Source organism: Alicyclobacillus acidiphilus NBRC 100859 (genome assembly GCF_001544355.1).
GTDB lineage: Bacteria > Bacillota > Bacilli > Alicyclobacillales > Alicyclobacillaceae > Alicyclobacillus > Alicyclobacillus acidiphilus.
In genome coordinates this window covers 1-57,032 of sequence record NZ_BCQI01000007.1, presented here as the reverse complement: position 1 = coordinate 57,032, position 57,032 = coordinate 1, and the positions used below count along the sequence as shown (strand labels likewise).

61 protein-coding genes and 1 riboswitch (1 of these 62 running past the window's edge) are annotated in these 57,032 nt (G+C 55.8%); of the genes, 41 read left to right on the top strand and 20 right to left on the bottom strand.

The features are described from left to right. Positions 1-298 carry the 3' portion of a hotdog fold thioesterase gene (locus AAC01S_RS04370; RefSeq protein ID WP_067619357.1) on the top strand. 98 nt of this gene lie to the left of the window's left edge, so 298 of the gene's 396 nt are visible here — the last part of the coding sequence; its start codon lies off the left edge, out of view; the stop codon is at positions 296-298. A 358-nt stretch (positions 299-656) separates the two neighbouring features. Then, entirely contained in the window at positions 657-1,469 is an 813-nt protein-coding gene (locus tag AAC01S_RS04365; protein WP_245630075.1) for an SDR family NAD(P)-dependent oxidoreductase, read from the top strand. Positions 1,470-1,503: 34 nt separating this feature from the next. Here AAC01S_RS04365 and AAC01S_RS04360 read toward each other — a convergent pair whose 3' ends face one another. Further along, on the bottom strand, positions 1,504-2,259 hold the full coding sequence (locus AAC01S_RS04360; RefSeq protein ID WP_067619354.1) for a type 1 glutamine amidotransferase: 756 nt from the start codon (positions 2,257-2,259) through the stop codon (positions 1,504-1,506). Next, complete coding sequence (locus AAC01S_RS04355; protein WP_067619351.1) at positions 2,219-3,589, bottom strand: Mur ligase family protein; 1,371 nt, start codon at positions 3,587-3,589, stop codon at positions 2,219-2,221. Before AAC01S_RS04355 ends, AAC01S_RS04360 begins: the two co-directional genes overlap by 41 nt. A gap of 170 nt (positions 3,590-3,759) precedes the next feature. On the opposite strand from AAC01S_RS04355, the gene msrC reads away from it, so the two are divergent. Genes msrC through thpR form a run of 3 tightly spaced genes read left to right on the top strand, consistent with a single transcriptional unit; the run spans position 3,760 to position 5,230 of the window. Further along, positions 3,760-4,257 (top strand): free L-methionine (R)-S-oxide reductase MsrC, encoded by a 498-nt coding sequence (msrC, locus tag AAC01S_RS04350; protein WP_067619347.1) that lies wholly within the window; start codon positions 3,760-3,762, stop codon positions 4,255-4,257. 17 nt (positions 4,258-4,274) lie between these two features. Then, positions 4,275-4,634, top strand: a complete 360-nt coding sequence (locus tag AAC01S_RS04345) for an arsenate reductase family protein (protein ID WP_067619344.1) — start codon at positions 4,275-4,277, stop codon at positions 4,632-4,634. Continuing rightward, complete coding sequence (thpR, locus tag AAC01S_RS04340) at positions 4,634-5,230, top strand: RNA 2',3'-cyclic phosphodiesterase (RefSeq protein ID WP_067619341.1); 597 nt, start codon at positions 4,634-4,636, stop codon at positions 5,228-5,230. The genes AAC01S_RS04345 and thpR overlap by 1 nt, the downstream gene beginning before the upstream one ends. Here the strand turns inward: thpR and AAC01S_RS04335 are convergent. The 3 genes from AAC01S_RS04335 to AAC01S_RS04325 form a co-directional block, all read right to left on the bottom strand. Beyond that, positions 5,151-6,146 carry an MBL fold metallo-hydrolase gene (locus AAC01S_RS04335; RefSeq protein ID WP_067619337.1) on the bottom strand — a complete coding sequence of 332 codons (996 nt, stop codon included), beginning with the start codon at positions 6,144-6,146 and terminating at the stop codon, positions 5,151-5,153. The genes thpR and AAC01S_RS04335 overlap by 80 nt on opposite strands. Positions 6,147-6,164: 18 nt before the next feature. Then, positions 6,165-7,607: a putative lipid II flippase FtsW gene (ftsW, locus tag AAC01S_RS04330; protein WP_245630074.1), complete on the bottom strand. Its 1,443-nt coding sequence runs from the start codon at positions 7,605-7,607 to the stop codon at positions 6,165-6,167. Between the two features lie 157 nt (positions 7,608-7,764). Further along, entirely contained in the window at positions 7,765-8,067 is a 303-nt protein-coding gene (locus tag AAC01S_RS04325; RefSeq protein ID WP_067619326.1) for a hypothetical protein, read from the bottom strand. Positions 8,068-8,251: 184 nt separating this feature from the next. Between AAC01S_RS04325 and AAC01S_RS04320 the strand changes: the two genes are divergently transcribed. From AAC01S_RS04320 to AAC01S_RS04310, 3 genes are read left to right on the top strand one after another with little or no spacing between them, the layout of a single operon-like run. Beyond that, entirely contained in the window at positions 8,252-9,079 is an 828-nt protein-coding gene (locus tag AAC01S_RS04320; RefSeq protein ID WP_245630073.1) for a glycerophosphodiester phosphodiesterase family protein, read from the top strand. Positions 9,080-9,132: 53 nt separating this feature from the next. After that, positions 9,133-10,311, top strand: a complete 1,179-nt coding sequence (locus AAC01S_RS04315; protein ID WP_067619322.1) for an FtsW/RodA/SpoVE family cell cycle protein — start codon at positions 9,133-9,135, stop codon at positions 10,309-10,311. A 13-nt stretch (positions 10,312-10,324) separates the two neighbouring features. Next, positions 10,325-11,503 (top strand): pyridoxal phosphate-dependent aminotransferase, encoded by a 1,179-nt coding sequence (locus AAC01S_RS04310; protein ID WP_067619320.1) that lies wholly within the window; start codon positions 10,325-10,327, stop codon positions 11,501-11,503. An 84-nt stretch (positions 11,504-11,587) separates the two neighbouring features. Here AAC01S_RS04310 and AAC01S_RS04305 read toward each other — a convergent pair whose 3' ends face one another. Then, the gene (locus AAC01S_RS04305; RefSeq protein ID WP_245630072.1) at positions 11,588-11,827 is read right to left on the bottom strand and encodes a Pycsar system effector family protein; all 240 of its coding nucleotides are present in this window, start codon (positions 11,825-11,827) and stop codon (positions 11,588-11,590) included. A gap of 12 nt (positions 11,828-11,839) precedes the next feature. Next, complete coding sequence (locus AAC01S_RS04300; RefSeq protein ID WP_067619317.1) at positions 11,840-13,444, bottom strand: sodium:solute symporter family protein; 1,605 nt, start codon at positions 13,442-13,444, stop codon at positions 11,840-11,842. 238 nt (positions 13,445-13,682) lie between these two features. On the opposite strand from AAC01S_RS04300, the gene AAC01S_RS04295 reads away from it, so the two are divergent. The 4 genes from AAC01S_RS04295 to galE are packed head-to-tail and all read left to right on the top strand — an operon-like array spanning position 13,683 to position 17,724. Continuing rightward, the gene (locus tag AAC01S_RS04295) at positions 13,683-14,501 is read left to right on the top strand and encodes a DeoR/GlpR family DNA-binding transcription regulator (RefSeq protein ID WP_067619315.1); all 819 of its coding nucleotides are present in this window, start codon (positions 13,683-13,685) and stop codon (positions 14,499-14,501) included. Then, positions 14,482-15,537 carry a galactose-1-phosphate uridylyltransferase gene (gene galT / locus AAC01S_RS04290; protein ID WP_067619313.1) on the top strand — a complete coding sequence of 352 codons (1,056 nt, stop codon included), beginning with the start codon at positions 14,482-14,484 and terminating at the stop codon, positions 15,535-15,537. The genes AAC01S_RS04295 and galT overlap by 20 nt, the downstream gene beginning before the upstream one ends. Then, complete coding sequence (locus AAC01S_RS04285) at positions 15,530-16,741, top strand: galactokinase (RefSeq protein WP_441394801.1); 1,212 nt, start codon at positions 15,530-15,532, stop codon at positions 16,739-16,741. The genes galT and AAC01S_RS04285 overlap by 8 nt, the downstream gene beginning before the upstream one ends. Next, positions 16,729-17,724 (top strand): UDP-glucose 4-epimerase GalE, encoded by a 996-nt coding sequence (galE, locus tag AAC01S_RS04280; protein WP_067619311.1) that lies wholly within the window; start codon positions 16,729-16,731, stop codon positions 17,722-17,724. The genes AAC01S_RS04285 and galE overlap by 13 nt, the downstream gene beginning before the upstream one ends. A 58-nt stretch (positions 17,725-17,782) precedes the next feature. On the opposite strand, the gene AAC01S_RS04275 is transcribed toward galE, so the two are convergent. Further along, on the bottom strand, positions 17,783-18,529 hold the full coding sequence (locus AAC01S_RS04275; RefSeq protein WP_067619308.1) for a peptidase associated/transthyretin-like domain-containing protein: 747 nt from the start codon (positions 18,527-18,529) through the stop codon (positions 17,783-17,785). An 84-nt stretch (positions 18,530-18,613) separates the two neighbouring features. Continuing rightward, positions 18,614-19,249 (bottom strand): SpoIID/LytB domain-containing protein, encoded by a 636-nt coding sequence (locus AAC01S_RS04270; protein ID WP_067619305.1) that lies wholly within the window; start codon positions 19,247-19,249, stop codon positions 18,614-18,616. 142 nt (positions 19,250-19,391) lie between these two features. Between AAC01S_RS04270 and AAC01S_RS04265 the strand changes: the two genes are divergently transcribed. The 5 genes from AAC01S_RS04265 (at position 19,392) to AAC01S_RS04245 (ending at position 23,679) form a co-directional block, all read left to right on the top strand. Continuing rightward, positions 19,392-19,865: a YwhD family protein gene (locus AAC01S_RS04265; RefSeq protein ID WP_067619304.1), complete on the top strand. Its 474-nt coding sequence runs from the start codon at positions 19,392-19,394 to the stop codon at positions 19,863-19,865. Positions 19,866-19,910: 45 nt separating this feature from the next. Next, positions 19,911-21,371 carry an aminotransferase class I/II-fold pyridoxal phosphate-dependent enzyme gene (locus tag AAC01S_RS04260; RefSeq protein ID WP_067619301.1) on the top strand — a complete coding sequence of 487 codons (1,461 nt, stop codon included), beginning with the start codon at positions 19,911-19,913 and terminating at the stop codon, positions 21,369-21,371. An 18-nt stretch (positions 21,372-21,389) separates the two neighbouring features. Beyond that, entirely contained in the window at positions 21,390-21,860 is a 471-nt protein-coding gene (gene bcp / locus AAC01S_RS04255) for a thioredoxin-dependent thiol peroxidase (protein WP_067619298.1), read from the top strand. Between the two features lie 127 nt (positions 21,861-21,987). Then, positions 21,988-22,341 carry a HesB/IscA family protein gene (locus AAC01S_RS04250; RefSeq protein WP_067619296.1) on the top strand — a complete coding sequence of 118 codons (354 nt, stop codon included), beginning with the start codon at positions 21,988-21,990 and terminating at the stop codon, positions 22,339-22,341. Positions 22,342-22,431: 90 nt separating this feature from the next. Then, positions 22,432-23,679 (top strand): HD domain-containing protein, encoded by a 1,248-nt coding sequence (locus tag AAC01S_RS04245; protein WP_067619294.1) that lies wholly within the window; start codon positions 22,432-22,434, stop codon positions 23,677-23,679. Here the strand turns inward: AAC01S_RS04245 and AAC01S_RS04240 are convergent. Together AAC01S_RS04240 and AAC01S_RS04235 are read right to left on the bottom strand one after the other, a co-directional pair. Continuing rightward, positions 23,664-24,260 carry a DedA family protein gene (locus tag AAC01S_RS04240; RefSeq protein ID WP_067619291.1) on the bottom strand — a complete coding sequence of 199 codons (597 nt, stop codon included), beginning with the start codon at positions 24,258-24,260 and terminating at the stop codon, positions 23,664-23,666. The two genes, AAC01S_RS04245 and AAC01S_RS04240, sit on opposite strands and share 16 nt — an antisense overlap. A gap of 265 nt (positions 24,261-24,525) precedes the next feature. Beyond that, on the bottom strand, positions 24,526-24,849 hold the full coding sequence (locus AAC01S_RS04235) for a YunC family protein (protein WP_067619288.1): 324 nt from the start codon (positions 24,847-24,849) through the stop codon (positions 24,526-24,528). A gap of 181 nt (positions 24,850-25,030) precedes the next feature. Between AAC01S_RS04235 and AAC01S_RS04230 the strand changes: the two genes are divergently transcribed. The 4 genes from AAC01S_RS04230 (at position 25,031) to AAC01S_RS04215 (ending at position 27,634) form a co-directional block, all read left to right on the top strand. After that, positions 25,031-26,113: a M42 family metallopeptidase gene (locus AAC01S_RS04230; protein WP_067619286.1), complete on the top strand. Its 1,083-nt coding sequence runs from the start codon at positions 25,031-25,033 to the stop codon at positions 26,111-26,113. 61 nt (positions 26,114-26,174) lie between these two features. Next, positions 26,175-26,657, top strand: a complete 483-nt coding sequence (locus AAC01S_RS04225) for a divergent PAP2 family protein (RefSeq protein ID WP_067619281.1) — start codon at positions 26,175-26,177, stop codon at positions 26,655-26,657. Between the two features lie 4 nt (positions 26,658-26,661). After that, positions 26,662-27,198, top strand: coding sequence for an NUDIX domain-containing protein (locus AAC01S_RS04220; protein ID WP_083511503.1), 537 nt, complete (start codon positions 26,662-26,664; stop codon positions 27,196-27,198). Next, positions 27,182-27,634 (top strand): DUF86 domain-containing protein, encoded by a 453-nt coding sequence (locus AAC01S_RS04215; protein ID WP_067619279.1) that lies wholly within the window; start codon positions 27,182-27,184, stop codon positions 27,632-27,634. The genes AAC01S_RS04220 and AAC01S_RS04215 overlap by 17 nt, the downstream gene beginning before the upstream one ends. Here AAC01S_RS04215 and AAC01S_RS04210 read toward each other — a convergent pair. After that, positions 27,620-28,063, bottom strand: a complete 444-nt coding sequence (locus tag AAC01S_RS04210; RefSeq protein ID WP_245630071.1) for a 3D domain-containing protein — start codon at positions 28,061-28,063, stop codon at positions 27,620-27,622. The genes AAC01S_RS04215 and AAC01S_RS04210 overlap by 15 nt on opposite strands. Before the next feature lie 286 nt (positions 28,064-28,349). Between AAC01S_RS04210 and AAC01S_RS04205 the strand changes: the two genes are divergently transcribed. The 5 genes from AAC01S_RS04205 to AAC01S_RS04185 all read left to right on the top strand — a co-directional run bounded on the left by AAC01S_RS04205 (position 28,350) and on the right by AAC01S_RS04185 (position 34,086). After that, on the top strand, positions 28,350-29,309 hold the full coding sequence (locus AAC01S_RS04205; RefSeq protein WP_067619276.1) for an ABC transporter ATP-binding protein: 960 nt from the start codon (positions 28,350-28,352) through the stop codon (positions 29,307-29,309). Between the two features lie 18 nt (positions 29,310-29,327). Then, entirely contained in the window at positions 29,328-30,293 is a 966-nt protein-coding gene (locus AAC01S_RS04200; RefSeq protein WP_067619274.1) for an ABC transporter ATP-binding protein, read from the top strand. A gap of 30 nt (positions 30,294-30,323) precedes the next feature. Beyond that, the gene (locus AAC01S_RS04195) at positions 30,324-31,229 is read left to right on the top strand and encodes an ABC transporter permease (RefSeq protein ID WP_067619272.1); all 906 of its coding nucleotides are present in this window, start codon (positions 30,324-30,326) and stop codon (positions 31,227-31,229) included. Positions 31,230-31,252: 23 nt separating this feature from the next. Further along, positions 31,253-32,173, top strand: a complete 921-nt coding sequence (locus AAC01S_RS04190; protein WP_067619269.1) for an ABC transporter permease — start codon at positions 31,253-31,255, stop codon at positions 32,171-32,173. 218 nt (positions 32,174-32,391) lie between these two features. Beyond that, positions 32,392-34,086 carry an ABC transporter substrate-binding protein gene (locus AAC01S_RS04185; protein ID WP_067619267.1) on the top strand — a complete coding sequence of 565 codons (1,695 nt, stop codon included), beginning with the start codon at positions 32,392-32,394 and terminating at the stop codon, positions 34,084-34,086. A 72-nt stretch (positions 34,087-34,158) separates the two neighbouring features. Here AAC01S_RS04185 and AAC01S_RS04180 read toward each other — a convergent pair whose 3' ends face one another. The 4 genes from AAC01S_RS04180 to AAC01S_RS04165 form a co-directional block, all read right to left on the bottom strand. Further along, on the bottom strand, positions 34,159-34,680 hold the full coding sequence (locus AAC01S_RS04180; RefSeq protein WP_245630070.1) for a C40 family peptidase: 522 nt from the start codon (positions 34,678-34,680) through the stop codon (positions 34,159-34,161). Then, a riboswitch (cyclic di-AMP (ydaO/yuaA leader) is annotated at positions 34,681-34,812 on the bottom strand. Between the two features lie 137 nt (positions 34,813-34,949). Continuing rightward, positions 34,950-36,155, bottom strand: a complete 1,206-nt coding sequence (locus tag AAC01S_RS04175) for an MFS transporter (protein ID WP_067619264.1) — start codon at positions 36,153-36,155, stop codon at positions 34,950-34,952. A 104-nt stretch (positions 36,156-36,259) separates the two neighbouring features. Continuing rightward, positions 36,260-37,249, bottom strand: a complete 990-nt coding sequence (locus AAC01S_RS04170) for a hypothetical protein (RefSeq protein WP_157071038.1) — start codon at positions 37,247-37,249, stop codon at positions 36,260-36,262. Between the two features lies 1 nt (position 37,250). Further along, the gene (locus AAC01S_RS04165) at positions 37,251-38,276 is read right to left on the bottom strand and encodes a phosphodiester glycosidase family protein (protein WP_067619258.1); all 1,026 of its coding nucleotides are present in this window, start codon (positions 38,274-38,276) and stop codon (positions 37,251-37,253) included. A gap of 271 nt (positions 38,277-38,547) precedes the next feature. On the opposite strand from AAC01S_RS04165, the gene AAC01S_RS04160 reads away from it, so the two are divergent. After that, positions 38,548-39,393: a L,D-transpeptidase family protein gene (locus AAC01S_RS04160; RefSeq protein WP_169794003.1), complete on the top strand. Its 846-nt coding sequence runs from the start codon at positions 38,548-38,550 to the stop codon at positions 39,391-39,393. Positions 39,394-39,437: 44 nt separating this feature from the next. Here AAC01S_RS04160 and AAC01S_RS04155 read toward each other — a convergent pair whose 3' ends face one another. Continuing rightward, positions 39,438-40,001: a C40 family peptidase gene (locus tag AAC01S_RS04155; RefSeq protein ID WP_067619255.1), complete on the bottom strand. Its 564-nt coding sequence runs from the start codon at positions 39,999-40,001 to the stop codon at positions 39,438-39,440. A 418-nt stretch (positions 40,002-40,419) separates the two neighbouring features. On the opposite strand from AAC01S_RS04155, the gene hmpA reads away from it, so the two are divergent. Beyond that, on the top strand, positions 40,420-41,643 hold the full coding sequence (gene hmpA, locus AAC01S_RS04150; protein WP_067619253.1) for an NO-inducible flavohemoprotein: 1,224 nt from the start codon (positions 40,420-40,422) through the stop codon (positions 41,641-41,643). Positions 41,644-41,779: 136 nt separating this feature from the next. Here hmpA and AAC01S_RS04145 read toward each other — a convergent pair whose 3' ends face one another. Then, positions 41,780-42,013: a hypothetical protein gene (locus tag AAC01S_RS04145; protein WP_067619251.1), complete on the bottom strand. Its 234-nt coding sequence runs from the start codon at positions 42,011-42,013 to the stop codon at positions 41,780-41,782. Between the two features lie 175 nt (positions 42,014-42,188). Between AAC01S_RS04145 and AAC01S_RS04140 the strand changes: the two genes are divergently transcribed. The 11 genes from AAC01S_RS04140 (at position 42,189) to AAC01S_RS04090 (ending at position 53,855) form a co-directional block, all read left to right on the top strand. Then, on the top strand, positions 42,189-42,938 hold the full coding sequence (locus tag AAC01S_RS04140; protein WP_067619249.1) for a phosphocholine cytidylyltransferase family protein: 750 nt from the start codon (positions 42,189-42,191) through the stop codon (positions 42,936-42,938). Further along, entirely contained in the window at positions 42,925-43,677 is a 753-nt protein-coding gene (locus AAC01S_RS04135; RefSeq protein WP_067619246.1) for a CDP-alcohol phosphatidyltransferase family protein, read from the top strand. Before AAC01S_RS04140 ends, AAC01S_RS04135 begins: the two co-directional genes overlap by 14 nt. 274 nt (positions 43,678-43,951) lie before the next feature. After that, complete coding sequence (locus AAC01S_RS04130) at positions 43,952-45,604, top strand: ABC transporter substrate-binding protein (protein ID WP_067619243.1); 1,653 nt, start codon at positions 43,952-43,954, stop codon at positions 45,602-45,604. Positions 45,605-45,670: 66 nt separating this feature from the next. Continuing rightward, positions 45,671-46,657, top strand: coding sequence for an ABC transporter permease (locus AAC01S_RS04125; protein WP_067619240.1), 987 nt, complete (start codon positions 45,671-45,673; stop codon positions 46,655-46,657). Then, a complete protein-coding gene (locus AAC01S_RS04120; RefSeq protein WP_067619237.1) occupies positions 46,654-47,634 on the top strand; it encodes an ABC transporter permease in 981 nt (326 codons plus the stop codon). Before AAC01S_RS04125 ends, AAC01S_RS04120 begins: the two co-directional genes overlap by 4 nt. Then, the gene (locus AAC01S_RS04115) at positions 47,631-48,629 is read left to right on the top strand and encodes an ABC transporter ATP-binding protein (RefSeq protein WP_067619230.1); all 999 of its coding nucleotides are present in this window, start codon (positions 47,631-47,633) and stop codon (positions 48,627-48,629) included. The genes AAC01S_RS04120 and AAC01S_RS04115 overlap by 4 nt, the downstream gene beginning before the upstream one ends. Continuing rightward, on the top strand, positions 48,619-49,602 hold the full coding sequence (locus AAC01S_RS04110) for an ABC transporter ATP-binding protein (protein WP_067619227.1): 984 nt from the start codon (positions 48,619-48,621) through the stop codon (positions 49,600-49,602). The genes AAC01S_RS04115 and AAC01S_RS04110 overlap by 11 nt, the downstream gene beginning before the upstream one ends. Before the next feature lie 138 nt (positions 49,603-49,740). After that, positions 49,741-50,895: an exo-beta-N-acetylmuramidase NamZ family protein gene (locus tag AAC01S_RS04105; RefSeq protein ID WP_067619225.1), complete on the top strand. Its 1,155-nt coding sequence runs from the start codon at positions 49,741-49,743 to the stop codon at positions 50,893-50,895. A 31-nt stretch (positions 50,896-50,926) separates the two neighbouring features. Then, complete coding sequence (locus AAC01S_RS04100) at positions 50,927-51,871, top strand: GNAT family N-acetyltransferase (RefSeq protein WP_067619218.1); 945 nt, start codon at positions 50,927-50,929, stop codon at positions 51,869-51,871. A 50-nt stretch (positions 51,872-51,921) separates the two neighbouring features. Next, on the top strand, positions 51,922-52,632 hold the full coding sequence (locus AAC01S_RS04095; RefSeq protein ID WP_067619214.1) for a PIG-L deacetylase family protein: 711 nt from the start codon (positions 51,922-51,924) through the stop codon (positions 52,630-52,632). Positions 52,633-52,715: 83 nt separating this feature from the next. Continuing rightward, complete coding sequence (locus tag AAC01S_RS04090) at positions 52,716-53,855, top strand: anhydro-N-acetylmuramic acid kinase (RefSeq protein WP_067619212.1); 1,140 nt, start codon at positions 52,716-52,718, stop codon at positions 53,853-53,855. A gap of 58 nt (positions 53,856-53,913) precedes the next feature. Here AAC01S_RS04090 and AAC01S_RS04085 read toward each other — a convergent pair whose 3' ends face one another. Both AAC01S_RS04085 and AAC01S_RS04080 read right to left on the bottom strand, forming a co-directional pair. After that, positions 53,914-54,642, bottom strand: a complete 729-nt coding sequence (locus AAC01S_RS04085; protein WP_067619210.1) for a TVP38/TMEM64 family protein — start codon at positions 54,640-54,642, stop codon at positions 53,914-53,916. A gap of 36 nt (positions 54,643-54,678) precedes the next feature. Next, positions 54,679-54,987 carry a hypothetical protein gene (locus AAC01S_RS04080; RefSeq protein ID WP_067619208.1) on the bottom strand — a complete coding sequence of 103 codons (309 nt, stop codon included), beginning with the start codon at positions 54,985-54,987 and terminating at the stop codon, positions 54,679-54,681. A gap of 252 nt (positions 54,988-55,239) precedes the next feature. Here AAC01S_RS04080 and AAC01S_RS04075 point away from each other — a divergent pair, with 252 nt between their 5' ends. Together AAC01S_RS04075 and AAC01S_RS19180 are read left to right on the top strand one after the other, a co-directional pair. After that, positions 55,240-55,470 carry a hypothetical protein gene (locus AAC01S_RS04075; protein ID WP_067619205.1) on the top strand — a complete coding sequence of 77 codons (231 nt, stop codon included), beginning with the start codon at positions 55,240-55,242 and terminating at the stop codon, positions 55,468-55,470. A 182-nt stretch (positions 55,471-55,652) separates the two neighbouring features. After that, entirely contained in the window at positions 55,653-56,324 is a 672-nt protein-coding gene (locus AAC01S_RS19180) for a C40 family peptidase (RefSeq protein ID WP_157071036.1), read from the top strand. The last annotated feature ends 708 nt before the right edge of the window (positions 56,325-57,032 follow it).

Sequence of the window (57,032 nt, the reverse complement as noted above, 5' to 3'; positions counted from 1 at the left end):
GGATCACCGAACGCACCAGCCGATGGGGCTGTTGCACGGCGGCGCGAGTGTCGCCCTTGCCGAATCGGCGGCAAGCCTGGCGTCCATGCTGAACCTGGATGCCGAACATCAGGCGGCGGTGGGTATCGAAATCAACGCGAACCACGTCCGTTCCGTCCGCGAAGGGACCGTCACCGCGATTGCGACACCGCTTCATCGCGGCGCCACAACGATGGTCTGGGACGTGAGAATCACGGACGATCGCGACAGGCTGGTGTGTGTATCACGCTGCACGGTGGCGGTTGTGAAGAAGCGCTGACCGCGGTCGGCGAGAGGTGCGCTCCGGACTGGTGGGTAGGCCAGGCTGGAGGCAGGCTGGAGGCAGGCGCGGACAAATAAGCGTCCCTCAGCCGCTTATTTCGTTGAAATGGTCGGATCGGAAGGCAAATAAGCGTCTCCAGGACGCTTATTTGCCTTCGACACGCCCGAGACGTGGGGATGGGAGCCGCTTAAGCGTCTGCGGGCGGCTTATTCGTTGCAAATCTTCCGATTCGACACACTTAAGCGGCCATCGGCCGCTTATTCGCCGCCCGTCGTCCAGCTTGCCGTCGGCCGCCCAGCGTCGTCCAATTTGTTTACCCATGCGAATACTGCAATGAAGGAACGGTGGATTGCTGATGAGTACGGATGAAGGCGTGATCGATACGCGCTGGTTGTCGGGAGCAAGCATGTTTTCCCTGCAAGGCAAGCGCGTGGTGGTGACTGGGGCGAGTCGTGGCATTGGTGCGGCTTTGGCTGTCGGTGCGGCGGCGAGTGGTGCCGATGTGGTCCTCTTGGGGCGCGATCGCGACGCCTTAGGGCAGGTGGCCGCATCGCTGGGGCGCCATCTCCCTGAGCGGCGGGTCGACGTGCACACGTGCGACTTGCGCGACACGGAGGCGATTGGCGATCTCGCCCAAGCCGTCCTGCGCGACGGTCCGGTGGATGTCTTGGTCAACAACGCGGGAATGAACATCCGATCGCGGGCGCTCAATGTCACGCCGGAGGAGTGGCAGACGGTGATGGATACGGATTTGCGTGGCGCCTTTTTTGTCGCGCAAGCCTTTGGACGGCACATGGTCGAGCGCGGCAAGGGCAGCATCATCAACGTCTCGTCCGTCGGCGGCCATGTCGCGCTTCGAACGGGCGTCGCGTACGCGTCGGCGAAGGCGGGCGTGATTCAGATGACGAAGGTCCTTGCCTTGGAGTGGGGCAAGCACAACGTACGCGTCAACGGTATTGGACCGTGGTACTTCCGAACCCCGCTCACGGCAGGGCTGTTGCAGCAGCCGGACTATCTCGCCGAGGTGCTGGCGCGCACGCCGCTTGGCAGGGTCGGCGAACTGGACGAGTTGATTGGACCGATGGTGTTTTTGGCCTCCGACGCCGCGTCCTACGTGACGGGGCAAACGCTGTTCGTCGACGGCGGCATGACGATATATGGTTTCTGACGAGCGGGTCAGACGAGCAAGCGGCTTCACATGGTCAAAGGGACGGAACGCTCGTTTCGACTTCAGGCATGCGCAATTTGAGAAACGCCTGCCGGGCCTGGTTCTCCAACTCGTCGTCGAGCGGTTCCAGCGGTTCCTTCACGCCGGCGTACTGGAGCGCGGTCGTGAGCACGACGTCGGCTAAGCGCGGGTTTTTCGGCAACAGCGGCCCGTGAATATATGTCCCCCAGACGTTGTGATAGCGGACGCCCTCAAAGCCGCTCGCTCCGTCGTTGCCATGCCCGTGAAGGACCTTGCCGAGCGGTTCGTGTTCGTGAACGGTTCGTCCGCCGTGATTCTCGAATCCCATCACGATCCCGGCGTCCGGCGTCTCGATGGCTACGTTGCCAATCAGCCGAGGCAGTCCGACGCCTGCGGACGTGTACATGTTGAGAATATCGAGTCCCGGCAGTTTTTCACCATTTGGCAACTGATAGTAAGCACCGAGCAGTTGATATCCCCCACAGATGGCCAGTACGGGCAGGCCATCTTCAATGGCTGCTTTGAGTTCCGCCTTGTATCCTTTCAGGTACTCCGCAACGATTCCCTGCTCGCGATCCGATCCGCCGCCGAGGAGAATCAGATCATAGGCTGACAGGCGTGGCACATCACGGTGCGTCACTTCGTGAACCTCCACAGAAAAACCGCGCCAGCGAAGCCGCTGTGTGAGCGTGAGGATATTGCCTCTATCCGCATAGAGATTCAGCAAATCAGGAAACAGATGTGCGATATGCAACGTTCGTCGATTCATGTGAACCTACCTTTGTCGTCAGAGTCTGAACCGTCGGATGAAGCAGCGTGTAGGTCGTGAGAATGTAGATGGGCAGCGACTGTGACGAGGCGATGGAGAGCGCGGCGTCCAAGGCTTCATCCATGTCCGCAATCACCGATATCACATGTGAAGACAAACCTCCGTATTTCAGCCGCAACGCCATGTCGTGAGCTCGCAGGCCGCTTGTGATGACGCGCACGATGCTCGGATCGTCCGTGAGCATCTCGAAGTCGGCATCCCACAGCCAGGACACGTCTTTGCCGTCGGCGGCGAGATCGTTGATGCCAATCACGACGACCTTTTGGGCGGGATCGCTGGTCACGGCTTGCACAACACTGTCACAGCCGGTGGGATTTTTGATGAGATTTAGCTTCACAGGCACGTCGAGTTGGAACGATTGCATGCGGCCGTCGGGCGAGACGTAATTCGCGAGCCCTGCGTGAATGTGTTCTGACCACAAGCCCACGACGCGAGCGCCAGCCGTCGCGGCGAGCACGTTGTAGGCGTTGTACAATCCCTCGACCGGCATGTCCAGCGTGAGATCAGGCAGGCCTTCCTCCGAGAAGCGCAGCGTGGGACCCAGGTACGTGCCGATGAACTCGGGGTGAGGCCGCGCGAAGTCACAGTGTGGACAAGCGTACAATCCGAGCTGGCCATACCAAAAGCCGTCGTACCGAAGCTCGTGCCCGCATTGGAGGCAGAACTGCCCGTCACGAATTTGCCTGCGGGTGTCCTGGCGGGCCGTCTCTCGCGCCATGCCGTAGTAGAATGTCTTGCGGCTCGACCGCAGACCGAGGCGGCGAGAGATGGGATCGTCCCCGTTGAGGACGAGGCATGCCTCTGTCTTCCGTATCGCTTCGAACAATTTTTCGACCGTGGTATCCAGTTCGCCGTATCTGTCCAATTGATCGCGAAAAATATTCGTGACCACAATCACGACGATCGGCAGGGCCTCCGCGATCGTCGGAAATGTCGCCTCATCAACTTCCAGCACCGCCGTCTTGGCGCGGAGTTTGCCGGTCCACGAGGCGGCTTGGATGAACGCTGTGGCGATCCCCTGCGCCAAATTGGCTCCTTTGTGGTTTGTGATAATCGCCTCCTGGTGTCCGATCATCGACGCCAGCAGCGAGGTCGTCGTCGTTTTTCCGTTTGTGCCGGTGACGACGATCACGCGCTCGATTCGCCGTCCAAACCAGGCCAGCAGTTTTGGGGAGATGCGCAAGGCAACCTTGCCCGGAAAACTGGTGGCGTCTTTGCCTCGCATGCGAAGGAGCAGGGTAACCAGTTTGCCTGCCCAGATAGCGAACATATGGATCGTCCTCTCCGAAGTCAGTTACAGTGTTGGCAAGCCTCGAGACTTTGCGTTACTGTGGATTATACTACATGTAGCGCATGGAATGGCCGGGGCGAGCTGGCTGTCGGCCAACGGTGCGACAGTGCGCCCAGCAGCCTGTCGGCCGGTGAACTGGGGGATGGGATATGTACAGCGAGACGAAACTGGAAGCAACGGATCTCGAGCGTTGGTATCAGGAACTGGCCAAACAGCTGGATCATCTGCTCGCAGGGGAAGCGAACGCCGTCGCCAATCTGAGCAACATGTCGGCGCTTCTGGGGCTCCATTTGCAGGACATCAATTGGGTTGGCTTCTATCTGTGGAACGCCGACGACGGCGAACTGGTCCTTGGACCGTTTCAAGGCAAACCCGCCTGCATCCGCATTGGGCTGGGCAAAGGCGTGTGCGGTACGGCCGCACAGCGGCGTGAGACGGTGATTGTGCCGGATGTCCTGGCATTTCCCGGGCATATCGCGTGCGATCCGGCGTCGAGATCGGAAATCGTCGTGCCGATGGTGGCGCAGGATCGGCTGATTGGCGTCCTCGACATCGATTCTCCGCAGCCGAACCGATTTGGGGAAGCGGACAAGGCTGGACTCGAACGACTGGTTCAGGTTCTGCTGAAACATACGACATTTGCGTGAACGGAGAAGTGGTTCGAATGAAGCTCTATGGTTACAAACGCTGCTCGACCTGCCGCGAGGCGCAGAAGACACTGGAAGCCAATGGCGTGAAGGTGGAGTTTCACGACATCGTCGAGCAACCTCCCTCTCCAGATCGGATTCGAGAATGGGTTGCCCAGTCCGGACGGCCCATCGAGGAGTTCGTGAATACGCGCGGCACCGTGTATCGCGAGCGGGATTTGAAGCGGGCGAACTTCACGGAAGACGAATGGATTCGCGAGTTGTCGCGAGACGGCAAACTGCTGAAGCGGCCGATTTTGGTCACGCCTGCGAATCGCGTGTACATCGGTTATCACGAAGGCGCATACCGAAGAATCGCGCTGGGTGAGGATCAATAATGACACGTCGGCTGTTTTTCGGACTGGATCTGCCTCAGGCGTGGAAGGCGCGGCTGAAAGCGGAGCAACATGCGCTTCGCGACCGCAAGGTGGAAGCGGCGGCCTGGTCCAACCCCGATTTGTTGCACATCACTGTCGTCTTTCTCGGGATGATCGAAGATGATCAATACGACGCCATCGTGGAAGCCGGACGAGCCGCCGTCGTGGGCTTGCAGCCCATTTCCATCCGCAGCGGATCGTACGGTGAATTTTCACGCAACAAGGTGTTCTGGCTGGGACTGGACAAACAACGGTCGGAATGGCAGAAGCTTCACGAATTGCATCGGCGGGTGTCGGACGAGGTCCTGGCGCGGGTGCCGCTCGATCTCGACGCCAAGCACTACCGCCCGCACATTACGCTGGCCCGCAAGATGAAGATGACCGTGGATGTCTCGCGGTTGGCGGCGCCTGAGCCGCAGCTCGACACGGTGATCACGGCTCTGTCGCTGTTCGAGTCCACACGCCTTCACGGTGAACTCACGTATCCGGTGTTGGAGAGCTTTCCTTTGGAGGGGCCGTCCGGGCCTTGCGCTGTTTGCGCGCCTGATAGTGAATGAGACCCATGGCGTCAATTTCGAAGTCCATTCGAATGCAGTCCAAATCCACCTCGCCGTAACCGTCCTTGCGAAGGCTTTCGCGGACTCTCTCCTGGAGCGCGTCTGCCACGGCGGTGTACGTGATGTCTGGGTGGTACATGTGTTCAATCACGTCCGCAAACAAGTCAGCGAGCCGCTTTGTCGACTCGATGGCTTCTTTTTTTGGCGACGGGCCAAAGTGCGTGTGCAGCACCGTCGAGAACTGGCGGGACTTCAGCATGTCCATCGTCCGGTGCACCGCGACGGGATCGAAGTCGACCGGAGACGATGACGGCATGAGGAAATCAAACGGCAGCCCCGTGAATCCCCGGTGATAGAGCAGACCGACGGCGTCGCCGGCGAATAGGGCGTCGGCGGCGGGATCGAGAATCGTGAAATGGTGGCTCGCATGGCCTGGAGAGTCGAGAAAGGTCAAGGTGCGTGAGCCGATAGTCAGCGTCGACTCGTGCTCCTGGACGCGAATCCGCTCTTCCGGAATGGGGATCGGTTCGCCGAATAATCGTTCGGTCGCGTCCCCATAGACGGCTTTCGCGCCAGCCCAGAGTCGGGAAGGATCCTGCATGTGCCGCGCGCCGCGGGGATGGACGAGCAACTCGGCCTGCGGCGCCAAGGCCAGAAGATGACCGGCGCCGCCGGCGTGATCGAGATGAACGTGCGTCACCGCAACGTAGGCCAGGTCGGCCGGAGCTACGCCGAGTTGCCGGAGTCCGGACAACAAGGCCTCATGCGACGCGGCGGCGCCCGTTTCAATCAGCGTCGGCAGCTCGTCGAGGAGCACATAGGCGCCTGTGCGGTGCCGGTTGCCGGATTCGAGAAGATCGATGAGGTACACGTCCTTGGCGACCTCAACCGGCGGTGGAACGAAACCATACGACATCGTCTTGTCCTCCTTGCCCTAGCGTTTCTTCGGCGACTTCTTGCCGCGGCCGCCCTTCGCGTCTCGGCTGTCCCTCGTGCGATCGCGCTGTTGCTGTTCCTGCTGGGCCCGCCAAGTCAGCGAGATGGTGCGGCGCACAGAAGTCGCTGCCGTCTCGTCGCGCCCGCGGGACCACGATCCGCTGCCGACATCGCGCCGTTCTTTCGCTTGTCGCTGTGGCTCCCGCCCTCGACGCGTGGTTAGACTTGCAACCTTCGCGGGACGGCGCGGCAGTCTCGCTGTGGATGCAGACGCCGACGCGTCTCGTTCAGCTCGGATCTCGTCCACGGAGATAATGTCGGCAATGACATCCTCTCTCGGCATTTCATCGGCGGTCTGCCTGGAGATGCTCATCAAGATGCCCATCGCCGCCAGGTTGATGGCGACGTCCGTGCCGCCGTAGCTGATGAACGGGAGCGGAATGCCCGTGACAGGCAGAAGCCAGGTCACGGCTCCGAGGTTGATGACCGCCTGAATGATGATGGTCGATGTCAGGCCGATGGCCAGCATGGCACCAAAGCGATCGCGTGCATAGCGGGCGATGTGAAATCCGCGCCAGATCAGCACGCCAAAGATCGCGAGAAGGCCGATATCGCCAAGCCAACCCCATTCTTCGGTGAACACGGCGAAGATAAAGTCTGTGTAAGATTCGGGTAAATAACCGGTCGCGGCGATGCTCGACGCGAAGCCGCGGCCTGTCCAACCGCCGCCTGCGATGGCCGTCAGACCTTGAATCAATTGGTAGCCTGAGCCTTTCGCTTCTTTGAACGGATGCATAAACGAGGTCAGGCGGCTTGCCCGATAGGAAAAGTGCCCTGCGAGATAGGCGAGGGCCATCGTGACGCCGAGTGTAATGACAATCGGACGGATTCGGAGCCCGGAGGCGAACAGCAATACGATTGACGATCCAAACAAAGCCATCGCCGTACCCATGTCCGGTTCTGCGAAAACGAGAAGGGTCGCCAGAAAGACGACGACAATCGCCGGACGGAACGCTCGGCTGGTGTTGTGGATGACGGGAAGCTTTTTCGTCAATAGGAAGGCCAAGTAAATGATCACGGCCACGAGCGCAATTTCCGACGGCTGCACGTGAAAACTGCTCGAGCCAATCCAACGTGTCGCGCCCTGACTGCGATGGCCGACGCCGGGAAGCATGACGACAACGAGCAGGAAGATGCTCACGGCAAGCGCCTTCGGCGCGTTTCGATACCAAAATTCGTATGGTACGAATGTGAGCCCGGCGAAAGCAAGCAAGCCCACAATCGCGGCGAACAACTGGCGAATTGCGTAGTGGTCCGGACTCAAACCATGGTGCAAGTCATACACCATGGAAGCGGAGTATACTGTGACTATGCCGATTCCTGTGAGCATTAGGACCGTAATCATGAGGATATAATCAGGTTGATGTCGTTCGGCCCGCACCTTTGCACCCCACCCCGCAAAATGAACACAATCTGTGATCAGATTCGACATGGGTGCAAAATTCCCTGCCCATTCTCGGCGTGGGTAGACCAGGTTTTTGTCAAATATCAGGCCGTACCTGTCTACCCACCTGCTTACGAGCGCGTGCCCCGCTTCGTCACCACCAGTGCATCCCAACGGCTGTGATGCCAAGAATGGCGGCAATGGGAATCGCGAGCTGCCATCCGCTTGGACCCCCGGGTCCGCCAGGTCCGCCTGGACCGACCGGTCCGCCGGGTCCCATGGGCATTGGTCGGTATTCGCCAAGGACGGGATCGACGTATGGACGTGCGTCCTTGACGCTGCCCAGAATGATGTGGTGTTTGCTGATGTGAATAATCACACCTTGGAATGTGCCGAAATGTGTGTGGCATTGAATGTGTTGGCCGATGTATGGTCGGATATCGCGATACGTAATCATGGATAAACGCCTCCTTTGCACTGCCTATGGTATGGGGCGGGTATCCCGTGTGTAGCGGCGAATGCACAGATTGTCCGATGTACAATCGGCGCAGGGCCGACGCCGTGTCGAATTTGCTCGGAAATTGCTCGGAAATTCCTCGAAAATAAAGCGCAGCTCATCTGCAGGGAAGGGGAGACGCCTTGTGTCAGGTCTCACGCCGCATCGACCATGGGTTCCACACCAAGCTCACGCCTGCCTCGTCATGGCGCATCGGGGCGCGAGCCTCGCAAGGCCCGCAAACACGATGCCGGCGTTTGCGGCCGCCGTCGCGGAGGGGGCCGATGTGATTGAGACGGATGTGCACTGGACCGCGGACGGCGTCCTTGTGGTGGCGCACGATCCCGTTGTCGAAACCGTGAGCGATGGCTGCGGCCGCATCGACGAGATGACGTTCCAGGCGTTGCGCGAACTCGACTTTGGTTACCGCTTTTCACCCGACGGCGGTCAGACGTACCCGTTTCGCGGCAAGGGTGTGATGATTCCCACGTTTTTGGAACTGCTTCACGCCTGGCCCAACGTCCGCGTGAACGTGGATCTGAAACCCAAGCGCGCGCGGGTTCCGGCGTTCTTGGAAGTGGTGGACCAGGCGTCCGCCTTCGATCGCGTCACACTGGCTTCGTTTCATCACCGGACGCTGGCGGAAGCGCGATCGCGCTGTCCCAAACTGGCTACAAGCGCCTCCACGCGCGAAGTCGTCGAGTTTCTGGCCGGCATTCCCACGTGGAAGGCAAGGCTGGGGCTGGGACGCAAAGTCCCATACGTCGCGCTGCAAGTGCCGAACAAGGCGTACGGACGAACCGTCGTCGACGCCCGGTTCGTTCGCAGGGCCAGGGCGATCGGCGTCGAAGTGCACGTGTGGACTGTCGACGATCCCGACGAGATGCGCCGCCTGATTGCGCTTGGCGTCGACGGGATTGTCACCAATTCGCCAAGCACTCTGCGCAAGATCGTGCTGGATTCTCCAGTGTGATCGTGCGATGATTAGAAAAGCTGTATTGGACAACCTCGAGGAGGAGGACTCGGGTGGACACCCTTCGAAGAAATTTTCGCGATCTCGACTACACCATCTTTGGTGTGCTCATCTTGCTCGGCGTGTTCGCGTGTTTGGCGGTCGATGCCACGACGCGCGGCAATCCGAATCCATATATTCCGTCCCATCCTCTGCGCAAGCAAATTGAATGGGAGATCATCGGCATCGTCGTCATGATCGTTGGCACGCTGTTCGATTATCGCTTGCTGCGGCGTATCCATTGGTGGCTGTACGGATTGTCCATCGTTTTGCTGATGGCCGTCTACGGTTTTCCGGCGGTGCAAGGAGCGCATTCGTGGATTAAGTTCCACGGATTTCAGTTTCAGCCGTCGGAGCTTGCCAAACTTGCGCTCATCATCTGGCTCGCGACGTTTATGGCGAATGTGGACGAGTCCGAAGAACCCGTGTACGGTCTGCGCAAAACGTGGATTATCGTGCCTATCTTCCTCGTGCCTTTCGCGCTCATCTACATTGAGCCGGCGCTTGGACAGGCCCTGGTGATGATTGCGATCACGCTGACCATGTACACCGCGTTCGCAAAACGCTCTCACTTCATATTGATTATGGCGGGTGTCGTGGCGGTGGTCACCGCGGCTTGTCTCGCCTCGACGCTCTACACGAAGCAAGTGATTTCGTTTATCAACAATGTGGTGATTAAACACCACATCATTAAGCAATATCAGATGAACCGGATTCTGACCTGGCTCGATCCCAACTTCAGCACCAACGAGTACGGCTACAACATCCATATGGCGTCGACGGCCATCGGCAGCGGCCAATTGTTTGGCGAAGGTTTTGGCAACGGGTTGTTGACGCGCGGCGGCTGGGTGCCGAACCAGTGGACGGACTACATCTTTTCGGCGATCGGTGAAGAATTCGGATTTGTCGGCTCGTCTGTGCTCATCCTGCTGTTTTTGATGCTGTGTTACCGGATCATCCGGATTGCGGGAACGACCTCCGATCCGTTTGGGATGTACATCGCGATTGGCGTGGTTGGCATGTTCGCGTTTCAGGTATTTGAAAACATCGGCGCGGACATGTATCTCAGCCCTTCGACGGGCATCACGCTGCCGTTCATTTCCTACGGGGGTACGTCACTGGCGGTAAACTACCTTGCTATGGGCATTATTCTCAGCATCGGATTGCGGCGGCGTAAACTGCGGTTCAATTAAGGAGGGGTGACTCATGGAATTTCCTGTAGCAGATAGAATATCGCGCTTACCGTCTCAGTTTTTCTCTGCGCTGACCCGTCGCGTCGCCAAGGTTCAGGCGCAGGGCTACGATGTGATCAACTTGGGCCAGGGCAATCCGGATTTGCCCACACCGCCGCACATCGTCGAGGCTTTGCGCGCGGCCGTCTTGGACCCTGCGACACACCGTTACAGCCCCTTTCGCGGTTTGCCGCGACTCAAGCAGGCGGTTGCGGATTTCTACGCGCGCACCTACGGCGTCGAGTTGAATCCGGAAACGGAAGTCGCCATCCTTGTCGGCGGGAAGACCGGTCTCGTCGAGATCGCCGAATTGTACTTGGACCAAGGGGATCTCGCGCTGGTGCCTGATCCCGGTTATCCAGATTACTTGAGCGGCATCGGACTGGCGGGGGGAGTGGCAAGGCCGATGCCCATCACGGCGGAGAACGGCTACTTGCCGGATTTGGACGTGTTGTCGCCAGCGGAGTGGGCGCGGGCGAAGGTCTGGTATTTAAATTATCCGAACAATCCAACCGGGGCCGGCGCCGCGCCCGAGTTTTTCGACGCGGTGATAGAGCGAGCGAAGGCTCACGATGTCGTCGTCGTGCACGATTTTGCCTACGGGGCCATTGGCTACGACGGCGTTCAGCCGCCTTCGTTCTTGCAAAGACCTGAAGCGAAAACGGTCGGTGTCGAGATTTACACCATGAGCAAGACATACAACATGGCCGGTTGGCGCGTGGCGTTTGCGGTAGGCAACAAGGATGTGATCGACCATTTGAATCTCATCCAAGATCATTACTATGTCTCGATTTTTCCGGCGGTTCAGGAGGCGGCAATCGTCGCTTTGACGTCCGATCAGACGTCGGTGAAAGAGCTTGTCGACACCTATCAGCGCCGTCGCGACGCGTTCGTCGCCGAAGCACAGCGGCATGGGCTGTTGGTGCCAGCGCCGGCGGGCTCGTTTTTCTGTTGGATGCCGATTCCAGAGGGCGTGGATTCGGCGGCGTTTGCCGAAGAATTATTGGTCGGTGCGCACGTGGCGGTCGCGCCTGGCCGCGGGTTTGGCGAGCACGGTGAAGGCTATGTGCGCGTGGGGCTGCTCAATTCGGAGGAGCGGTTGCGCGAAGCGGCTGTGCGAATCGCGGAGTTTGTGCACGGGCGCTTTGCATAAGCGTGCCTTCTAACAACATGTCGCGACAGCCGAGGCGGGTTGCCTTGGGGCTGTCGCGACGGAACTGACATCGTATTGGCTGTCTCAGACGTGTTCGTCGTCATCCGGATCCCACGTGCGCGGCGGCTTGATGGAGAAAACGAGGAACAGTATCCCCACGATCAGCATCAAAACCCCCCACCAGAGGTTCAAATTGAACGATATCGACCGCGGTTGGTGTGCCGTAACCAGTCCATAGATGCCAAGGAGCAACCCGTAAAATGTGAAGAGGATGCCGAGAAGCCGGCGCAAATCGAGCATGGCTGGCTTTTGTGAATCGTTCATGTTGACTCCCCCTTACCAGAAGATGATGTCCAAGGCGACGAACAGCGCCAGCGAGATACACGCCAAATACCCAGGGCGCTTATACCAGCGCAGGTGTTTGTACGAAGGATACTTTTGGACGCCGTAGACGATGCCTTTGAGTTCTTCGTCCGTCTTCGGCTTGGTGAACAGGCTGACGAGAATGCCGATAGCGGTTGCGACCACCCAAACCCAGAACGATTGCCAGAACGTCTTCGCGTTTGGCGTGGCAAAATGAATGGGCAGTGCCCAGTAGAAAATGCAGGCGAAGACGATGCCGGACACCAGCGAACTGAATCCGCCCCACGCGGTGGTGCGCTTCCAAAACATACCGAGCAGGAACGTCGCGAAAATCGGAACGCTGAAGAAGGAAAACAGCGTCTGCATGTAGTCCATAATACTCGGGAAGCTCCCAGCGATAAACGCCGTGAAAATCGACAGGATCATGCCGACCGTCATCGCCAGGCGCCCCATCCAGACATAGTGGCGATCCGACGCCTTCTTGTTGATGTACGCCTGATAGATGTCGTACGTCCATACGGTCGTGAAGGCGGTGATATTGCCTGCCATACCGGTCATGAAGCTGGCGAGCAGCGCCGTGATGCCAAGTCCAATCATGCCGGTTGAATAGTATTTCGCCATCAGCATCGGCAGGGCCATGTTGTAGCTCGTTCCATCGTGTCCGATGTGCGGGAAGACGGCGAGCGCAACCAACCCGACGACGATATCGACGAGGGGGACAAACACTTTGATGAACGACGCGTAAATCGGTGTGACCTGCGCGGCCCGCATGCTGCGCGCGGCAAAGGTGCGTTGGACGACGAGAAAATCCGTGGTCCAGTAGGCGAAGCCCATCACGAAGCCCAGGCCAAAGACGACTGCGAACCAGTTCGTTCCCAGCGCGTTGTGCGATGTGCCGAGATCGGCCCAAACGTGGCCGTAGTTGTGCGGGATATGGGACACCAGTCCGTGCCAGCCGCCGAATTTCACCAAACCGATGATGGTCAGGGGCAGAATGCCTAAGCAGATGAGAAAGAACTGCGTGACCTCGGTGAAAATGGACGACGTCAACCCGCCTAGGAAGACATAGGCGAGGACGACGACCGCGGACACGATGATACTGACGACCAACGACCAGCCTAACAGCGCCTGCAACACGATGCCCATGGAGTAGAGGCCGATACCGGAAACCAACACGGTCATCACGGCAAACGAAAAAGCGTTCACGCCGCGTGTTGCTTCGTTGAAGCGCAGTTTCAGGTATTCAGGTACCGATCTCGCGCGCGACGCCCAGTAAAACGGCATCATGTAAAGACCCATAAAAATCATCGCGGGAATGGCGCCAATCCAGTAGAAGTGCGTCTCAATCATGCCGTATTCCGCGCCGCCAGCACTCATGCCCAGCACTTCCTGCGAACCTAGATTGGCTGACATAAACGCGATACCGGTGATCCAAGCTGGAAGCGAGCGGCCGGAGAGGAAGAAGTCTTCACCTGTCCGGGTGTATTTGCGCAGCAGCCACCCAACCATTAAGACGAACACAAAGTAGGCGAGAATGATGACATAATCGATAGCGCCTGCGTGAAATAGACCTTTCAACGGGGATGCATCTCCTTTCAGCCGCAGTTCGATAATGCGGTGCGTGAAGCGGTGGATTGATGTCGCGGAAGCGCTTCAACTGGCAATACTATATCATAAAATTTCATGCCGCGCTCCAAACGTCGACCATTTCTGATTCATAAATGATAATTTGTGCTAATTAGATGAAATAATACATCGAAAGGTGAACAAAAGTGATAACATAAGATTAAAAGTGACAATAGTCGGAGGTGGATGCATGTATCCGGCGCAACGTCGTGACGCACTTGTTCGGATGCTGTCTACAGAAGGTTTTGTGTCCATTCGCGATTTGGCCGCTCGGTTGGATGTTTCGGAAATCACGATTCGGCGCGACCTCAAGGTTTTGCAGCAACAGGGGTTGGTCGAAAAGGTCGTGGGTGGCGGGCAGTTGACCAAGAGCGCGAATGAGCCAACCTTTATGCATAAACGCGTCCTCCAGCAGGCGGAGAAGGAACGCATTGCGGCCGCGGCATTGACACTCATCGAGCCCGGTATGACCATCGGTCTGTCTGCGGGGACGACCACTTGGACGCTTGCCAACCGCTTGCGGTACGGCGTTCGCGGCATCGAACGGCTCACATTTGTTACGAATTCGACGAACGTCGCGATCGCGCTGAAATCGAACGGATGGGATGACATCCACTTGACTGGCGGTCACTTTCGCACCCCATCGGACGCGCTTGTCGGTCCGCTGGCGGAGGAGAGTGCGAGAAGGTTGCACACGGATCTCCTGTTTCTCGGCGTTCACGGCATCGATCTCGCCGCGGGTGTGAGCACGCCCAATCTGCAGGAGGCGGCGATTGACCGGGTGTTGATGGAGCGCACTGAAACAGTGGTTTTGGTGTTCGATCACACGAAGTGGGGCATCCGCGCGCTCGCGCACCTGGCGGCATTGGACGAAGTGGATGTCGTCGTGACAGATGAAGGGGACAACGCTCGCGAAATTGCCCAACTTCGTCAACTGGGTCTGGGAGTTTTGACCGTTTCAAGTTCGCAATCGGAAGGAGCCGACAACCATGGCAGAACTGCGTTTTAACCCGTTGTTGCGGGATTGGACAATGGTCGCTTCGAATCGGCAAAAACGTCCGAATATGCCGAAAGGAGACTGCCCGTTTTGTCCAGGGTCAGGCAAGGTGCCTGACCACTACGACGTGTACAAATACGACAACGATTTTCCTGCGTTGTCGCCGACGCCGCCCGAACCCGACAAGGTCGCCACGGGCTTGTATCAAACCGCCCCATCGTACGGGAAATGTGAAGTAATTTTGTATTCGCCGGATCACCACGCCACACTGCCGCAGCTTTCGGTTTCGCATATTCGCAAGCTGGTGGATCTGTGGACGGATCGGTTTCAAGCGCTTTCCGAGGACGCTCGCCACAAATACATCCTGATTTTTGAAAATCGCGGACCGGAAGTCGGCGTGACGATGGCGCACCCGCATGGGCAAATTTACGCGTACCCCTATGTACCGCAGAAGTTGCGCGTGGAACTTGAATCCTGTCGAGATCACCATGCGCAAACCGGACACTGCCTCATCTGCGACATCAACCGCGAGGAGGCGTCGTTTGGCGAGCGAATGCTCATCGAGACGGACGCGTTCGTCAGCTATATTCCGTTTTTTACAGATTATCCGTATGGGGCGTTCATCGCCAGCAAGGCGCACAAGTCGAACATTCTCGATTTCACCGATGCGGAGCGCGACGACTTGGCGAAAATCCTCAAAATCGTGACGGCAGGGATGGACGCGCTGTTTGACAGGGAGTTTCCATACATGATGGTGTTGCACCAAAGCCCGGTCAATCTCCCAGGCGGGTTGGGCGGGCCAGGTTTTGCCGCGCCGGTCGAGGCGTCAAGTCAGGATACGACAACGACGTCCGATCATGGCATGGATACCTACTACCACTTCCATATCGAGTTCTATCCACCGCTGCGTTCGAAGGATAGGCTGAAATATCTCGCATCGTCCGAGACCGGGGCGTGGGCGCCATGCAACCCGCTTGCGGTGGAGGATACGGCGCGCGATTTGCGCGAAGCCATCGTGCGGAAGAAGGAGGAACTTGGCATTGATTAACGAGACGGCGGCCATTCGACAATTGGCGCGGGCCAAATCCCGATTTCTCCTGTGGTCGCCCGGTGCCATCGAAGATGTCCGCGTGTTTTACGCGCCGGGTCGCGTGAATTTGATTGGGGAACATACGGATTACAACGGCGGCTACGTGCTTCCGGCGGCGCTCGACCTGGGGACGTGGGCGTTTGTTCGCACTCGCGGGGACGGTGTCATCCGGTTTGCGTCGACGTCCTTCGCGAAGATCGTGGAGACGCCGGTGGAGCAGATGGTCTATCGTCAGGCGGATGATTATGCGAACTACCCAAAGGGCGTCATTTGCGAGTTTCAGAAACGGGGATTCGCGGTACCGGGGTTTGACGTGTTGTTTCACGGGAATTTGCCGAATGGCGCTGGACTGTCGAGTTCGGCGTCGATTGAGGTGGTCACGGCGGCGCTCGTGAACGCGCTGGTGCGCGCAAATCTGTCGTTTGAAGACATGGCGCTCGTGTCACAGGCGGCAGAGAATCAATTCGTCGGTGTCAATTGCGGGATTATGGATCAATTTGCGGTCGCCATGGGCAAACAAAACCATGCGATTTCCCTTAACTGCCACACGCTTCACTATCAATTGGTGCCAGTCTCGCTTGACCGGGTGACGTTGGTCATCGCCAATACGAACAAGCGCCGCACGCTGGCGGACTCCAAGTACAATGCGCGCCGGAGCGAATGCGAACAAGCGCTGCGCGAACTGCAAAAGATTCGTCCGGCACTCAGGACCCTCGCGGATATCGGCGACGAGTGGCCGGAAATCGAACCTTACTTGACCGATACGACGCTCAAAAAGCGCGCGCGTCACGTGGTGCTTGAAAATCAACGGGCCAAGCGCGCGGTGGAGGTGCTGCGGGCGGGTGACACACAGCGTTTTGGCGAGATGATGAACGCGTCGCACCAGTCGTTGCGCGACGATTACGAGGTGACCGGCCCGGAGCTGGATGCTTTGGTCGAGGCCGCGTGGTCGGTCGAGGGATGCATCGGGTCGCGAATGACCGGCGCCGGCTTCGGCGGGTGTACGGTCAGCCTCGTTTCGACCGATTCCCTGGAGGAATTCATGGCGGTGGTCAAGGCGCGATACGTCGCGAGCATCGGCTACGAGCCTTCGTTTTATGTAACGGGTGTCGGGGACGGGGTTCAAGAAATGACGGAGGAGGTCCTTCAATGTCTGTCTTAGTGACGGGTGGAGCAGGTTACATTGGGAGTCATACCGTGGCTGAACTTGTCGCGCACGGCGAAGAGGTCGTGGTGGTCGACAACCTGTCGACAGGGCATTCGGGCGCCATCTCTGTGCTCGGCGTTCCCTTTTACCACATGGACATTCGCGACACGGAGCGTCTGCGTGACATTTTCAGTCGGCATGCGGTTGACGCAGTGGTCCATTTTGCGGCCAATTCGCTGGTCGGAGAGAGCGTTCAAGCCCCTCTGAAGTACTACGAAAACAATGTTGCGGCAACGGGGCGGCTGCTCGCGGCAATGGTCGAGTCTGGCGTAACGAACATCGTGTTTTCCTCGACGGCCGCGGTCTATGGAGAGCCGGCGCGGGTGCCGATTGCGGAAACCGACGCGACTTCGCCGACAAATCCTTACGGCGACACGAAATTGACGATTGAGAGAATGCTCGATTGGTCCTTCAAAGCCTATGGGCTGAAGTCGATCCGCCTGCGGTATTTCAATGCCGCTGGCGCACATCCGACGCTGCCGATAGGCGAGGATCATCGGCCGGAGACGCATCTTATCCCAGTGGTGCTGCAGGTGGCTTTGGGGCAGCGCGAACACGTTGCCATCTTCGGTGACGATTACGATACGGAAGATGGGACTTGTGTGCGCGACTATATTCACGTCATGGACCTCGCGAGTGCGCATCGCCTAGCTATCGAGCGGTTGCGCCGCGGTGAAGGCGGTGCGGAGTCGTTCAACCTGGGGAATGGGACAGGCTTTTCCGTCCGACAGGTGGTTGAGGTTTCGCGGAAGGTGACAGGACACGCGATTAAAGCGGTGATTTCCGCCCGTCGCGCAGGGGATCCGGCACGCCTCGTCGCCTCGTCGAGCCTCGCGAAGTCCACGCTTGGGTGGGCCCCGCGGTTCGCCGATTTGGAGACGATTGTCGCAAGCGCGTGGAACTGGCATCGCACGCATCCCCAAGGATTTGGGGAGTGAATGGCTCACTCCCCAGCGAAGCGGGACTGTCTCCTGCTTGCAGCCATGTTCGCGACCGTTACGGGCGTTCAGGGCCCTCGCCAATTTGCGAACGCTGACGGAACTTGTCGGCGAGTTGAATCAACCACAGATGATGGTACGGTTCCTGGTATAGGACGGGTTCAATCCGCCTGTCACCGGGGCCGATTTTGTACATCCAGACGGTCGCCTGCTGTCGAATGTTTTCGTGCATGCGAATCCCGAGGTGAATGGAGTCGCGATAGCCGTTCTTGTACGCGATGACGCCAAGTTGCCCGTGCAGTTCCGCCACCATGGGGCGGTATTTCGGATTGCGGAAAATCGGCGCGTCGAACCACGGCGTGTAGCCGTTGCTGTCGGTCGTAAACCGCTGCTCGGTTTCAATCAGGACGACTTCGGCTCCTGGGAGCGGCGCATGTGTACGCCCATCGATCACGCGGATCCGCAGCTTTGACGTCTTGCGATTGGTGTATCCCCACGACTCTGGTCCGATAGGTTCGTTGGCTGTTGCATTTTGTGTTCCATTTGCCGTCCCCGGCTGCTGCGGGGTGCCAGGCTGCTGAGCGGCACCGGGCTGCCCTGGTGTTGCAGGCGTGCTGTTGTTCGCAAGTCCCCCGTTGACGACCGGCTGCACAGCGCTCGACATGGCGGGTACCGCGCCGTACGATGGTCTGTCGACAGCGCGTTGGTGTATGCTCGACGCAGGGTTTACCGGAATGGCCAGCGCGATCGCGGTGGCAGCGGCACAGCAGTACAGAACACTTCTAAGCGACGGAAAACGATTCATGCTTCCCAAATCTCCTCTGTGTCATGATGTCCTCGGCCATCGTGGCAGACGTCTCGCCCGATGGCGACAGGTTGTCGATGATGACTATTGAATCCGCAGAAGCGAACGTCCTTGGTAGTAAAATTGCAAGATTTGCGTGTAAGTCTGGCCTCGTTCGGCCCAGTATTGCGTACCCCACTGCGCCATTTTCTGCGCGTTTCGGTATTGCCAGTTGGGATCGTTCTCGATCCCGGCCCGATAGTTCAACTCGATGATCTCTCCATTGGGCATGGCAAACGCAATGTTTCGGATGGCGTTGAAGGCGGCATCCGTCGTCGGCTGATCGGACATGTATTGGAACGTTTGAAAATTGGTTGTGTTGTCGACATCGAACGTGAAACCGTCGACGGTCACCGGATGCAGATGGTGATACCAAGCGAACATCTTGACCGCCATGGCGCCGGCTTTCAAGGCTTCAGGGCGCCAGCTTGGCATCCATTCGTTCGGCAGGACGTCCTCGCAATACTGGATGAATGGCACGGACTGAACGTAAACAATGCGGCCTCGAGGGTCGGGTTCGCCACTCGGATTGTTTTCGCGAATGGCAACTCGGATCACACTGGGTTCACTGGTGTTCCAAATGGTTTGTGCAGCTTGCACTTTGGGTACTGAGAGTACACCGAGCAGCGTAACGACAAAGCTCAACGTCAGCACGGCGGATCGAAGTCGCGAACGTTTCATGGCTCTCCCTCATTCGTGTGGTAATTTGCCCTTACTTTGCCCATCCATATCGGAGCCATGCACTCATTCAAAAAGTGTGACATCGAGCGGGGGGCGCGTTAGAATGTGAACATTGACGATTGACGGAGAAGGAGTGATCTACATGCAGAAGCTAGGTTTGACGGGGGCGTCGAAGCATCAATCGGACGATCAAATGAAGGGGATATCCGCCGTGCTGTTGGACGGCGAGCAAGTCTTCGTCGACAATGGAGCGATTCACGCGAAGAGCAGGGTCGAGACGGGCATCAAATTCGTCGAAGACAAGGATGCTGTGCCCAACCCCAGATATATCGCGGGTTTGTGGGTCACGTTGAAGCGCACGGACAAGGGCATGGGCTACAACGGCGCGATGCCGTTTGAATTGTGGATTGACGCGGAAGCAAAGTTGGGGTACAAGAAGCTGTCGGAACAAGTGAATCACATGGACAAAGCCGTCCGCGGCCAGGTCGACGTCAGTCGGTACTCGCCGGAGATCGTCGCCAAATTTGGAACGTTCCTGAAGACATTTCGGGCAGATTTGTGGGAGAATGCGCCCGAGACGTTCAAAGCGGCTTTTGCGGATGCCGCTGACAGTTGACGAGGTCAGTTTTCGACTGGGAAGGACGAGGGGGATTTTACAAGGTTGAATCAGAATGACACGCCGTTGTTTGACACGTTGCTCCATCATGCGTCGCGAAGGCCCATTCAATTCCATATCCCAAGCCACAAACGAGGGCGGGGAATGGATTCGCGGTTCCGCTCCTTTGTGGGCGACAACGCGCTTTCGCTCGATCTCATCAATATCGCTCCACTCGACGATTTGCACCATCCAACTGGCGCTATCAAACACGCGCAAGAGTTGGCCGCCGAGGCGTTCGGAGCTGACTATACGTACTTTTCCGTACAAGGGACATCCACGGCCATCATGACCATGGTGCTTGCGACGGTGGGGCCCGGCGACAAGATTCTGGTTCCGCGTAACGTCCACAAGTCGGTCTTGACAGCCATCATCTTGGCGGATGCGCATCCTGTGTTTTTGCATCCAGAGCTGGATCACTTCTTTGGCATCTCGCACGGATTGTCCGTCGAAAGCGTCACAGCGGCGCTTGCGCAGCATCCGGACGCACGGGCGCTCGTCGTGATCAACCCGACCTACTTCGGCATATCGGCTGATCTCGCGAGTATTGTCGAGGTGGCGCACAGCTACGGGGTCCCGGTATTGGTGGACGAGGCGCACGGCGTTCACACCGGTTTTCACCCGGAGTTGCCGCTTTCCGCGATGGAGGCTGGAGCCGACATGGCGGCTACAAGCGTGCACAAGCTCGGGGGATCCATGACGGGATCGAGCATCTTGAACGTGCGGGAAGGCATGGTGGATCCCCGCCACGTCCAAGTGGTGCTGAGCATGCTCATGACGACGTCCACGTCGTACCTCCTGCTTGCGTCGCTCGATGTGGCGCGGAAAGAGTTGGCGATGTACGGCCGGGATCGGATTTCGTACGCCATCGACTTGGCGGCGAAGGCCCGCGCGGACATCGAGGAAATCGAGGGGTTGACGTGTTTGAGCACCCAGTGCCTTGGGACAAGCGCCGCATTCGCGCTCGATCCGACGAAACTGACCATATCGGTCAAAGAATTGGGCCTGACGGGCTACGACGTGGAACGGATGCTCCGCGAGGACTACAATATAGAGGTAGAGTTGAGCGATCTCTACAACATCCTCTGCATTATTTCGTGGGGAGACACGGTGGAGGATATCGACCACCTGGTGACGGCGTTGCGGGAAATTTCGCAGCGGTATCGTGATCGGGGGGAGCGTCGCCATCACGTGGAAGTCGTCCTGCCGTCGATGCCGGAGCTTCGGATGTCGCCCCGCAGCGCGTTTTACGCGAAGACGGAGGTCGTCCCGTTGCAGGAGGCTGTGGGTCGGACCATGGCGGAAATGGTCATGGTCTATCCGCCGGGAATTCCCATTTTGCTGCCGGGTGAAGTTATCACAGAGGACAACGTGGATTACATCGAGGAAAATCTGCGTGCGGGTCTTCCTGTGCAAGGGCCGGATGATCCGGAAATCCGGTTGATCAAGGTGGTCAAGCACGACTGACTGAAGGAGGTAATGAGTATGGCTGAACTTCAGGTGGGAGACACTGCGCCGAATTTTTCGGCGCTGGATGATCAAGGCCGTACCGTGACGTTGGACAGCCTGAAAGGACAAGCTGTGGTTCTGTACTTTTATCCGAAGGACGACACTCCTGGATGTACGACCGAAGCTTGCGCGTTTCGCGACCTCTCGGCGGAGTTTGCCCAAGCTGGCGCCGCCATCTACGGTGTTTCTCGCGATTCGGTGAAATCGCATGAGAAATTCCGGGACAAGTTTGGTCTGAATTTCCCGCTGCTTGCCGACGAGACCGGGGAAGTGTGCGAAAGGTACGGCGTGCTGAAAGAAAAGAACATGTATGGGAAGAAGAGCATCGGCATTGAGCGGACGACGTTCGTGATCGATCGCGACGGAAAAATCGCCGCCATCTTTCCAAAGGTGAAGGTTGACGGGCACGCGGACGCGGTTTTGTCGAAGGTTCGTGAACTCCAGTGACTTCGTTGGCACAGTTGGATGGGTCTTGGTGATTCCTTTCGCCGGACATGCGCGTATAATAGAAAGAGGTGGTTCGAAACGTCCAGTGCGTTTCGAACACGTTAGGCTATGAAGGAGGCGACACGATATGGTGACTTTGACGGAAAGCGCAGCCGAGCGCGTTCGTGCACTGTTGAGCGAGATGACGTCTGGAGAAAATGCGCTTCGATTGTATACAAAGCCGGGCGGTTGCACGGGTTTCAGCTACGGTATGGCGCTCGATGTGCAGAAGCCGGATGATCACGTGTTCGAGATGAACGGTGTCCATCTCGTGGTTGACCCCGAAAGTCTCGAACTCGTCGATGGATCCGAAGTGGATTATATCGACGATTTGACAGGGCAAGGCTTTCAAATCCACAATCCCAACGCAACCTCGATGTGTGGGTGCGGTTCAAGTTTTCGCACGGCGACTCGCGCAGGTCAGCCTGGGTCTTGCGAATAAGCCGTCGCTTGGGCAAAGCTGTACCGGATCGTCTTCGGACGATACGCCGGTGCAGCTTTTTTGTTACACTGCTTTTGTGAGGTGACGGAGGTGTTTGAGAAAGTCTTAAAAGATCCAGTACACGATGAAATCTTGTTTGAGGATCCGTTGCTGTGGACCTTGGTGAATACCTCGGCTTTCCAGCGCCTTCGACGGATACGGCAACTGGGGACGTCGTATATGACGTTCCATGGCGCTGAACATACGCGGTTTGCGCATTCGCTTGGCGCGTATGAAACGATGCGCAAGGTGGTGAGCCACCTTCAGCGAGAATGCGATTGGCCGAACAACCAGCGGGAGGTCCGTTTGGCGTTGTGTGCCGCCTTGCTTCACGACGTAGGGCATGGTCCGTTTTCGCATACGTTCGAAGCGGTTCTCGATGTTCATCACGAGTCGTGGACGTATCGAATCATCATGGAAGACGGCGCATTGCGTTCGACACTCGACGAGGTGGATGAGGCCTTTGCCGCGGATTTGGTGTCGATCCTGCGGAAGGACGGGCGCTTTCCCGGTATTGAGGCGCTCATCTCCAGTCAGCTCGACGTCGATCGCATGGACTATATGTTGCGCGACGCCTTGTCGACTGGCGTTTCCTACGGCCAGTTCGAACTGACTCGCCTGATTCGTTCGTTCACTGTGCGAGATGGGCGGGTATTCGTGAAGCGATCCAGTCTGCACACGGTGGAGCAGTATTTGCTCGCTCGCTATTTCATGTACGTTCAAGTCTATCTGCATCCTGTCACGGTCGGCTCGGACGTCCTGGTGGAGAAGATCTTGACGCGCGTTCGCGACTTGTTGCGCGCAGGTGAACGCGTCGACATTCCGCCTGCCTTGGAGGAAGTGATTTCGGGGAACGATCCATCCGTCGAGGCCTATCTTCGGCTCGACGAATCGGTATTGCTGTACGCGTTTCATCTGTGGAGTGAATCGCGGGATGCCATTCTGAAAGACTTGTCGTCGCGTTTTCTGGATCGTCGGCTGTTCGCGCCCATTGTCCGGGACAAGCCGTCACCAGGCGAGTGGGCGGCCCTGCGCACGACGGCGAAGGCCGTCGGCTTTCACCCCGACTACTACGTGTCGGAGCGAGTTTGCAACATTCCGGGATATGACATTTTGGGCCACGGCATCACATTGATTGGAGCGGATGGGGAAGAGACGGACTTGAGCCAGATATCCAAACTCATTCGAACGCTGGTGCCGAGCCAGGAGCACCGTCTCTTCCTTCCCAAGGAGTTGATTGGAGACGGCCCGGACCCGCTCAGCCACCGCGTTCGGTCGATTCTTTACTCGAAGTCTTGACGTTTGCGGCTGCGGTTGATCCAGAACGCCGCCAAGGCGATCACGATGATGACCAAGCCGACATAAGTGAATGGCTTGACGTGATCGGAAAAACGTTTCCAATTGGCGTTCAGTTCATAGCCCGCGTACACCATCGCGATGTTCCAAACGAGCGATCCGATGACGGAGAATACGACAAACCGCCACACGCGCATTCTGGCGATGCCGGCGGGCAGGGACACAAACGTCCGGACAGCGGGCACCATGCGGCCGAACAACACAGTCACTTCGCCGTACTTCGAGAACCAGCGTTCGGCCTTGTCCAGATGGCGTTCATTCAGCAACACGTACTTGCCGAATCGCGCAATCAGCGGACGGCCTCCATACAGGCCAATTGTGTACGCGATGAGCGAGCCAATCAGGTTGGCGAGCGTGCCGACGAGAATCGTCGTCCACAGATTCAACGTATGCTGATAGGCCAAAAAGCCGGCGAGCGGCATGACGACCTCGGACGGAATCGGAATGCAGCAGCTTTCAATGGCCATGAGCAGGAGAATCGCCAGTTCTCCATGGTGCGTCACAAATGTGTCGATGTTGGACAAGTGCAATCCTCCGATCTATACAGGTCTCCCTTTCCACGAGAGCCTGTCCAACATGTAGTCTACGATATGCCGCGCGTTTCGACCAGATTGAACTTGTCCGGACGGCCCCGCAAAGCGGGGATGGACAGTAGGCGGTGCGAGGAGCTTGAAGAGTTTGAAACGATGAAGCCGCGGCTGCCCTGCGCAACCGCAGAAACCGCGGCTCAATCGATTCAAACTCCGCTCTTGGCTTCCGTTTGGCGCCGCGTCCGATGATGACCCGACGTCAATTGTGCGCTTGCGCAGCTTCGCCGATGCGGATCAGCGCGTCGCGAATGGGCATGCCGATTCGAATGCCGAGTTCCTCCGCCGCTTGTGTGCAGCTCTCCACGGTGCCTGAAATCAGTTGCTCCATTGTTTTCACGCCCGTTGCGCGGGCGGCGACAATGCCGCGATCGGCCAATTGTGTGCGAAGCAGTTCGACGTCGAGCGCGCCGCACATCACGTAACCGAGATCGTTGCTGACCATCAGCAGGTTGGTCTTCGGCAACGCCACATGGGTGGCGGTAAATGGATAGCGATCAATCCATATAGGTTGAACAGTGACCATCTCTCTCATTCTCCTTCCGCGTGTTCACGTGCCTCTTCAGCGTATTCGGTTTTCCCATCCGCTGCTATCGATGTTCAGGGTCGGCAGGCATTCGAACGCCGTTCGGATATGGTAAGATAGGACCGTTCAGACAAGCCTGCATCGACTCCACGATGCAAACGGAAAGGCAGGTTACTTACATATGGCTGCACACATCGAAGTGTTACGCGAACTGTGCGATGCGTACGGCATTTCTGGGTACGAATCTGGCGTTCGCAAACTGCTCGAATCCCATTTGAAGGGTGTTTCTGAAGAAATTTTGCGGGATCGCTCCGGCGGCATCGTCGGGCGCAAGACCGGCGACGCATCGGGCCCCAAAGTGTTGATTGCAGGCCACTTGGACGAGATTGGCTTTATGGTCACGCACATCACCGAACAAGGGTTTCTGAAGTTCCAGACGATTGGCGGCTGGTGGTCACAGGTTGTCCTGTCCCAGCGTGTGATTGTACAGACGCGCAAGGGCGAGCTGCTCGGCGTGACAGGGTCGAAACCACCGCATATTCTCCCGGCCTCGGAGCGAAACAAGGTGGTCGAGATGAACGACGTCTTCGTCGATATTGGCGCGTTCAGTCGGGAAGAAGCGGAGGAGATGGGCGTTCGTCCAGGAGATCCCATCATCCCGTACGGTCCGTTCACGCAAATGGGCAACCCGAAGATGTATATGTCCAAAGCGCTTGACAACCGTTTGGGGTGTGCCACGGCGCTCGGGGTGTTGAAAGAACTGCAAGGCCAGTCGCATCCCAATGTCGTCTTTGCTGGTGCGACGACGCAGGAAGAAGTTGGTCTGCGCGGCGCAAAGACCTTGGTGAACCTCGTCAATCCGGATGTCGCGATTTCCATCGACGTCGGGATTGCAGGCGACACCCCTGGCATCAAGGACGACGAACGCGCGCACCTTGGCGACGCTGGCAAGGGTCCTCTGCTGATGATTTACGACGGCTCGATGATTCCAAACAACCGCTTCCGCGATTTTGTCCTTGACACGGCGGCATCGCACCAGATCCCTGTGCAGACAGAGAGTCTGAACGGCGGCGGCACGGACGCTGGCGCGTTCCACTTGCATGGCATTGGGGTCCCGAGTGTCAACATCGGTTTTGCGACGCGCTACATCCATAGTCACAACGCAATCGTTCACGAAGACGACTATTTCAACGCAATCCGCCTTGTCACCGAGTTGGTTAAGGGTCTCGACGGAGGAGTGGTCAAGGAAATCCAAGAGTGGTAAAGTGGACTTGACCTGTTGGGCGCCTGGTGACGGCGCCCTTCCTGTAAGGAGGCCTTGATTCATGTCGGACGTTCCGCACTTTGTGCAGGGGCTTTGGGCGAACGCGTCGTTGATGGCCGCGATTTGCGCAATTGTGCTCACACAACTCGCCAAAGTGCCCATCCATTTTGTCTTATCGCGTTCGTGGGATTTACATAAAGTGATCGACGCGGGCGGCATGCCAAGTTCCCACGCTGCGGGCGTGGTGGCCTTGGCCAGCGCGCTTTGGTTTGTTGTGGGCCCGCAGTCCCCTGTCTTTGCCACTGCCGTGGTGTTTGCCGCGATTGTTCTGTACGACGCGGGCGGAATCCGCCGCCATGCGGGTGAACACGCGGTGTTGCTTAACAGAATCGCGATGGAGTTTGCGCAGCGCGAAGAGACGCTCGCCGTCGGCAAGTCGGAGGGGGAGCGGCTGAAGGAGATTCTCGGCCACGAGCCGAGTGAAATCCTGATTGGCGCGTTGTTGGGCCTGATTGTCGGGATTGCCTTCGGAAAGTGGTGGTAGTCCGGTGAGTCATTCTGGAGATGGCGCCATCGCGCCAGCGGTCAATCTTCATTTTGATTTGGACAGGCGCGCGCAAAGACCGCACTCCGTGCTGCTTTTCGCAATTTTGCTGCAGCGAATGGTCTGGGTCAAGCACCCCGTTCGCGGCTGGGAAGTGCCGGGAGGCAAGGTTGAACCAGGTGAGCTTCCGGAAGACGCGGTCCGGCGTGAGGCGATGGAGGAGGCAGGACTGGTTCTCGAAGGCGTGGAGTGGATTGCGGAGTATTGGATTCAGGTTGACGGCAAGCTTGTTCCGAAATGGGTGTATGTGGCAGACGTCTACGACGTTTGCGCGCGGCCCGAGACCTCGGAAATCGTCGACGTGCGATGCCCGAAGCCCCTTTGGACCCCTGACGTCGTTCGGCAGATGGCGGACGTCAGCCCGGTCATGATAGACCAAGTCTACGAACGAGTCTGGCCGCTCATCGAAGGCCGAATGAGCCCGGAATTTCGGAACTATTTCGAAGCCAATGAGGTGAAACCCAATGTTCGTGACGAGTGAACAAAAGGCGCGAATCAGCGATTGGCTGACCGCGCTGTCCAATCGCGTCAGCTGGCTGACGGAGTTGAGCCGCCGACAGGATGCATGGGAACGCGATCTCGGCTTGCGTATGGCGTCCGAGCGCGCGATGCACACCTGCCTGGAATACATGACCGATATCTCGTCGTTGGTGATTGACGCCTTGGTGATGCGCGATCCAGGCGGCTACGCGGACATCGTCAAAGTCCTTGTGGAGGAAGACGTTTTGAGCGAAGCGTGGTTTCGCGCGTTCGAGCCTATTTTTGAGTTTCGAACAAGACTCCTCCGCGATTTTCATCAAATCACACCAGAGGAAGTGCGGAATGCGGTCGACACCTACACACCCATGTTCCTGCCGTTCGTCGAAGGCATTCAAACATTCCTCGATTTACCCGCAGGCAATCTAGACATTGGATGAGTCGGGTATAAGAATGGTGACCTTGCAGTGACGCTTGACGCCAAACTCGATGGCGTCTCTGCGATCTCCCACCAACAAATCGATATGGTGTCCGCGAATCGCCCCGCCAGTATCCTCTGCGATTCGCCAGCCAATCCCTTCGATGTACACCAAGCTTCCATAAGGAATCACCGTCGGATCGACCGCGATGGTGCGTCCCGTCTTTGCGCGCGTCCCCGTAGCAGTGACGCCGAAGCCTGGATCTCCGGGCCCTTTTCCAGTCGAATATCGATCTAGATTGTACGCGGTAACCGTAAATGTCTCGCTTTCTCTTCGATAGTGTCCAATGTCGTAACGACGGCCAAACACCGAAATGGCGTTCGACTGCACTGTTTCTGTACGGTGTTCCTCGGGTGTCGTTTGCCCCAGAACAATCGGATGTCGTTTCACGGAGTCCGTGCAAGCGACAAGGCAGAACCCCAACAAACATAGAACGATAGATCTTCGGTAAGCGTCCATATTTCTAACATGTCACTTTCTGGCGAATGATATGCAGCGTTTTCATATTGGTATAAAAAGGAATGTTTCGGCTTCAGTGATAGAAAAACTTTGTGTTTTCCCTTGACTTGGAGAGTATCCATCCATTTTATTAGATATATCGATTTTTTAAAGTTAACAAATATCACGTTGGTTCCCTGTGCCCGACATTACCGAACGACTTGGAAGAAGGGGATTTATGTCGAACGTACTAGAAGTAAACCATCTGCAAATTCAGTTTAAGATCGGTGAGAGATATCACGAGGCGGTCCAAGATGTCAGCTTTTCAATCCGCCAAGGCGAAACGCTCGGCCTCGTTGGCGAATCGGGCTGCGGCAAGAGCGTGACGTCTCTGTCCATCATGCGCCTGCTCGCGAAAGGTACGAAAATCTCTGGGGAAGTGAAGTATGGGGACAGGGATCTGCTCAAGTTGTCCGAGTCGCAGATGCGGAAAATTCGGGGCAACGAGATCGGCATGATTTTTCAGGAACCGATGACATCGCTGAATCCGGTGCATCGGATTGGGCGCCAAATTGTCGAGTCGCTCCTGCTCCACCGCGGGCTCACGGGCAAGCGCGCCGCCGACACGGCCATCGAGATGCTGGCTCGCGTCGGTATCCCGCGCCCTGAGCAGATTGCGCAGGAGTATCCCCATCAATTGTCGGGCGGTATGCGGCAACGTGTCATGATCGCCATCGCGATGGCCTGCAATCCAGGCTTGCTCATTGCCGACGAACCGACGACAGCGCTCGACGTGACGATTCAGGCGCAAATTCTCGATCTGATGCGAAACCTCGCCAGCGAACATCGCACGTCGATTTTGCTCATCACGCACGATCTCGGCGTTGTCGCGGAAATGTGCGATCGCGTCGCGGTCATGTACGCGGGGAAGATCGTCGAACAAGGCACCGTGAGACAGATTTTTCACAATCCACAGCACCCGTACACGAAAGGTCTGCTCAACTCCATTCCGAAAATCACGGGAGAACGCAAGAGACTGCAGCCGATTGAAGGCAATGTGCCATCGCTTCGCAATATGCCGCAAGGCTGCCGATTCGCGCCTCGTTGTCCGCACGCTTTGGACAAGTGCCGCGTATCCGCACCGGAATTTTTCGAGATCGAAGAAGAACACAAATCGCAATGCTGGTTACACGCATAAGGGAGACGAGGTGGAACAATGTCGGATACATTGATTGAGGTTCGGGAACTACGCAAACATTTCCCAATCCGCCGTGGTGTTCTGCAGCGTGTGACTGGTCACGTGCGTGCGGTCGACGGTGTCGGATTTCGCGTTGGAAAGGGAGAAACGTTGGGGGTCGTCGGCGAGTCGGGCTGCGGCAAATCGACGATGGGACGCAGCATTCTGCGGTTGATTGAGCCAACGAGCGGCACCGTGGAGTTTCAAGGCAAAAATATTTTAAATCTGTCGAAGGCGGACATGCAGTTGATGCGCCGCCAGATGCAAATTGTCTTCCAGGATCCGTACGCGTCGTTGAATCCTCGCTTCACCGTCGCGAAGACGTTGATGGAGCCGATGATCGTGCACAAACTGCACGACAAGGCGACCCGCATGTCTCGCGTCAAGTCGTTGCTTGAACGAGTCGGGCTGGATCCAGATTACGCAGAGCGGTTTCCGCACGAATTCTCAGGCGGACAGCGCCAGCGCATCGGCATCGCCCGCGCGCTCACGCTCAATCCCAAACTCCTCATTCTCGACGAACCTGTCGCCGCGCTGGACGTATCGGTTCAGTCGCAAGTGTTGAACTTGTTGAAGGATTTGCAAGACGAGTTTGCCTTGACGTATCTGTTCATCGCGCACGACTTGAGTGTCGTGAGACACATTAGCGATCGCGTTCTCGTGCTCTACTTGGGACGCATGGCCGAGCTCGCGGACACCGATTCCATCTTCTCGGATCCGCTTCATCCGTATACGAAGGCCCTGTTGTCCGCGGTGCCGATTCCGGATCCGGATGTGCGGCGCGAACGGATCATCTTGAAAGGCGACTTGCCCAGTCCGGCCAATCCCCCAAAAGGTTGCCCGTTCCACACACGCTGTCCTGTCGCTGCCCAGATCTGTCGGGAACAAGTACCGGAGTGGCGTGAAGCCAAACAAGGACATTTCGTCGCATGCCATTTGGCGTGATCGTGCGAACATCGTGAAGGGGGATAGAACGTGTCGATCTCGACTCCAGCAACCAACCAGACAGTCACTGCGCAAGAGCGCTCGTTCGTGTTCAAAGTTTTCAAATCGATTCGGCAGTTTCCGATGTTGTACCTCGGTGCTCTGATTGTTCTGGCGCTCATCGTGTGCGCCGTCTTCGCGCCGGAGATTGCGCATTACCCATATCAGAAGCAGTTCATGGACGGCTTGACTCAAGACGGCCAGCCGCATCCGCCCAACGCCCAGTTCATCTGGGGCGCCGACGAAGTCGGCCGCGACGTGTACTCGCGCGTGATCTACGGCAGCCGCGTATCGTTGACCGTCGGCGTGTTCTCCACGGCGATCAGTTTGCTCATCGGCACCGTGCTCGGGCTCATCTCCGGCTACTTCGGAGGATTTATCGATATGGTCATCATGCGCCTGACCGACACGGTGCTGGCGTTTCCGTTCCTGATTTTCTGTATGGCTTTGGTGGCTATCCTCAGTCCCAGTGAGAAAAACGTGCTGTTCGCCATCGGCGTGCTCGGTTGGGGAACCATGGCCCGCGTCGTCCGCGGCCAAGTGCTTGCCGTCAAGGAATTTGAGTATGTGCAGGCGGCGAGAGCGATTGGCGCCTCGTCCTGGCGGATCATGTTCGTGGCGCTGCTGCCCAACATCTTTGGACCTGTCATGGTTCTGGCGGCGTTGAACGTCGGCAGCAACATCATTCTCGAATCCGGATTGAGCTACTTGGGCATCGGCGTTCAGCAGCCTGTTCCATCTTGGGGCAACATGATTGCCGAAGGGTTGCAGACGTATCAATTTGCGCCGTGGATGCTCTGGGCGCCAGGTATCGCGCTGGTCATCGCTGTGCTTGGATTCAACTTGTTGGCCGACGGTCTGCGTGACATCCTGGATCCGCGCAACGTCACGCGCTAAGCGAGAGAGGGGAGGAACCACACGTGTTATCGTTCATTATTCGACGCCTTGGCGCGACCGTCATCGTCCTGTTTGGCATCTCGGTGCTGACGTTCATCCTGATCTACGCGATTCCGTCCGATCCCGCGCGCATCATCGCCGGACAACACGCGTCGCTCGCGACCATTAAAGAGATTCGTCACAATCTCGGTCTGGACAAACCGGTTCCGATTCAGTACATCGATTACATGGGAAGGCTTTTTCACGGCAATTTGGGCACCTCCTTCATTTACAATGAACCAGTGACGCAGCTCATCATGAGCCGCTTGGGCGCGACGGTGGAGTTGGCGCTTGGATGCTGGATCGCTGAATTGCTCATCGGTATTCCCTTGGGAATATTTACAGCGCGCCGCGCTCGCAAGCCGAGCGATTATGTCGTGAGCGCACTCGCGCTGATCGCGATGTCGCTGCCGGTGTTCTGGCTCGGTTTGATTCTCATGTACTACTTCGGCTTCATTCACCCCTGGTTCCCGCTCGGCGGAAACAGCGGTTTCACGAGTCTCATCCTTCCGTCGCTGACCTACGGTGTAACCGGTGCGGCTGTTTACATGCGACTTTTGAAATCGTCGATGCTCGAAGTCATGAACCAGGACTACATCCGAACGGCTCGAGCGAAAGGGGCGGGCGAGAATCGGATCATTTGGCGCCACGCTTTGCGCAACGCGCTCATTCCCGTGATCACGTACGGTTCCATTGACATCGGAACGCTCTTGTCCGGGGTCATTCTGATTGAAGCGACGTTCAACTGGAACGGGCTTGGCATGCTGGCTTACCAGGCCATTCAACAATCCGACATCCCGGTCATCATGGGAACCGTTCTGTTGACCGCCGTGCTCGTCGTCCTGTTCAATCTGTTGACGGATATCGTCTATGTCTTCGTCGATCCGCGTATCCGTTACGATTAACCGGGCGCTCTGGGAGAATCGCGACTGAGATTTGTTTAGAAGTTGTTAGAAAGTTCCCTTCTATATTGAATTTTGATAATGGTGTAGCTATAATAACTGACATCGTGATGATACTTGACGAAATAGTTGCGAAATCCGGCGCATGGTGTCCTATCAAGACGTTATGGCCAATTTCATGGGAGAGTATCTTACGTTATAAAGTTTAGGGGGATATGTGCATGGCACGTAAACTATGGAAGACAGGAACGGCGGTTGGCGCATCCATCGCTGCGCTTGGCCTCCTCGCTGTCGGAATCACGACACATGCGTCGACGCCGAAGGCGACGGTCGCCGGTAACGCCGATGCCGTCAGTTCTGGCAAGCCGACGCCCGGTGGCAGTATTACGCTGGACACAGATGGGGACTTCAAAGACCTAGATCCAGCGCTTGCGTACGACACCATCTCGGGAGAAATTGTGGACCAAATGTACAATCCATTGGTCACGTACAAGGGTACCACGTCTCAGTTGACAGGCGACTTGGCGTCATCCTGGAAGGTATCGAAGGATGGCAAGACGTACACGTTCCAGATTCGCCCTGGTGTGAAGTTCTGGAACGGGGATCCGGTAACCGCGCAGTCGTTCGTCGACGAATTCCAACGCGTCTTGAGCCCGTCGGTCGGTTCGCCTGGTGAAGGTTTCCTGGATCCGATTGTTGTCGGCTCGACGGCCTACAACAAGGGCAAAGCCAAGACGGTGTCGGGCATCAAGGCGATTGGCAAGTACACCTTGCAAATCAAGTTGACCAAGCCGGAGCCGTTTTTCCTGCAAGTGCTTGCGATGCCGTTCTTCTCCGCAGTGGATCAAGCGTTTATCGACAAAGTCGGCAACAAGGCGTTCGATTCGCAGACCGCGATGGGGACAGGCCCGTTTGAACTGAGCAAGTACACGGGAACCCAAGTGGTACTGAAGAAAAATCCGGACTACTTCATGAAGGACAAGTACGGAAACCGTCTGCCGTATTTGGACCAAATCACCATCAACGTGAATAAGAACGATCAGGTCGACGCGCTTCATTTCGAAGACGGCCAAACGGCCCTTATTGCTGACTTGTTCGCAGGCATTCCGTCATCTGTCTATCCGACGTTCCTGAACAGTCCGACGTTGAAGAAAGACATTATCAAAGCACCGTCCAACGCGACGTATTATCTCGGCCTGAATAACAAATTGGCGCCTTTCAACAACGTGAAGGTGCGCCAGGCCGTCGAGTACGCCATCAACAAGCAACGGATCGTTCAACTACTGAACAATAGATTTATGGTTGCGGATCAGCCGTTGCCACCGGGCATCGACGGCTACATGAAGAATTTGCCGGCGAGTGTGGATTACAAGTACAATCCGGCCAAGGCGAAAGCATTACTGAAGCAATCCGGCGTCAAGGATCTCAACGTCACCCTGTATTCGGAGAACACAGCTGATGCGGAAAAGATCGACGACCAAATCCAATCCGATATGAACGCGGTCGGTTTCCACGTCAAGATCGACTCAATGGATTGGAACTCCTTCCTCACGTTAACGGAGAAAGGCAAGGCTCAGGCGTTTCAATTGGCATGGATTCAGGACTTCCCGGACGCTTCCGACTTCTTGAACACGTTGTTCAACTCGAACGAAATTGCGTCGGGCAACAATGCGAGCATGTACGACAACAAACAAGTCGACTCGTGGTTGAACGAAGCCGAAACCGACACCAACCAAGCGCAACGCATTCAGTTGTACGACAAGGCGACTGTGCAAATCATGAAAGACGCTCCATGGGTCCCGCTGTATTACGGCGAATTCGTGTACGCGGTGCAACCTTGGGTACATGGCTTCTACATCAACCCGACGTTGATGGATCCATTGCAGGCCATCTGGATCGACAAATCGCATCAATAATCGCATCCAATCGCACGCAAAGAGGGCTGTCCGTAAGGACAGCCCTCTTCAATGACAGTCGGTTCGATGGCATTAGTAGATCTTCTTTACTGCCGAGAGGTGGTTACCCCAGTACGAACCTGGTTTTACACTCAGGTATCCTACTTTTCCAAGCCCACCGCCGCATTGGATCATTTCGCCGTTGCCAACGTAGATGCCAGAGTGGCCGCCATCGTCAAACGACAGCAAGTCGCCTGGCTGCACGTTGGCCCATGATTCGCGGTAACCAACAGACGTATATTGAAGCTTCGATGACGTGGTCATCTTATAGCCGAGTGCATGGTGATAGACGTATTCAACGAAGTTGGAGCAGTCGAAGCCGTATTGGCCACGGTCTTCGTTGTGTCCCCAGATGTATGGAGTTCCTAACTTGCTCTCGGCGACCTCTAAGACCGCATTGGTCTTCACCTGTCTGCTGGCAGATTGCGCAGCGAGCGGCGTAATGGAGTGATCGACGGTAACACCCGGTGGGAGTGTGCCGGCCATTGCGACCGACGCGCCGAAACTGAGTGTAGCAGCCGTGACAGCAGTGCCTACCAAAGCCTTCTTGAACAATGAAATTTCCCCCTTAGCCTCCGAGGTTAGTTGTCGGGTTCGGTGGAAGATGTCCCTACGCGCGAATGCGCGATTCACCCCATGTAAATCGTCCCCCGTACCTGCTGTTGCAGGATTCGGCTTAGCTTTTTTCGTTGCAGATACTAGGCTAACATCTCGTTGGATCGATGTCTCTATGAGATTGCTGGCAAGTCTGGATAGATAATGAGTAGAAAAAGGCTGTCCTGCAGCCATCGCAGATGACTTGGAGGACAGCCCTCACAGCTCGATTAGTGGTGGGCTTCAGCGTGATCGACATGAGACACGTGACGGCGGTTGCTCAGGACCCAGATCACCGACAGCAGGACAAAGCAGCCGCCGACGACAAACGGAACATGCGGCGAAAACCATTGTGCCAGCTTGCCGGCCAGGTAAGGAGCGATTGCGCCGCCGAGAAACCGCAGGAAACTGTACGCGGCAGACGCCGTCGAGCGCTCGATGGGAGCCGCGTTCATGACGGCCGTCGTGATCAGCGTATTGTTGTTACCCAACAGCGCACCGGCAAAGATGACGGCGGCAATGACGACCCACTGAACAGATGTCCAGATACCCATGATGATCAGAACCACCGCGAAAGCCGCCAGCATGGCGGCCATCGAGTTGACGGTGCCAAAACGCCGTTGCAGAATGGGGGCAACAAAGACCGATGTAATGGCGAGCAAAACCCCCCAACCGATAAAGACGAAACCGATGCCGCGGGCGTTGAGGCCCATCACGAACGGTGCGTATGCGAGCAACGTGAAGAAGCCAAAGTTGTACAGGCAAGCTGTTAGACCAAAGACGACGATGGACCGATACCGCATCGCGCGAAACGGATCCGCAATCGATGTCGCTGGTCGCTTGGCTACGGCCTGTTTCTTCGAGCCAGGCATAAATATGGAGAGGAAAACCAGCGCAACAGCCATGAGGACGCCGACGCCAATGAACGGCCCGCGCCACGTGATAGCGCCCAACTCACCGCCGAGCAACGGGCCCACGGAGATGCCAAGACCGATGGCAGCTTCGTAGAGGATGACCGCTTTTGCGGTGCCGTTCTTGGAAAACGAGACGATGGCCGCCAACGCGGTGGCGACGAACAGCGCGTTTCCCAACCCCCAGCCGCCGCGCAGGCCGACAATCCACCAGACGCTGTTGGACAGGCCGCCCAATGTGGAGAAGATGGCGATAATGATCACGCCGGAAATCAGCGTAACCTTCGTGCCCAACCGACTGGAAATGGCGCCGGTGATCAACATGGCCACCGCCATCACGGCGTTGTAACTGGTGAACAGCAAGGTCACTTGACTGGGTGACGCATGCAATTGTTTCGATATGGCAGGTAGAATCGGATCCACAAGTCCAAGGCCCATGAATGCGATGATGCTTGCAAAGAAAACCGCCCATACGGCACGTGAATGGGCGTGATTCTGCGCGTCTGACGAATTTTGTTCCACCATCCATCGTTCTCCTTCATACGAATTCGCAAATGCTTGCGTGATACAAACAATTGTTTTTAGTATACAACTATCTCGCAAGAAGTATCAATATGCGACTCTGCATTTTAGGAGACCGTGGTGCTTGTCGATGCGACGGGATGCACAAAAATGTGCCCGCCTTCGTCGATCAGAATGTCGCTCGCCATCGTCGGCGAGTTCAGATGTTCAACAAGGGCCGTTTTGCCGTTCGCATCCTCTTTATAGATGGCAACGACGAGTCCGTTTTGATTCACTGTCCCATAGTACAGGGTGTTGTTGACCGTGCCCAAGAGCGCGGCGTTGCTTTGAACAACCTGTTGGCTCATGTCGAACTCCGGACTGTAGCTGCTTGTCGTGCTTTCTTGGCGCAAGCGAACGACATCCCACGAGCCGTCGATATTCTCCTCGATATACAGGGTCGTTCCGTCCTGCGTCAGTGCGATGTTTTTCACGTAGCCGCCGCCGTAAGGAACGCTCTGAACGTCTTCCATGGTGCCGATATGGTACAACGCGCTCGACTCGCTCGAATTGATCAGCACAAAGATATCGTTCGTTTGGCTGCTGTAGGTCACTTTGACAATTTGGGCGTCGGAGGACAACTCGGAGAATACTGGAACGCTTCCGGCGGTTACATCCGCCTGTTGTCCCGTCGATACATAAAATGTGTTCAGTTCGAGTTCACCAGGCGTAATTTGCTCGCCTACGAATACTTCTTCGTCGTCGAGCCAACCTATATACTGCACAGGGTACAAATCCGTTGCAACGCTGACCGGTTTGCCAGTGGCCAAAGATTCCACATGAACCGCATCTGTAGCGCCTTCCTCGAGGTAGGTCGCATATTGGCCGTTCGGCGAAACGGTTACGCCTGCGTATTCGTGCTGGAGCTGTGCGAGAATTTGTTTCGCCTTGGCGCTCAGTATGAGCGATGGGTTGAGCAACTGTTCAATTTCGGCTTGCGTCCGCTTCTCTTGTACGTAAAACAATCGATTCATGTGGTGAAGAAACAGGACTTGGCTCAGCGTCAGAAGGGCGACAAACGATACAAAGATTCGTCCGAAAGCGCGTTTGGTGAGCAATTTAGGTTCCTCCGTTTGCGGGCATGACGACAATCGACGTTGCGACGCTGCGCGGGCCGGTTAAATCGACCGGGGTATTGACCAATTTGCCGTTGTACACCATGGTCGTGGATGAGCCCCCGTCGAGATCGGCCGCGATTTCGGCGTGGTACTGCAACATCAACTCGGTCAAATCCGACATGGAGGCACCCAAATGTCCAAATTGTCCTCGTCCGTCCGTGACAATGAGAATCACTTTTCCACTGGCCGTTTGACCGATCGCCGTTCGCGGGTTAAAGCCCTGGTCAGGCACTGAAACAGGCTGGCCGTTTAAGACCAGGACGGGTCCAAAACTCAATGCCTGCTGCACATCCGCCTTTTCGAGGTCGGCCAACGAATAATCGCCGGCAATCATCTGGCCTCCAGCCGTAAATCCGATTTCCGGATACTTTCCCTTCGAATGCTTCCCTGTCAACACTTGACCATCGTGGATCGTAATCCCCAATGGATTCGCTCCGGTTCCTTGCTGATTGTTGTCGGAAAACGCGCCGCCGTTGACACCGGCGACAGCCCCGGACTCTTCAACCATTTCCTGAACAGTTTGTCCTGTCTTGCCAATATACTTCGTCGCGACAACCTGGATCCGCTTGGGGTTGTCGACCACCATGATATGCGCCGTGAACGTGGTCCCATGGTATGTGTATAGATGGATTGCGCCATCGTTGTTGTAGTCTTTCCCCCCAAACAGGCTGATTGGCAGCGTCTCCGACAACATGCCGCTGTCCGCCAACGAATGCGACTGAATGACCGAATTGGACAGCGTATAGAGCGACAGCGGACGCAGTAGGTAGCCGTGTCTGGTTTCGTCGAATGTGTCGATCACATAGTTGCGAACCAATCCAAATGGTCCATGAAATACCCAGAGTGAACTGGAGACGAAAAAATAGATCAAACAAGCTAGCACAAGTGTCGCCCAGCGAACGTTCTTAGGCTGTGGCGTCGATGACGGTTTGGTCTCCTTCTGCGGCTGATAACGTCTGTGATTCATGGACTAACCTCACATAGCTGAATTCTCTTACCTCTGAACCCTTACTATATTACAATAGGCAGGATAGGAGAAGTAGCGAGGAGAGCGTTCCAGAATGATGCAAAAAACGAAAAATATCCTGGGGCTTGCTATTCTCTTTGTCGTATGCATAGTGACTGGGTGCAGTGGGCCTAGCCTGCATCACAATGCGGCGAATGGATCCCAGGGGACGACGAATTCTGCGACTTCGAATCAGACGCCGGCGAACCACCGGAAGGGAACGGGGCCCGGCGTGACAACCAAGCCTCGGAGTCGGCCGTTTCAATATCCTGTGTTCGGCCTCGATACGGAAGGGAAGGACGTGCTCGCGCTCAACGAGCGGCTTGCGGAACTCGGTTATCTGCCTGTCGCCATCGCGTCGAACACAGCGCCGCAAATCACGAAGAAGAATCTTCTCAATCCACCGCAGGTCGCGTTTCAGTGGAAATTCGACAATGTGCCTGCGCAGTTGAAGAACCTGTGGGCGCCCGATGTCTACACGGAAATGACGCGCGCGGCCGTGATCGAGGTGGAATACCTCAATCATTTGGCCATCGACGGCATTGCCGGAGCATCGGTGTGGCAGGCGATATTGAAGCCGAACGCGGTGAAGAATCCATATCCGTATACATACGTACTCGTCACAAAAAATCCGGATCCTGAAATGCTGCACGTGTGGCAGGCAGGAAAGTGGGTGTATGAGTCGGTGGTCAACACGGGGATTGCTGGCGCGCCGTCGACGGACGGGACATTCGCAGTCTATCAACGATATCTATCGCAGACGATGAAGGGGAAGAACCCAGACGGGACCAAGTATGTCGATCCCGGCGTTCCATACGTGAACTACTACAACGGAAGTCAGGCGATTCATGGGTTTGTCAGACAGTCCTACGGCTATCCGCAAAGCGTCGGCTGTGTCGAATTGCCCGTGGATCACGCCAAGGTCGTGTGGTCATTGCTGTACTACGGGACGCTTGTGACGGTCGAAGGCCAGTATGTTCCGCCGTTGCCAAAGACGTCGCAAAAACCGTCGATCCCGCCGAAACAGGCTGGCCAAAGCACAAGATCGACCGTGTACAGCACGTACGGCAGCCGTTGACTACCGACAGTCGCGAAATTTCCGATAGCACGAGCAGGTACGTGCTATCGGAGCACGTTTCTCGCGCCGTAGTAACGGGACGCGTACCAAGGGTTGGCAAAGATGTCGTTGAGCACGACGACGCCTTGGTTCCCTACGGACGACGATTCTATCACTGCCCCGTGGCCCAAATAGAGTGCCACGTGTGTCACCTGATTGGCGAGATGGTTTGCGTACGTGTTGGTGAAGAACAGCAGATCGCCCGGCTGCAGATTGTTTTTCGACACGGGCGTGCCAACGCTCGCCTGTTCGCTCGCCGTCCGAGGCAAATGAATTCCATGGACACCGAATATGTACTGGATGAAACCGGAGCAATCGAAACCTGTTCGGGGACTTGTGCCACCCCAAAGATAGTGGAGACCCTCGTACGATTCCGCAGTATGAAGAATACTGGTTTGCAGCTCTGGTGTGGATGTGGCTGAGTTGAAAGCTCTGGTCGACGCGGCCGGCGCCGTTTGTCCGTGATCGACGGACGCTGCGGCAACGACAGCGGGGAAGTGGAATGCAATCAGCGAACTTGCGGCCAAGGATGCGACGGTCGTCATGAAAAATGTCGATCTCGCCTTCAATCTATCGAGTCTCCTCAGTGGATTCGTCTATAATCGACATTCTATGACATGGAGCGAGAGAATGAAAGACTGGTATTCAACAGCGTGAAAGGTCGTAGAGCTGTGTAACCCGTTCGGTCAACACCTGTTCGAACCACTTCTTCAAGGTTGGTTCAAGGTTCCCGATCTACTATATAACCAAGAAGTGCAGCTGCACCCCTTCTTGACCCCCTTTGGATAGATGTTCTTTGGCCACTGCGATGACGCAGTGGCCCTTTTTTGCGAATCATTGCGTGACGGATTTCTGTGCCTGACAAAGAACGTTCATAAAAGGTGTATATAAAATACACCTTTTATTCAACTGCGCGAGTATAATCACCCATGGAAACGACGAAAACAAATGCAGTCAGACGCTGAATCACAGTCAGGAGGTTCCGCAATGCTATCTAAGGAGACCAGAGAAATCATTAAATCGACGGTGCCGGTGCTTGCCACGCATGGTACTGCCATCACCAGCCGCTTTTACGAACGATTGTTTGACAGCCATCCGGAACTGCTCAATATCTTTAACAAAGCGAACCAAAGCCGGGGACGTCAGCAGACCGCGTTGGCAAACGCAATTTACGCAGCGGCAGAGCACATCGATCACCTGGAGGACATTGTTCCTGTGGTGCGACAAATCGGCAACAAACACCGCGGCTTGGGCGTTCGTCCGGAACATTATCCGATCGTCGGGGAAAACTTGCTAAAGGCTATCAAGGACGTACTGGGTGACGCCGCGACCGATGAAATCATTGACGCGTGGGCGCAGGCGTACGGCGTGATCGCCGACGCGTTCATCGGTATAGAGAGTGAAATGTATCGACAAGCCGAGACGCAGCCAGGAGGTTGGCGGGACTTTCGCCCGTTTGTCGTAAGCCGCAAGGTGCGAGAGAGCGACGTGATCACATCGTTCTACTTGGTTCCAGAGGATGGCGGAGACATCGCCGGCTTTGTGCCAGGCCAATACATCACGTTGAAAGTGGACATTCCAGGCGAGCGCTACACTCAACTTCGCCACTACAGTCTGTCGGATGCGCCAGGCAACGGATACTACCGAATCAGCGTCAAGCGCGAGGATGCTCGAGATCGGCTTCCAGCGGGGATTGTGTCCAACTACCTGCACAACCACGTCAATGAAGGGGATGTGTTGTTGGCGAGTGCACCGTCCGGCGTCTTCGTCATGCGCCGCCCAATCGACAAGCCGATCGTATTTCTGAGCGGCGGCGTAGGTATGACGCCGCTTGTCAGCATGGTCAAGACGTTGCTGCAAGAACAACCGGATCACGCCGTGACCTACATCCACGCCGCGATTCACGGCGGGATGCACGCGCTGCAAGAGGATTTAAACCATCTCGCGAACACGCACTCGAACTTGCGCTACCATGTCGTATATGAACGACCCTCTGAGGACGATATGGCGCATCGACATTTTGCCAAATCGGGATTTGTCGATCTCGAATGGCTGAAACAAACGGTCGCGAAGGATTCCGACTTCTACTTCTGCGGTCCTACGCCGTTTATGAAAGCCGTCTACCGCGCGCTGAAGGATTGGGGCGTGCCAGCCGATCAAATCCACTACGAGTTCTTTGGACCGCAAGGCAGCTTGGAGGATGAATCCTAATCGGTCCAATGTTCAAAAGGCGCCTTCTCCGGCCATTGCGTATGCCGAGGGGGCGCCTTTTTCGTGCCGAGGTTGTTGTCGTTCTGGATGGACTTCGTCGATCACGACATCACCCACCCGCTGGGTAGGCGACGATTTACTTCTTCTTGCCCGACGTTTTTGCCTTGCTGCCGTGAGTTGTGGTCGACTTGTGCGACGACTTCAGCTTGCTGGTCTTGGATGTCGATTTCGAATGGCTCTTTGTCGAGTGAGTTGTCGCGTGAACGGCTGTGTGATGTGCGACGGTTTTGTTGGACGTTGCTGCCATTGCAATGGACGGCGTTGCGAGCAAAGCGAGTGTCGCCATCGATGCTACGATGCGTTTGTTCATGATCGGTTCCCTCCAAAACTTCTCTTATTTTTGATTGGCTTTTCGCCGAAGAGAACAATACCGCTCTCACTTTAAAAATCCATCAAAAATTCCGGGAAAGTAATTCGATGTAAATTTGATGAAGATATTGTCTGATAAAGGATTATAGACATACAGAACCTAGGGGGAATGAGGATTGGCCTCAACTCATGCAATCATCCTTGCGGCTGGACTATCAACACGGCTTCGTCCTTTGACTGATGAAAGGCCCAAGTGTCTCTTGCCAATTGGAAAGAGGACTATCTTGGATAGGCAATTGGATGCACTGCGGCAACACGGTGTAACGAACATCGTCATGGTTGTTGGCTACAAGAGGCAAGCCATTGAAGAGCACATTCGCAGGCATCACCCTGACCTAGCGGTCCGCTGCGTCGTCAACCAGAACTTTGAAACGACCAATACGCTGTTTTCCTTGCGCGACGCGCTTCCATTTTGCGAGGGCGATTTCCTCTATTTAAATGGCGACGTTGTGTTCGATCCCGGTGTTCTCCGGCGCCTTCTCGATGAACGAGATGGGGGTTGCTTGGCGGTGGATCGAAAACAGTGTCGAGAAGAGGAAGTCAAGGTGATGGTCCAGGACGGCACGGTGGTTGACATTGGAAAGCACCTGGATCCAAAGAAATCATACGGCGAATTTATCGGTGTCGCGAAATTCTCTGGATCGTTTGCCGAGGCGTTTCGCCAACAAGTTGCGGCTGAAGCCAAGCCAGGGAACGAAATGCAATTCTTCGAATACGCCTTGCATACGATGGCTGACAAGTCTTGGTTGGTCGCAATCGACATCACAGGCTTGCCATGTGTCGAGGTTGATTTTGCCGAAGACTATACGTATGCGATAGATCTATTCGAACGCGGTGAGGGGGCAAATCGCGATGCCGACCTCTGAGCTGTCCCGAATCAATGACTGTGCCAAGCGCCCTATCGACATTTGGACAAACTATTTATATTATCCACTGTCGATTCGACTCGTGTATATATTGCGAAAAACACCAGTGACTCCAAACGAGTTGACGTTGTTGTCCATGTTTATTTGTTTCGTCGGCTGTGTCTTCTGGGGATTTGGGGGACGAGACAACCTCAGCATCGGTCTTCTGTTCGTGCAGTTGTCCTACGTCATCGACTGCGCGGATGGCCAACTCGCCCGTTATAAGAAGATGTTCTCGTCCATTGGAGGCTGGTTGGATCAGGTGTCGGATCGAGTGAAAGAATTTGCTATATACTTTTCACTCGCCTACGGCTATACCCGTACGCATGGAACGGAAATGTGGATCTGGAAATGGACGCTGATCGCCTTGTTTACGCTGTATCTGTTGGAGTATCTCGCTCAGATTCAACCCAAACCCAGGCACGGTGTCGACGTGGTCGCTGTTGGCGCGAGCGGCAACGTCCCGCCATCCCATGAGCAATATGACGGCCAGCGTGCCGACCTGTTTGCGCGCGCCCAGAAATGGCGAGGATTCGTTCCGTTTCGGGGGTTCATCATCGGTGAACAATATTTCGCCCAGTTGGTATTTCTCGCATTCGGTGCTATCGTACCGTTCTTTCATTTTGTTTCGTTTCTCGGTTTGGCGATGTGCGTGTATCGTCCGCTTGTGCAGTTCTACAAGTTGAATCGGGGAAGGTGACGGACGATCCCGAGAGTCCGTCGGTCTTGAGATGCATATCTTGACTTCAGGCTTGGGCTGTATCACGTGTCATGTTTGACGATACGTGGTGCAGCCCTTCTGCGTTGCTAGAAATGGAAGAGAATTGTCTTGCATGAGCGAGCGATGTCGGAAATAAGAATGATAAAAAGTGACACGATATAGTAAAACAAAATTTTAGGAGTTTTCCCTGCTGTGGAGAGCGTGGTCAAGACCAGCAAGAAACCATGGAGATGGTATTAAGGGGGATTGCAGAGTGAATAGAAAGTATGTTCGTCGCACCATCTCAGCTTCGTCGGCTGCCGCAGTCATTGGCGTTGCCGGAATATTCGCCGCCACGCCCACGTTTGCCGCCAGTCAAGCCAGCAATGCGAATCATCCACCGCTGACCATATTGGCGGAGGAGACGTCCGCATGGACCGACAACTTTAACCCGTTCGCTGTCGGAAACCTGCAAACGCCGAATGGCACCATTTATGAGGCGTTATTCTACTTCAGCCCGACGGGGCCTCAGTACAATATGCTTGGCACAAGTATGACATGGAGCAATCATAACAAAACGCTGACGGTCACAGTTCGCAGCGGTGTGAAGTGGAATGATGGGACACCTTTTTCCGCCAATGATGTGATTTTCACCTATAACCTGCTCAAAAAATATCCTTCGCTCGACACGAACGCCATCTGGAAATCGTTGAAGTCTGTGAAATCTGCGGGCGGTAACAAAGTGCAGTTCAATTTCGTATCCGCGCAAGTGCCGTTTGCCCAAATTGTCGTTGGCGACGTTCCCATTGTGCCACAGCACATTTGGAGCAAGATCCAAGGCGATCCTTCAAAGTGGACGGATCCGAATCCAGTCGGAACCGGCCCATATATGCTGGATAAATTTAGCGCGCAAACCTACAGCCTGAAATACAATCCAGTCTACTGGGGTGGTACTCCAGCCGCGCCTGAGCTGATTTATCCGGCAATCCCAAGCGCCCAGCCCGCAAACTTGCAATTAACCAGTGGACAGCTCGATTGGGCAGACGAGTTTTTGCAAAATATCGACAAACTGTACGTCGCCAAGGCACCGACGACGAATCATTACTACTTCCCTCCAGTTGCCGATCTCGATATCTTTCCAAACCTGAAGAATCCCCTTCTGGCCAACGTTGCGCTTCGAAAAGCCATCAGCGACGCTATCAATCGCCAGCAGATCGATACGGTCGGAGAGTTTGGATACGAAGCGCCATCCAACCCGACTGGACTCATTCTGCCGGATGAGAACAAGTGGCTCAAACCGGGTCTCAGTACCAAGTTCACGTACAGCGTCGCAGAGGCGAACCAACTATTGGACAAAGCCGGGTTCAAGATGGGGCCAGGAGGCGTGCGCGTGAGTCCTTCTGGCAAAAAACTATCGTTTAATTTGATTGCGCCAAATGGCTGGACGGACTGGAATGAGGACGAAACGCTGATTGCCCAGGATCTCAAGCAGATTGGCATTCAAATCAATGTTCAAGAACCTCAGCAGACCGACTGGTCGAACGACCTGCTGAACCACCAGTTCGATCTCGCGCTTGAATCTGGCAACTTCGCCGGCAACACGCCGTTTGAGGGCTTCCGCAACAACTTCTATCCGGGTATGCAGAGTAACTACGAACAGTTCAGCGATCCGGTGATGACCAAGGCGCTGAATCAGTTCCAGGCCAGCGCGGATCTCGCGACCCAGAAGAAGGCCATGTATACGATGGAGTCCGAATTTGAGAAGCAGCTTCCTGTCATTCCGCTGGTGTATGCGGCCGAATGGAGTCAATACTCGACGAAATACTACACGAACTGGCCTTCGGCGAAAAACAACTACGCCGATCCTTCGCCGGCGACCGCGTTTTCGAACGGCGTCGTACTAACGCATATCAAGGCCGTTCATTAAGCTCTGCGGGAGGGCCGCAGGGGCGAGCGGGCTCCTGCGGCGGATTGGGAAGAGAGGGCTGCGGGCATGTATTACGTAAAGAAGTTCATCCATTTCATCGTCTTGGTGTGGGTTGCGATCACGCTCAATTTTCTAATGCCGCATCTGATGCCTGGAAACCCGATGGAAGCCCTGGTGGCAAAGTCACAAGGCAAAATCAGCCCCGTGGTCATGCATGCTTTGGCGCTGCAATTTGGGATTGACAACAAGCCGCTGTGGCAGAAATACATCGACTATATGACTCAATTGTTGCATGGGAATCTGGGTGTTTCCATCACGTACTATCCGGTTGATGTCAAAACCGTGATCGGACAAGCGCTTCCTTGGACATTGATTTTGGTCGGCGTCACGACGATTCTTGCGTTTTTGATTGGCACATTGATTGGTATTGTCGCCGCTTGGAGACGCAACAAACTATTTGACTCAATCATGGGCCCCATATGGATGTTTCTCGGTTCCGTGCCGCAATTCTGGCTGGCTCTCCTACTGCTCTACTACTTCGCATTCAAACTGGGCTGGTTTCCAGAAATGCATTCCTACAATTATGGGGATTCGCCATCTTGGAGTTTGAAGTTTTTGTCCGACGCAGTATGGCATTCCATTCTCCCGGCTTGTGCGCTCTTGTTCACAACGATTGGCGGTTGGATGCTGGCCATGCGCAACAACATGATTCAAATCATCAGTGACGATTTCATCGCATATGCGCGGGCCAGAGGGCTGCGACCGTGGAACATCATGATGGTGTACGCTGCGAGAAACGCCATTCTGCCAAGCGTTACGCAGTTTGCCATTGCACTTGGCTACGCTGTTGGCGGTCAGATATTGATTGAAGAGATATTCTCCTATCCCGGAATTGGCTATCAGTTGGCGCAAGCGGTGATCACGCAGGATTATCCGCTTATGCAAGGCATCTTTTTCATCATCGCTGTCGTGATGCTGCTGGCCAATTTTGTTGTTGACATCCTTTACACACGTTTGGATCCGCGTGTTCGTACAGAGGGGGCGAGCGCATGAGTCGACAGGATGCAAATACCATGGAACCGCAGTCTCCGCCCGATGCACGTTCCAGGGCACCCAAGCCACAATGGCTGCAAGCGATTCGGCAAGTCTTCAAAGAGCCGAAGGCGGTGATTGGCTTTGCCATTCTTGGCATATTTGTCATCATCGCCATCTTCGCACCCTATCTTGCGCGTTTCGATCCGATGAACGAAGGGGCGCTGCCACCGTTGACTCCGCCCAACAAAACCTACTGGTTCGGCACGACCGGCTATGGAGACGACGTGTACAGTCAGTGGATCTATGCGACGCGCACGAGCATCTGTATCGGCCTCGAAGTCGCGGTCATCGCCACATCGTTATCTGTCATTTTGGGTGTTTATGCCGGGTTCAAAGGGGGAAAAGTCGACGCGGTCGTCAATTGGGTGACGCAGGTCATGCTCGTGTTGCCGGGATATCCACTCATCATCATGATCTCGTCGTACATTCCAAACGCGGGATCGCAGGCGATTGTATGGATATTGGGCCTGACGAGTTGGCCTGCCGCCGCGCGGATGAAGCGGGCTCAGGCCATGACGTTCAGAACCCGCGACTTCATTCTCGCTGCACGGCTCGGCGGTTTTTCCGATTTTCGCACGGTTTGCACGGAAGTGCTGCCCAACATGGTTTCTCTGGTTTTCAACACCTTCATCTCCATGATTTCCTGGGGGATTTTTGGAGAAGCGTTTCTGCGTTTTCTTGGCATCGGCAGCACAAGAACGCCAAGTTGGGGCAATATGCTGAACGCGTCACAAAATGGCAACGCCATGATGGAAGGGGCGTGGTGGTGGTTTATTCCCCCGGGTTTGTCGATCACGATGGTCATCCTGGCCTTGACGCTCATCAACTACGGCATCGACGAAGTGAGCAATCCCCGTTTGAAAAAGCCGCCGAAACTGTCGAAGGCGATTCGCGACAAGCTGCGACTCCAGGCCGCTGAGGAGGGAGCCGTATGACAGGAAAACCTGTTCTTGACGTGCGAAATCTGTCTGTCGGATACATGACGCCGCGCGGCTTTGCCACTGCGGTAGACGGTGTCAGCTTGACCATTCACGAAGGCGAAACGGTCGGATTGGTTGGGGAATCGGGCTGCGGGAAGTCGACGTTGGCCATGGCAATCATGCGTCTGCTCGGGCCCGGCGCCTATGTCACCGGTGGGCGCATCCGCATCGCAGATCGAGATATCTATAGGATGGGCCGGGAAGAGCTTCGGCAGTTTCGCTGGACACATGTGTCGATGGTCTTTCAGAGCGCGATGAACGTGTTAAATCCCGTTCGCACGATTGGGGAACAGATGGTCGATACCTTTCGCGCGCACGACCCGAGGATGTCCAAACGGGAAGCTATGGAGCGTTCCGCGGAACTGCTGCGCATCGTCCGAATCGATCCGGCGCGGCTTGGCAGTTTTCCACACGAGCTTTCCGGCGGGATGCGGCAACGCGTCGTGATTGCAATTGCCATCGCGTTCAAGCCAAAGCTGGTCATCATGGACGAACCCACAACCGCGCTGGATGTGGTCGTGCAGCGATCCATTCTTGAGCAGGTCATGGAACTGCAGGAGCAGTTCGGTTTCTCCATCCTCTTTATCAGTCACGATATCACGCTGGTCAACCGCATCTCGAACCGCGTCGGCGTCATGTACGCGGGCCGTCTTGTCGAGATGTCCGATTCGCAGTTGGCGACTGAGGAACCGCCGCTTTATCATCCGTACGCAATGGGGTTGCATCGGGCGATCCCAACACTCGACGCCGGAGATGACGAGATATCCGGCATTCCAGGCTCGCCGCCGGTTCCATTGTCCATGCCGCCAGGATGCGCGTTTCACCCTCGCTGTCCTTATGTCCGAGACGCGTGTGCCTCCATTAAGCCGGATTTGACCAGGCATGGAGACTATCAAATCGCATGTCACCTGACAACAGACGAGTTAAGGAGTTTCGCCCATGCAGACTGACCAACCTTTTGTGCAGGCAATCGATCTCGTCGTCCGCTTCCCTGTGAAGACAAAACAGGGGACGAAGTACATCACACCGGTCGACGGCGTCAGTTTCGCGGTCCACACCGGCGAGGTCCTGGCGCTGGTCGGCGAGTCCGGGAGCGGAAAATCCACGCTTGGTCGTGCTTTGGTCCGGTTCAATGAACCGGCCGCTGGAACGATTTTCGTCGATGGGAACGATGTCACGCACGTCCGTGGCCAGCGGGATCTCGGAACGTTGCGGCGCCAAATTCAAATGGTATTCCAGGATCCATTCGGATCGTTGAATCCTGTTCGCAGTGTCGGACAACATCTCAGCGCGTTGGTGAGGAAGCACCAGGGTTTGCGCGGAGATGCCTTGCGGCAACAGACTTTGCAGTTACTTGAAACCGTGGGTCTTTCGCCAGCTTCGGAGATGATTTTGAAGTATCCTCACGAATTGTCGGGAGGCCAGCGGCAGCGCGTCGCGATTGCCCGAGCGCTCGCCGTGAAGCCGCGTTTCATCGTGGCCGACGAACCCATTTCGATGTTGGACGTGTCCATCCGGGCGGACATTCTCAAGCTGTTGAATCGTCTGAAGCGCGAATTTGACCTAGGCTACGTGTATATCACACACGATCTTGCGTCCGCGAAATACTTCGGGGATCGGATGATGGTGTTGTATGCCGGGCAAGTCATGGAGACAGGAACATCGGCGGAAATCATTGCGAGTCCCGCTCACCCGTATACGCGATTGTTGCTTTCTTCGACTTCGGGTGCATGGTCACGCGACACCAAGCTCAATACGAGTGTTGAGGCACCTGATCTATTCGAAGGACGCCGCGGGTGTCCATTTGCGAACCGATGTCCAATCTCGACGGAGGTATGTCTTCGCGATCGACCCGTGCTTCGCGCGGTAGGCGCCAATCATGCCGCAGCCTGCCACCATGCGGACGAAGCGATCACGATATGAAATATTGTTTCTGTTATCAATAATATAAATTGAAATAAAATATTGACGTGCGATGGCGGGGGGCTTACCATGGCAGTCAAATAGGCATTGTCCCTGTTAGGTGAAACGCTTCCAGAATCCCCGAAGGGAGGGACACAGGTGAGTAAGATCGGACTTGAAGAACTGCTGACACGTCACCGGGCGCTTCTGAACGGCAAACGGATTGGATTGGTGTCCAACTACGCTGTAACGGACACGAACTATGTTCCCGTCATTCGGCATTTTGCCAACTCAACCGATTGGAAGCTGACCAAATTGTTCGGTCCAGAGCATGGCGTGAGGAACAGCGCGAAGGAGGGGGAGGCGGTCGATTCGGTCATCGATGAGGCGACTGGCCTTCCTGCGTTTAGTTTATATGGTCCCAACAAGAAACCGTCTGCAGACATGCTGGATGGTGTGGACGTGCTGGTGGTGGATCTGGTCGATATCGGATCGCGCTACTACACAAATATGAACACGCTTACGTACTGCATGGAAGCGTGCGGCGAGCTTGGGTTGCCTTGTGTGGTGCCTGATCGGCCCAATCCCATCGACGGGGTGCATCGAGAGGGAAATATACTCGATCTCGATTTTCAGTCATTCGTCGGCATGCATCCGATTCCGAATCGGCATGGGCTGACGATGGGGGAACTGGCCATTTGGATCAACGATCGCCTTGCTACACCGTGTCCATTGACGGTAGTCGGGATGACGGAATGGAAGCGCGACATGCTACTCACGGATGCAGGCGTTCCGTTTGTTCCTCCGTCCCCCAACACAACAGATTTGGAGATGGCCCTGCTCTATCCTGGAACGTGTCTGTTCGAAGGCGTGAATGTCAGTCTTGGCCGTGGAACCACACATCCCTTTAAGTATATTGGCGCGCCCTATGTCAAAGCCCACGCTTTGACGGACTGGTTCAACCAACAGGCGTTTCCAGGCATTGTCGCGCGTCCGATTTACTTCGTGCCCACGTATTCACAGTACGCGGGCGAGTTTTGTGAGGGCATTTCCTTGCACGTGACGGATGCCCGCGCGCTGCAGCCGGTTCGCGTGGGGGTTCAACTGCTGCAGGGCATCGCGGAACTCTACGAGTCGGATTTCGAATTCTTAGGAGCGAATCAGTCTTCGCATCCGTTTATCGATTTGCTGGCGGGCTCCGCCAAACTTCGGGCCTATGTTCAATCGGGGCGCGCGCTCGATTATCTGGAAGAATCGAAGGAGCGGTTGGAGCAGTTCCATCGCGACATCCACCCTTTTCAGCGCTATGTGTAAGACCAATTGATGTGCCAGGGGGAATCGTACCGTGATTCGCAGTTACCGGAGCGGAGACGAATCGTCGATTGTGCGATTGTGGAACACCGCATGTCCCAAAGATCCGATTTCGATGGAGGTGTTTATCAAACGGGTTCTCGTCGATCCCAATTTTGATCCGGATGGCCTCATTCTGTTCGAAGAGAATGGCGAGATCGTTGGATTTACTCTGTGTGTCGTCCGAAAGCTTCCGCTGTCGGGAGGTGATTTGGAACCGGAGAACGGCTGGATCACCGCATTTTTCGTCCACCCCGACCGAATGGGCGTAGGTATCGGACAACAGATGTTTCGAGCCGCAGACCAGTTTTTCCAGGCTCGATCCCGCCGCCACATCTTCTTCTCGTCGTACGCGCCAAACTATTTCGTCCCCGGAATCGACGCGACCCGCTATCCTCGGGCCAAATCGTTTCTCGAGCACCAGGGGTTTCGCGTTCTCTACTCTCCTGTCGCGATGGATAAGAACCTGGTGGATTACGCGCTGCCGAGCGACGTGATCGAGTTGGAACAAGCACGGCGGCGGGAAGGGTACGAATTTGAACCTCTTTCGCCCAAGTACCTCACCCAGTTGATTGAAATGAACGACTCCAAATTCAATCCGGATTGGGCTCGTGCGGTCCGGGAAGCCGTCGCCAACGGGATTCCGTTTCGACAAATCCTCATTGCGCGCCAGAACGAGCAAGTGGTCGGTTTTTGCATGTACGGAGCATACGACGGTGTGGGTGAACGGTTTGGGCCGTTTGGCGTCGATGATCGATTGCGAGGTACTGGATTGGGGAAAATTTTGCTCTACACGTGTTTGGGCGAGATGAAAGCGAACGGGCTGCACAGCGCTTGGTTCTTGTGGACGGGTGAAACCAGCCCGGCCGGATACTTGTACCAGCGCGCGGGGTTTGAAGTGACGCGCCGCTTCGATGTCATGCGCAAACAACTGTCGTGACGTGCGCCGGCATGGAAAACGTGCTGGAGAATATAAAGGAGGGCAACAGGATGCCTAGTGAGACGAAGACGATTTTGGCCATCGGCGGCCACGCGGGGGATATGGATCTGACGGCGGGCGCCGTGATCGCCAAGTACGTTCAGGCGGGACACAAAGCGACGTTTCTCCATCTGACTCCGGGCGAAAAGGGGCATCCACGCTTGAGTCCAAACGATTACGCCAAGCAGAAAATCGAGGAGGCGCAAAAATTCGCGGAAATCGTCGGTGCGCAGGTGAGGTTCCTCGCCTACAAGGATGCGGAACTGCCCGTCAACGACGAGGTGAAATACCAAGTTGCGGACGTGATTCGCGAGGTGAAGCCAGATATCATCATCACGCATTGGCGCGGCAGCATCCACAAAGACCACGAAAACACGTACTGGATTGTCCAGGATGCCCATTTTTACGCCGGATTGAAGACCATCGAACGAGAGCTTCCTCCACACTACGCACCACACCTCTACTATGCGGACAACTGGGAAGATCCGTATGATTTCAATCCGGAAGTATTTGTCGATATTCCCGATGAAGCGTACGAGACCTGGGTCAGAGCGATGAACGTCTACGCGTATGCCCGCGGGGAAACGTACGGCTTTCCGTTTATCGAATATTACAAGGCGTTGACTATCGTCCGCGGCGCCCCAGCTGGCTTCAAACGGGCCCAAGCCTTTGCCGTGCCGCGCGGCGCGCTGACGAAGCGTGTGCAATTCTTGCACGGATAAGATCCAGCAGTCTGGCGGTGTGCGAACGGTACGGCGGGATCGATGCGCAATCAAGCTATGGAGCGAATGAAGGGAGAATGGCCATGGAGCGGGAGCGAGGTCTGGCGATTGGCATGATGTCGGGAACATCGGGAGATGGCATCGACGCGGCCTTGGTCCAGTTTTCTGAGGAAGGCGAACAATTCCCCGTGATGAAATTGGTGTCCAGCCACTACGTTCCCTATACGGAATCCCAGCGAAAGAAGCTATTTCGCTTGTTCGATCCCAATGTATCCGCGCGATTCGTGGCCCGCATGGATATTGAATTAGGCGACTGGCTTGGCGAGGCGGCGCTGCAGCTCATGCGGCAGGCCGATGTAGGACCAGCCGAGATCGCGGTGATTGGATCGCACGGCCAAACGGTATATCATGCTCCCAATCTGGGCGTATCTCTGCAAATTGGGGATGGGGCGCGAATCGCCCGCGCGACTGGCTGTGCGGTCGTCACGGATTTCCGACGGCAGGATATCGCCCTCGGCGGGCAGGGTGCCCCGCTCATTCCGTACTTCGATTATGCGTATCTGCGAGATGACGCGATGTGTCGCGTCGCGTTGAACATCGGCGGGATCGCCAACGTCACCATCCTGCCCGCCGCTGGAGATTTCCATCGCGTGGCCGCGTTCGACACAGGGCCTGGGAACATGCTGATTGATGGTTTGGTCCGTGAATTGACCGGCGGGGAACAATGGTTCGACGAGGATGGACAGTTGGCGAAACGTGGAAACCCCGTTAGGCATCTTGTGGAGGCTTGGCTGCGGGCCGATCCGTATGTGTCCATGCCGCCTCCGAAATCCACGGGGCGAGAACGGTATGGGCGCGACTATCTGGCGCGATTGATGACGGACATGCGAGGTTTGTCCGTGGTGGATCAAGTGGCGACCGTCACCCAATTTGTCGCCGAATCCATCTCAGTCAACATCGCCAAATGCGTAACTGAACCATTTGAATTGATTGCAGGCGGCGGTGGACGAAGAAACGGCACGCTCATGGAGTGGATTCGGGTTTCGTGTCAGCCGGTACGCTTGATTGACTCGACCGATCTAGGGATCCCGAGCGATATGAAAGAGGCTATGGCGTTCGCGTTGTTCGCCTGGCAATTTCTGCATGATCGCCCGACGAATGTGCCATCGGCCACCGGTGCGACGCAGAGCACCCAACTCGGGAAACTGACGCCGCCGATGTAGGTTGAGAGAGCCGCCAACTCCCTTGACGATGGCGCGATCGCGCATGAAGCCGGTGTCTCTAATCTTTTACCTTCGTCTTGCGGCGGTACATGTAGCCGACTAACCAAATGGCTAACACCGCCGTTCCGCCAACGAAGAGCCAGACCACCAATTTTTTGGAGAAGCCGAGAAACAGCAATCCGGCTGCAAGGTAGTAGGGGATCCCGCCGACAGTGGATGTCCAGGTGAAATTCCAGAGCGAGATGTCTCGCACCACGCCCGCCGTATAATTCACGACGATAAACGGAACTGGGATGATCCGCACGAGAATCAGTCCCATGACACCGCGTTGGCTGATCCAGGTTTCAACCTTCCGCATATGTTCTTCTGCGATAAACCGTTTGAGCAGATCTCTTGCGATGTATCTGGCGAACAGGAAGACCGCGATACTGCCCGACAGAGATCCGGCCCAACTGTACAAGACGCCCCACCACACGCCAAACACTTTCATATTGAGGATAATCAAAAACTCGGACGGGACCGGGAGCATGCAGAAAATACACATCAAGACAATGGATGCGATCACGGCGAATGGACCCGCGGACTGAATCAGACGGCCAATGCGGTTGTGTCGATCCAAATAGAAGAAACCGACGACAAGCAACAATCCAACTGCCAACAGCGCTGCGGAGAGGGCGATATGTCTGATGTTGGCCGGCTTCCGGTTCGGTGGTGTCCGTTCTTGCATATTGTGCTGGCCTTTTCGAATCATCGTCACGTGCCCCAGTCTCGGCGGATGTTTAAACAATACTTGTGCACCTCCGAAGACCACAGGGTCAGGAAATTAGTTGGCATCTGTCTCAACAGCACGAACGACCTTTCCCGACGAATTCACTGTCGCTCGCCATTCATGGTGTCTTTGATCCATGATGGTATATGTTCCGCCATTGTATCCGTCCGAATCAAAGATTCCGTCCAATCGCAATGGCTTTCCGCGAAAATCGACAAATGCTACCCGACCGTCTTCGAGTTTCCAGAACGAATAGGAGATCCTCTGATAAAAAGCCCTCTCTCGTTCATTATGGTGCACAATAAAGATGAATAGTCCGACATCGATTGCGAACACGACAACCGCTGCGATTCGGATAACCAAACGTCTCCATCCTAATGTCAGGATGATCACCTCGATGTCATAGAGTCGAGCGATTCACCCTAGTCTACCGCAAAAGGTGCTCCCGGGCATAGATGTCGAATTTTGGCGAGCTCGAATCTCCCTAGCAATGGCGCTCATCTCGGACGTGAAATCTCTGCTTTGATTCGACTTTGAAATTTCTGGCTTACTATTTGATCGGAGCCTGCAGTCGAATATGATCGCACTCCAAGTGAGCGATGGGGAGGGATCTTGATGCAAATGGATTGGCCCGACATTGATTCGAAGCAATTGGCGAAATTGAGTTACTACAGTTTTCCATCCTCAAAGAGAGCTTGTAGATATCCAGAACAGTCCGAGGCATCGAATCTCGGCGGCGATCCGGTGCAGATTCGAGTCGATCATTGGATTTTTGCCATCGATCCGTATCAAAAGACCATTCTATCGTACCGTCCGGCGGACGACGGAGTCGAATCCACGTCGTGATCGACATCGCAATCGGATTTGGCATTCGATTTGAGATTGTGCGGTGCGGCGGAGCGGTTGGGCGAGTCGGTTTCTCTATTCGCAATCACGTCCTCGGATTGGTAAACTAATCAGGCAGTCATGATGTGATACAGTACATTTGCCACTCGGCGATTTCGTGGTTGCGAGGAGGAACTGGTTACATGAGAAATAGAACGCTTGTCATGGGACTCGCGTCTTTGGTTGTCGTGGGTTTGGTCGGATGCGGCAACTCCGTCGTTCCGTATCGTCCATACAACACCACGAACAACACCACGACGAACAACACAGTGACGAACAATACGACGACGAACAATACGACGGCGAACAATACGACGACGAACAATACGACGACGAACAATACGACGGCGAACAATACGACGACGAACAATACGACGACGAACAATACGACGACGAACAATACGACGACGAACAATACGACGACGAACAATACGACGACCGGGAGCGGATCGTTATCCGCTTCCCAACTGAGTTCCATGCAGGCGACGGTCCAGGAACTGCTGTCAAAACAGGGGACGCAGCCAGAGGATTGCTCGGCCCTGGTCCAGTACGTGTATGCGAAAGCAGGCATTACCGTTCCACGGACCGTGACCCAACAAGCGACGGCCGGTGCGAAGGTAGCCTCGCAGAATGAACTCCAATACGGCGATATCGTCTTTTTTGATTTGACTGACCAACCGAACACGCCCACGTTCGATGGCATATATATTGGCAACGGCGAGGTTGTGGGTAAAACAACGCAAGGAATTATGCCGATACAACTGAACTCTCAATACTGGCAGGGGAAATTTTTGTACGGCGTGCGAGTAAAGTAAAGTCGAATTATATATGAGCATGTCTGAAAAGGTCGCAGGTACCCACCCAAACACCCTGACAGTGTTGATCAGCCAGAGGACGTGCTTAGCATCCATCGGAAACGGCAATGCAGAGTGGGTAGGTCTCGCTACGAAGCGAAAGCTCTAGTCTCACCCAGGTGCCGAGCAGCACAAGGAAGAGGGCAAAAATGCGGACTGGGCGTACACAAGGTGCGTGAGAAAGCATTTTTGCCCGGCGACTGGTGATACTTTGCAGCGTTCTTTGCCCCTTTTCGGACAACCTCTTTAAGTGCGTCGCTTGATCCGACTTGCACCGAATGAAGCGTCTGCCAGCTTCGTAAGCGGCCCATTCCGCGGCGATCGAGGCGGATAAAGGGTAGACAGCAAAGTGTCTCGTAACCAGGAAACAAAATTGGTTTGACCCTCCTGAGAAGATCTCGTACTCTAAGAAGTCATTTCAGCCTCCCGGGTATTTCGGCCTCGCCGGGGAGATTTTCGCCGATTGAACCCCCAAAATCGATTCTACGGCAGTCTCAGGGCTGGACAACGGTTGTGACCTCTTCTACCAGACCGATGGACACCCGTCTTTGAAAATCTCTCCGAACAACCGAACGGGGGCAGTTTGCGATCGTTTCAAAAGTGCCATAGCGGACAAAAGTTCCGTTATGCGAACGGAGGTGCGGCGCGTGACGGCGAGCCGCGTCGCCG

Bases quoted from the DNA above. Each gene is read 5' to 3' on its own strand.
- AAC01S_RS04225 (WP_067619281.1), top strand. From the start codon at position 26,175: ATGTCGGACGTTCCGCACTTTGTGCAGGGGCTTTGGGCGAACGCGTCG.
- AAC01S_RS04230 (WP_067619286.1), top strand. From the start codon at position 25,031: ATGGCTGCACACATCGAAGTGTTACGCGAACTGTGCGATGCGTACGGC.
- AAC01S_RS04360 (WP_067619354.1), bottom strand. From the start codon at position 2,259: ATGAATCGACGAACGTTGCATATCGCACATCTGTTTCCTGATTTGCTG.
- AAC01S_RS19180 (WP_157071036.1), top strand. From the start codon at position 55,653: ATGAGAAATAGAACGCTTGTCATGGGACTCGCGTCTTTGGTTGTCGTG.
- AAC01S_RS04095 (WP_067619214.1), top strand. From the start codon at position 51,922: ATGCCTAGTGAGACGAAGACGATTTTGGCCATCGGCGGCCACGCGGGG.
- AAC01S_RS04345 (WP_067619344.1), top strand. From the start codon at position 4,275: ATGAAGCTCTATGGTTACAAACGCTGCTCGACCTGCCGCGAGGCGCAG.
- hmpA (WP_067619253.1), top strand. From the start codon at position 40,420: ATGCTATCTAAGGAGACCAGAGAAATCATTAAATCGACGGTGCCGGTG.
- AAC01S_RS04090 (WP_067619212.1), top strand. From the start codon at position 52,716: ATGGAGCGGGAGCGAGGTCTGGCGATTGGCATGATGTCGGGAACATCG.
- AAC01S_RS04250 (WP_067619296.1), top strand. From the start codon at position 21,988: ATGGTGACTTTGACGGAAAGCGCAGCCGAGCGCGTTCGTGCACTGTTG.
- AAC01S_RS04265 (WP_067619304.1), top strand. From the start codon at position 19,392: ATGCAGAAGCTAGGTTTGACGGGGGCGTCGAAGCATCAATCGGACGAT.
- AAC01S_RS04335 (WP_067619337.1), bottom strand. From the start codon at position 6,146: ATGTCGTATGGTTTCGTTCCACCGCCGGTTGAGGTCGCCAAGGACGTG.
- thpR (WP_067619341.1), top strand. From the start codon at position 4,634: ATGACACGTCGGCTGTTTTTCGGACTGGATCTGCCTCAGGCGTGGAAG.
- AAC01S_RS04355 (WP_067619351.1), bottom strand. From the start codon at position 3,589: ATGTTCGCTATCTGGGCAGGCAAACTGGTTACCCTGCTCCTTCGCATG.
- AAC01S_RS04115 (WP_067619230.1), top strand. From the start codon at position 47,631: ATGACAGGAAAACCTGTTCTTGACGTGCGAAATCTGTCTGTCGGATAC.
- AAC01S_RS04305 (WP_245630072.1), bottom strand. From the start codon at position 11,827: ATGAACGATTCACAAAAGCCAGCCATGCTCGATTTGCGCCGGCTTCTC.
- AAC01S_RS04185 (WP_067619267.1), top strand. From the start codon at position 32,392: ATGGCACGTAAACTATGGAAGACAGGAACGGCGGTTGGCGCATCCATC.
- AAC01S_RS04175 (WP_067619264.1), bottom strand. From the start codon at position 36,155: ATGGTGGAACAAAATTCGTCAGACGCGCAGAATCACGCCCATTCACGT.
- AAC01S_RS04235 (WP_067619288.1), bottom strand. From the start codon at position 24,849: ATGGTCACTGTTCAACCTATATGGATTGATCGCTATCCATTTACCGCC.
- AAC01S_RS04145 (WP_067619251.1), bottom strand. From the start codon at position 42,013: ATGAACAAACGCATCGTAGCATCGATGGCGACACTCGCTTTGCTCGCA.
- galT (WP_067619313.1), top strand. From the start codon at position 14,482: ATGGCAGAACTGCGTTTTAACCCGTTGTTGCGGGATTGGACAATGGTC.
- bcp (WP_067619298.1), top strand. From the start codon at position 21,390: ATGGCTGAACTTCAGGTGGGAGACACTGCGCCGAATTTTTCGGCGCTG.
- AAC01S_RS04165 (WP_067619258.1), bottom strand. From the start codon at position 38,276: ATGAATCACAGACGTTATCAGCCGCAGAAGGAGACCAAACCGTCATCG.
- AAC01S_RS04075 (WP_067619205.1), top strand. From the start codon at position 55,240: ATGCAAATGGATTGGCCCGACATTGATTCGAAGCAATTGGCGAAATTG.
- AAC01S_RS04215 (WP_067619279.1), top strand. From the start codon at position 27,182: ATGTTCGTGACGAGTGAACAAAAGGCGCGAATCAGCGATTGGCTGACC.
- AAC01S_RS04110 (WP_067619227.1), top strand. From the start codon at position 48,619: ATGCAGACTGACCAACCTTTTGTGCAGGCAATCGATCTCGTCGTCCGC.
- AAC01S_RS04135 (WP_067619246.1), top strand. From the start codon at position 42,925: ATGCCGACCTCTGAGCTGTCCCGAATCAATGACTGTGCCAAGCGCCCT.
- AAC01S_RS04200 (WP_067619274.1), top strand. From the start codon at position 29,328: ATGTCGGATACATTGATTGAGGTTCGGGAACTACGCAAACATTTCCCA.
- AAC01S_RS04275 (WP_067619308.1), bottom strand. From the start codon at position 18,529: ATGAATCGTTTTCCGTCGCTTAGAAGTGTTCTGTACTGCTGTGCCGCT.
- AAC01S_RS04365 (WP_245630075.1), top strand. From the start codon at position 657: ATGAGTACGGATGAAGGCGTGATCGATACGCGCTGGTTGTCGGGAGCA.
- AAC01S_RS04325 (WP_067619326.1), bottom strand. From the start codon at position 8,067: ATGATTACGTATCGCGATATCCGACCATACATCGGCCAACACATTCAA.
- msrC (WP_067619347.1), top strand. From the start codon at position 3,760: ATGTACAGCGAGACGAAACTGGAAGCAACGGATCTCGAGCGTTGGTAT.
- AAC01S_RS04125 (WP_067619240.1), top strand. From the start codon at position 45,671: ATGTATTACGTAAAGAAGTTCATCCATTTCATCGTCTTGGTGTGGGTT.
- AAC01S_RS04120 (WP_067619237.1), top strand. From the start codon at position 46,654: ATGAGTCGACAGGATGCAAATACCATGGAACCGCAGTCTCCGCCCGAT.
- galE (WP_067619311.1), top strand. From the start codon at position 16,729: ATGTCTGTCTTAGTGACGGGTGGAGCAGGTTACATTGGGAGTCATACC.
- AAC01S_RS04205 (WP_067619276.1), top strand. From the start codon at position 28,350: ATGTCGAACGTACTAGAAGTAAACCATCTGCAAATTCAGTTTAAGATC.
- AAC01S_RS04295 (WP_067619315.1), top strand. From the start codon at position 13,683: ATGTATCCGGCGCAACGTCGTGACGCACTTGTTCGGATGCTGTCTACA.
- AAC01S_RS04310 (WP_067619320.1), top strand. From the start codon at position 10,325: ATGGAATTTCCTGTAGCAGATAGAATATCGCGCTTACCGTCTCAGTTT.
- AAC01S_RS04270 (WP_067619305.1), bottom strand. From the start codon at position 19,249: ATGAAACGTTCGCGACTTCGATCCGCCGTGCTGACGTTGAGCTTTGTC.